Origin of the sequence: Xylophilus sp., from assembly GCA_009914555.1 — a bacterium.
Lineage (GTDB): Bacteria > Pseudomonadota > Gammaproteobacteria > Burkholderiales > Burkholderiaceae_C > WNDY01.
The window spans coordinates 1-53,567 of the sequence record WNDY01000031.1 but is presented as its reverse complement, the minus strand read 5'-3'; the positions used below and the strand labels follow the sequence as shown (position 1 = coordinate 53,567).

The 53,567-nt window shown below is 70.5% G+C and carries 59 protein-coding genes (1 of these 59 running past the window's edge); 20 read left to right on the top strand and 39 right to left on the bottom strand.

What is annotated here, in order from left to right; all coding sequences use genetic code 11:
* Together GAK38_RS14355 and GAK38_RS14350 are read left to right on the top strand one after the other, a co-directional pair.
* Window positions 1-2,734, top strand: partial view of an ABC transporter ATP-binding protein/permease gene (locus GAK38_RS14355; RefSeq protein WP_325345221.1) — the 3' portion only. The gene continues 875 nt to the left of window position 1, outside the view; 2,734 of the gene's 3,609 nt are visible here — the last part of the coding sequence; the start codon falls outside the window, past its left edge; it ends in the stop codon at window positions 2,732-2,734.
* Between the two features lie 19 nt (window positions 2,735-2,753).
* Window positions 2,754-3,287, top strand: a complete 534-nt coding sequence (locus GAK38_RS14350) for an NUDIX hydrolase (RefSeq protein ID WP_325345219.1) — start codon at window positions 2,754-2,756, stop codon at window positions 3,285-3,287.
* On the opposite strand, the gene GAK38_RS14345 is transcribed toward GAK38_RS14350, so the two are convergent.
* The gene (locus GAK38_RS14345) at window positions 3,188-4,102 is read right to left on the bottom strand and encodes a LysR substrate-binding domain-containing protein (protein ID WP_325345217.1); all 915 of its coding nucleotides are present in this window, start codon (window positions 4,100-4,102) and stop codon (window positions 3,188-3,190) included. The two genes, GAK38_RS14350 and GAK38_RS14345, sit on opposite strands and share 100 nt — an antisense overlap.
* Window positions 4,103-4,208: 106 nt before the next feature.
* Here GAK38_RS14345 and GAK38_RS14340 point away from each other — a divergent pair, with 106 nt between their 5' ends.
* A complete protein-coding gene (locus tag GAK38_RS14340) occupies window positions 4,209-5,408 on the top strand; it encodes an acyl-CoA dehydrogenase (protein ID WP_325345215.1) in 1,200 nt (399 codons plus the stop codon).
* Window positions 5,409-5,487: 79 nt separating this feature from the next.
* Window positions 5,488-6,750, top strand: a complete 1,263-nt coding sequence (locus tag GAK38_RS14335; protein ID WP_325345212.1) for a CaiB/BaiF CoA transferase family protein — start codon at window positions 5,488-5,490, stop codon at window positions 6,748-6,750.
* A 41-nt stretch (window positions 6,751-6,791) separates the two neighbouring features.
* On the opposite strand, the gene GAK38_RS14330 is transcribed toward GAK38_RS14335, so the two are convergent.
* On the bottom strand, window positions 6,792-7,700 hold the full coding sequence (locus GAK38_RS14330; protein ID WP_325345210.1) for an alpha/beta fold hydrolase: 909 nt from the start codon (window positions 7,698-7,700) through the stop codon (window positions 6,792-6,794).
* An 87-nt stretch (window positions 7,701-7,787) separates the two neighbouring features.
* Here GAK38_RS14330 and GAK38_RS14325 point away from each other — a divergent pair, with 87 nt between their 5' ends.
* On the top strand, window positions 7,788-8,189 hold the full coding sequence (locus tag GAK38_RS14325; protein WP_325345208.1) for a MerR family transcriptional regulator: 402 nt from the start codon (window positions 7,788-7,790) through the stop codon (window positions 8,187-8,189).
* A 10-nt stretch (window positions 8,190-8,199) separates the two neighbouring features.
* Complete coding sequence (locus GAK38_RS14320) at window positions 8,200-8,757, top strand: hypothetical protein (protein WP_325345206.1); 558 nt, start codon at window positions 8,200-8,202, stop codon at window positions 8,755-8,757.
* A 62-nt stretch (window positions 8,758-8,819) separates the two neighbouring features.
* Here the strand turns inward: GAK38_RS14320 and GAK38_RS14315 are convergent, their stop codons facing one another.
* Window positions 8,820-9,305 carry a molybdenum cofactor biosynthesis protein MoaE gene (locus GAK38_RS14315; RefSeq protein ID WP_325345204.1) on the bottom strand — a complete coding sequence of 162 codons (486 nt, stop codon included), beginning with the start codon at window positions 9,303-9,305 and terminating at the stop codon, window positions 8,820-8,822.
* A 329-nt stretch (window positions 9,306-9,634) separates the two neighbouring features.
* On the opposite strand from GAK38_RS14315, the gene GAK38_RS14310 reads away from it, so the two are divergent.
* Window positions 9,635-10,516: a 4-hydroxy-tetrahydrodipicolinate synthase family protein gene (locus GAK38_RS14310; RefSeq protein ID WP_325345202.1), complete on the top strand. Its 882-nt coding sequence runs from the start codon at window positions 9,635-9,637 to the stop codon at window positions 10,514-10,516.
* A gap of 41 nt (window positions 10,517-10,557) precedes the next feature.
* On the opposite strand, the gene moaD is transcribed toward GAK38_RS14310, so the two are convergent.
* The 8 genes from moaD to GAK38_RS14270 all read right to left on the bottom strand — a co-directional run bounded on the left by moaD (window position 10,558) and on the right by GAK38_RS14270 (window position 17,370).
* The gene (gene moaD / locus GAK38_RS14305; protein ID WP_325345200.1) at window positions 10,558-10,818 is read right to left on the bottom strand and encodes a molybdopterin converting factor subunit 1; all 261 of its coding nucleotides are present in this window, start codon (window positions 10,816-10,818) and stop codon (window positions 10,558-10,560) included.
* On the bottom strand, window positions 10,815-12,038 hold the full coding sequence (locus tag GAK38_RS14300; protein ID WP_325345199.1) for a molybdopterin molybdotransferase MoeA: 1,224 nt from the start codon (window positions 12,036-12,038) through the stop codon (window positions 10,815-10,817). The genes moaD and GAK38_RS14300 overlap by 4 nt, the downstream gene beginning before the upstream one ends.
* The gene (gene mobB, locus GAK38_RS14295; protein ID WP_325345197.1) at window positions 12,035-12,583 is read right to left on the bottom strand and encodes a molybdopterin-guanine dinucleotide biosynthesis protein B; all 549 of its coding nucleotides are present in this window, start codon (window positions 12,581-12,583) and stop codon (window positions 12,035-12,037) included. The genes GAK38_RS14300 and mobB overlap by 4 nt, the downstream gene beginning before the upstream one ends.
* A 27-nt stretch (window positions 12,584-12,610) precedes the next feature.
* A complete protein-coding gene (gene thrC, locus GAK38_RS14290) occupies window positions 12,611-14,044 on the bottom strand; it encodes a threonine synthase (protein ID WP_325345195.1) in 1,434 nt (477 codons plus the stop codon).
* On the bottom strand, window positions 14,041-14,442 hold the full coding sequence (locus tag GAK38_RS14285) for a type II toxin-antitoxin system VapC family toxin (protein WP_325345193.1): 402 nt from the start codon (window positions 14,440-14,442) through the stop codon (window positions 14,041-14,043). Before GAK38_RS14285 ends, thrC begins: the two co-directional genes overlap by 4 nt.
* Entirely contained in the window at window positions 14,439-14,699 is a 261-nt protein-coding gene (locus GAK38_RS14280) for a hypothetical protein (protein WP_325345191.1), read from the bottom strand. The genes GAK38_RS14285 and GAK38_RS14280 overlap by 4 nt, the downstream gene beginning before the upstream one ends.
* Before the next feature lie 50 nt (window positions 14,700-14,749).
* On the bottom strand, window positions 14,750-16,072 hold the full coding sequence (locus tag GAK38_RS14275; protein ID WP_325345189.1) for a homoserine dehydrogenase: 1,323 nt from the start codon (window positions 16,070-16,072) through the stop codon (window positions 14,750-14,752).
* Window positions 16,073-16,137: 65 nt separating this feature from the next.
* On the bottom strand, window positions 16,138-17,370 hold the full coding sequence (locus GAK38_RS14270) for a pyridoxal phosphate-dependent aminotransferase (RefSeq protein ID WP_325345187.1): 1,233 nt from the start codon (window positions 17,368-17,370) through the stop codon (window positions 16,138-16,140).
* A gap of 154 nt (window positions 17,371-17,524) precedes the next feature.
* Between GAK38_RS14270 and GAK38_RS14265 the strand changes: the two genes are divergently transcribed.
* From GAK38_RS14265 to GAK38_RS14255, 3 genes are all read left to right on the top strand, one after another.
* Window positions 17,525-17,917 carry an Mth938-like domain-containing protein gene (locus tag GAK38_RS14265; protein ID WP_325345185.1) on the top strand — a complete coding sequence of 131 codons (393 nt, stop codon included), beginning with the start codon at window positions 17,525-17,527 and terminating at the stop codon, window positions 17,915-17,917.
* Window positions 17,918-18,054: 137 nt separating this feature from the next.
* The gene (locus GAK38_RS14260; protein ID WP_325345183.1) at window positions 18,055-18,540 is read left to right on the top strand and encodes a peroxiredoxin; all 486 of its coding nucleotides are present in this window, start codon (window positions 18,055-18,057) and stop codon (window positions 18,538-18,540) included.
* Between the two features lie 165 nt (window positions 18,541-18,705).
* On the top strand, window positions 18,706-20,406 hold the full coding sequence (locus tag GAK38_RS14255) for a PhoH family protein (RefSeq protein ID WP_325345181.1): 1,701 nt from the start codon (window positions 18,706-18,708) through the stop codon (window positions 20,404-20,406).
* Between the two features lie 5 nt (window positions 20,407-20,411).
* On the opposite strand, the gene GAK38_RS14250 is transcribed toward GAK38_RS14255, so the two are convergent.
* The 3 genes from GAK38_RS14250 to GAK38_RS14240 form a co-directional block, all read right to left on the bottom strand.
* Complete coding sequence (locus GAK38_RS14250) at window positions 20,412-21,791, bottom strand: MATE family efflux transporter (RefSeq protein ID WP_325345179.1); 1,380 nt, start codon at window positions 21,789-21,791, stop codon at window positions 20,412-20,414.
* Window positions 21,792-21,807: 16 nt separating this feature from the next.
* A complete protein-coding gene (locus GAK38_RS14245) occupies window positions 21,808-22,992 on the bottom strand; it encodes an MFS transporter (RefSeq protein ID WP_325345177.1) in 1,185 nt (394 codons plus the stop codon).
* 105 nt (window positions 22,993-23,097) lie between these two features.
* Complete coding sequence (locus GAK38_RS14240) at window positions 23,098-23,334, bottom strand: helix-turn-helix domain-containing protein (RefSeq protein ID WP_325345175.1); 237 nt, start codon at window positions 23,332-23,334, stop codon at window positions 23,098-23,100.
* On the opposite strand from GAK38_RS14240, the gene GAK38_RS14235 reads away from it, so the two are divergent.
* From GAK38_RS14235 to GAK38_RS14220, 4 genes are all read left to right on the top strand, one after another.
* Window positions 23,324-23,776, top strand: coding sequence for a hypothetical protein (locus GAK38_RS14235; RefSeq protein ID WP_325345173.1), 453 nt, complete (start codon window positions 23,324-23,326; stop codon window positions 23,774-23,776). The two genes, GAK38_RS14240 and GAK38_RS14235, sit on opposite strands and share 11 nt — an antisense overlap.
* A gap of 26 nt (window positions 23,777-23,802) precedes the next feature.
* Window positions 23,803-24,210, top strand: a complete 408-nt coding sequence (locus tag GAK38_RS14230) for a hypothetical protein (protein WP_325345171.1) — start codon at window positions 23,803-23,805, stop codon at window positions 24,208-24,210.
* Between the two features lie 63 nt (window positions 24,211-24,273).
* Window positions 24,274-25,569, top strand: a complete 1,296-nt coding sequence (locus GAK38_RS14225; RefSeq protein WP_325345169.1) for a putative DNA modification/repair radical SAM protein — start codon at window positions 24,274-24,276, stop codon at window positions 25,567-25,569.
* Between the two features lie 11 nt (window positions 25,570-25,580).
* Entirely contained in the window at window positions 25,581-26,414 is an 834-nt protein-coding gene (locus tag GAK38_RS14220) for a TIGR03915 family putative DNA repair protein (protein WP_325345167.1), read from the top strand.
* 58 nt (window positions 26,415-26,472) lie between these two features.
* On the opposite strand, the gene nagZ is transcribed toward GAK38_RS14220, so the two are convergent.
* The gene (nagZ, locus tag GAK38_RS14215; protein ID WP_325345165.1) at window positions 26,473-27,591 is read right to left on the bottom strand and encodes a beta-N-acetylhexosaminidase; all 1,119 of its coding nucleotides are present in this window, start codon (window positions 27,589-27,591) and stop codon (window positions 26,473-26,475) included.
* Window positions 27,592-27,662: 71 nt separating this feature from the next.
* Between nagZ and GAK38_RS14210 the strand changes: the two genes are divergently transcribed.
* Window positions 27,663-28,283, top strand: coding sequence for a mechanosensitive ion channel family protein (locus tag GAK38_RS14210; protein ID WP_325345163.1), 621 nt, complete (start codon window positions 27,663-27,665; stop codon window positions 28,281-28,283).
* Here the strand turns inward: GAK38_RS14210 and acpS are convergent.
* The 21 genes from acpS to GAK38_RS14105 form a co-directional block, all read right to left on the bottom strand.
* A complete protein-coding gene (gene acpS / locus GAK38_RS14205) occupies window positions 28,264-28,671 on the bottom strand; it encodes a holo-ACP synthase (protein ID WP_325345161.1) in 408 nt (135 codons plus the stop codon). The two genes, GAK38_RS14210 and acpS, sit on opposite strands and share 20 nt — an antisense overlap.
* The gene (locus tag GAK38_RS14200; RefSeq protein ID WP_325345159.1) at window positions 28,668-29,414 is read right to left on the bottom strand and encodes a pyridoxine 5'-phosphate synthase; all 747 of its coding nucleotides are present in this window, start codon (window positions 29,412-29,414) and stop codon (window positions 28,668-28,670) included. The genes acpS and GAK38_RS14200 overlap by 4 nt, the downstream gene beginning before the upstream one ends.
* A complete protein-coding gene (recO, locus tag GAK38_RS14195; RefSeq protein ID WP_325345157.1) occupies window positions 29,411-30,187 on the bottom strand; it encodes a DNA repair protein RecO in 777 nt (258 codons plus the stop codon). Before recO ends, GAK38_RS14200 begins: the two co-directional genes overlap by 4 nt.
* A 74-nt stretch (window positions 30,188-30,261) precedes the next feature.
* Window positions 30,262-31,197 carry a GTPase Era gene (gene era / locus GAK38_RS14190; protein WP_325345155.1) on the bottom strand — a complete coding sequence of 312 codons (936 nt, stop codon included), beginning with the start codon at window positions 31,195-31,197 and terminating at the stop codon, window positions 30,262-30,264.
* Window positions 31,194-31,880, bottom strand: a complete 687-nt coding sequence (gene rnc / locus GAK38_RS14185; protein WP_325345223.1) for a ribonuclease III — start codon at window positions 31,878-31,880, stop codon at window positions 31,194-31,196. The genes era and rnc overlap by 4 nt, the downstream gene beginning before the upstream one ends.
* A complete protein-coding gene (locus tag GAK38_RS14180; protein WP_325345153.1) occupies window positions 31,876-32,262 on the bottom strand; it encodes a DUF4845 domain-containing protein in 387 nt (128 codons plus the stop codon). The genes rnc and GAK38_RS14180 overlap by 5 nt, the downstream gene beginning before the upstream one ends.
* Window positions 32,263-32,304: 42 nt before the next feature.
* Entirely contained in the window at window positions 32,305-33,270 is a 966-nt protein-coding gene (lepB, locus tag GAK38_RS14175) for a signal peptidase I (RefSeq protein WP_325345151.1), read from the bottom strand.
* Between the two features lie 28 nt (window positions 33,271-33,298).
* Entirely contained in the window at window positions 33,299-35,107 is a 1,809-nt protein-coding gene (lepA, locus tag GAK38_RS14170; RefSeq protein WP_325345149.1) for a translation elongation factor 4, read from the bottom strand.
* A 489-nt stretch (window positions 35,108-35,596) separates the two neighbouring features.
* A complete protein-coding gene (locus tag GAK38_RS14165; protein ID WP_325345147.1) occupies window positions 35,597-37,072 on the bottom strand; it encodes a DegQ family serine endoprotease in 1,476 nt (491 codons plus the stop codon).
* 115 nt (window positions 37,073-37,187) lie between these two features.
* Window positions 37,188-38,240 (bottom strand): MucB/RseB C-terminal domain-containing protein, encoded by a 1,053-nt coding sequence (locus GAK38_RS14160; RefSeq protein WP_325345145.1) that lies wholly within the window; start codon window positions 38,238-38,240, stop codon window positions 37,188-37,190.
* Between the two features lie 44 nt (window positions 38,241-38,284).
* Window positions 38,285-38,872 (bottom strand): sigma-E factor negative regulatory protein, encoded by a 588-nt coding sequence (locus tag GAK38_RS14155; protein WP_325345143.1) that lies wholly within the window; start codon window positions 38,870-38,872, stop codon window positions 38,285-38,287.
* Window positions 38,873-38,917: 45 nt separating this feature from the next.
* On the bottom strand, window positions 38,918-39,556 hold the full coding sequence (rpoE, locus tag GAK38_RS14150; protein WP_325345142.1) for an RNA polymerase sigma factor RpoE: 639 nt from the start codon (window positions 39,554-39,556) through the stop codon (window positions 38,918-38,920).
* A gap of 40 nt (window positions 39,557-39,596) precedes the next feature.
* Window positions 39,597-40,001 carry a hypothetical protein gene (locus GAK38_RS14145; protein WP_325345141.1) on the bottom strand — a complete coding sequence of 135 codons (405 nt, stop codon included), beginning with the start codon at window positions 39,999-40,001 and terminating at the stop codon, window positions 39,597-39,599.
* Between the two features lie 93 nt (window positions 40,002-40,094).
* Entirely contained in the window at window positions 40,095-41,342 is a 1,248-nt protein-coding gene (gene fabF, locus GAK38_RS14140; RefSeq protein WP_325345139.1) for a beta-ketoacyl-ACP synthase II, read from the bottom strand.
* Between the two features lie 59 nt (window positions 41,343-41,401).
* The gene (gene acpP, locus GAK38_RS14135; protein WP_003058049.1) at window positions 41,402-41,641 is read right to left on the bottom strand and encodes an acyl carrier protein; all 240 of its coding nucleotides are present in this window, start codon (window positions 41,639-41,641) and stop codon (window positions 41,402-41,404) included.
* Between the two features lie 125 nt (window positions 41,642-41,766).
* Complete coding sequence (fabG, locus tag GAK38_RS14130; RefSeq protein WP_325345137.1) at window positions 41,767-42,534, bottom strand: 3-oxoacyl-ACP reductase FabG; 768 nt, start codon at window positions 42,532-42,534, stop codon at window positions 41,767-41,769.
* A gap of 9 nt (window positions 42,535-42,543) precedes the next feature.
* Window positions 42,544-43,503, bottom strand: coding sequence for an ACP S-malonyltransferase (gene fabD, locus GAK38_RS14125; protein WP_325345135.1), 960 nt, complete (start codon window positions 43,501-43,503; stop codon window positions 42,544-42,546).
* Window positions 43,504-43,577: 74 nt separating this feature from the next.
* Window positions 43,578-44,555 (bottom strand): beta-ketoacyl-ACP synthase III, encoded by a 978-nt coding sequence (locus GAK38_RS14120; RefSeq protein WP_325345133.1) that lies wholly within the window; start codon window positions 44,553-44,555, stop codon window positions 43,578-43,580.
* Window positions 44,555-45,616 (bottom strand): phosphate acyltransferase PlsX, encoded by a 1,062-nt coding sequence (gene plsX, locus GAK38_RS14115; protein WP_325345131.1) that lies wholly within the window; start codon window positions 45,614-45,616, stop codon window positions 44,555-44,557. The genes GAK38_RS14120 and plsX overlap by 1 nt, the downstream gene beginning before the upstream one ends.
* Before the next feature lie 112 nt (window positions 45,617-45,728).
* Window positions 45,729-45,911, bottom strand: a complete 183-nt coding sequence (gene rpmF, locus GAK38_RS14110; protein WP_325345129.1) for a 50S ribosomal protein L32 — start codon at window positions 45,909-45,911, stop codon at window positions 45,729-45,731.
* 173 nt (window positions 45,912-46,084) lie between these two features.
* Window positions 46,085-46,642 carry a YceD family protein gene (locus GAK38_RS14105; protein WP_325345127.1) on the bottom strand — a complete coding sequence of 186 codons (558 nt, stop codon included), beginning with the start codon at window positions 46,640-46,642 and terminating at the stop codon, window positions 46,085-46,087.
* Window positions 46,643-46,680: 38 nt separating this feature from the next.
* Here GAK38_RS14105 and GAK38_RS14100 point away from each other — a divergent pair, with 38 nt between their 5' ends.
* The 5 genes from GAK38_RS14100 to GAK38_RS14080 all read left to right on the top strand — a co-directional run bounded on the left by GAK38_RS14100 (window position 46,681) and on the right by GAK38_RS14080 (window position 50,195).
* Window positions 46,681-47,280, top strand: a complete 600-nt coding sequence (locus GAK38_RS14100; protein WP_325345126.1) for a Maf family nucleotide pyrophosphatase — start codon at window positions 46,681-46,683, stop codon at window positions 47,278-47,280.
* A gap of 63 nt (window positions 47,281-47,343) precedes the next feature.
* Window positions 47,344-48,126 (top strand): SAM-dependent methyltransferase, encoded by a 783-nt coding sequence (locus tag GAK38_RS14095; protein WP_325345125.1) that lies wholly within the window; start codon window positions 47,344-47,346, stop codon window positions 48,124-48,126.
* Entirely contained in the window at window positions 48,123-49,271 is a 1,149-nt protein-coding gene (locus GAK38_RS14090; RefSeq protein ID WP_325345123.1) for an MFS transporter, read from the top strand. Before GAK38_RS14095 ends, GAK38_RS14090 begins: the two co-directional genes overlap by 4 nt.
* Before the next feature lie 259 nt (window positions 49,272-49,530).
* On the top strand, window positions 49,531-49,785 hold the full coding sequence (locus GAK38_RS14085; protein ID WP_325345121.1) for an AbrB/MazE/SpoVT family DNA-binding domain-containing protein: 255 nt from the start codon (window positions 49,531-49,533) through the stop codon (window positions 49,783-49,785).
* A complete protein-coding gene (locus GAK38_RS14080) occupies window positions 49,782-50,195 on the top strand; it encodes a PIN domain-containing protein (protein ID WP_325345119.1) in 414 nt (137 codons plus the stop codon). Before GAK38_RS14085 ends, GAK38_RS14080 begins: the two co-directional genes overlap by 4 nt.
* A 177-nt stretch (window positions 50,196-50,372) precedes the next feature.
* Here the strand turns inward: GAK38_RS14080 and GAK38_RS14075 are convergent, their stop codons facing one another.
* From GAK38_RS14075 to GAK38_RS14065, 3 genes are all read right to left on the bottom strand, one after another.
* Entirely contained in the window at window positions 50,373-51,437 is a 1,065-nt protein-coding gene (locus GAK38_RS14075; RefSeq protein WP_325345117.1) for a S49 family peptidase, read from the bottom strand.
* A gap of 129 nt (window positions 51,438-51,566) precedes the next feature.
* Window positions 51,567-52,232: an HAD-IA family hydrolase gene (locus GAK38_RS14070; RefSeq protein ID WP_325345115.1), complete on the bottom strand. Its 666-nt coding sequence runs from the start codon at window positions 52,230-52,232 to the stop codon at window positions 51,567-51,569.
* Entirely contained in the window at window positions 52,225-53,274 is a 1,050-nt protein-coding gene (locus GAK38_RS14065; RefSeq protein ID WP_325345113.1) for an RluA family pseudouridine synthase, read from the bottom strand. The genes GAK38_RS14070 and GAK38_RS14065 overlap by 8 nt, the downstream gene beginning before the upstream one ends.
* Between the last annotated feature and the right edge of the window lie 293 nt (window positions 53,275-53,567).

Sequence of the window (53,567 nt, the reverse complement as noted above, 5' to 3'; positions counted from 1 at the left end):
GCGCGCGGTGCTGCACCAGGGGCTGATGGGCCAGTCGGCCGCGGCGGCGGTGTATGCGCTGCTGGACGCCGAAAGCACCGCGCCGCGCGCGCCGTCGGCGCAGGGCGGCCCGCCAGCCCCGATCGCCGGTGCGCCCGCGATCGCCTTCCGCGGCGTGGCCTTCGCCTACCCCGGCCACCGCCGGCCGGCGCACGACGGCATGAGCTTCGAGATCCGGCCCGGCGAGCGCGTGGGCATCGTCGGCCCCAGCGGCGCGGGCAAGTCCACGCTGGTGCGGCTGCTGCTGCGGCTGCACGACCCGCAGCAGGGCACGATCGAGATGGACGGCCGCGACCTGCGCACGCTCGACCCCGAGGCGGTGCGCGGGCGCATCTCGCTGGTGGCGCAGGACAGCATGCTGTTCCACGGCACGGTGGCCGACAACCTGCGGCTGGCCCGGCCCGACGCCACCGATGAGCAGCTGCGCGCGGCCGCCGCCGCGGCCAATGCGCACGGCTTCATCGCGGCGCTGCCCCAGGGCTACCGGACGGTGCTCGGCGAGCGCGGCGCCCAGCTCTCGGGCGGGCAGCGCCAGCGCCTGGCGATCGCCCGCGCGCTGCTGCGCGACACGCCGATCCTGGTCCTCGACGAGGCGCTGTCTTCCGTCGATGCCCGCAACGAGGCCGAGATCCAGCAGGCGCTCGACCGCGCGAGCCGCGGCCGCACGACGCTGATCCTCGCGCACCGGCTCTCCAGCGTGGCGCATGCCGACCGCATCCTCGTGCTCGACGAGGGCCGCATCGCCGAGAGCGGCACGCATGCCGAACTGATCGCGGCCGACACGCTGTACCGGCGCCTGATGGGCGAGCAGCAGGTGCAGGCGCCGTCGTCGCCGTCCTCCGGCCCCTTGCCGGACGCCCCGGCGGGCGGGAGCGCCGGCGCCGCGCGGGAAGAAGAACGCGACGAAGCCGTCTCGCCCGCCGCGCCCCAGCCCGGCATGCGCCGGGTGTTCGGGCTGCTGCTGGAGGTGATCCGCCCCTGGCGCGGGCGCTTCGCGGTCACGGTCACCAGCGGCGTCGGCCGCGTGGCCGCCTTCATCGGCGTCTCGGCCCTGAGTGCGCTGGTGATCGCGCGCCTCAAGGCCGGCCAGCCGGTCGCGGGCCTGCTGGCCGGGCTGTTCGCCGCGGCGGTGGTGGCCGCCGCGCTGCACTGGGTCGAGTCGTGGCTGGCCCATGCAGTCGCCTACGAGCTGCTGGCCGAGATGCGCATCGCGCTCTACCGCAAGCTCGAAGCGCTGGCGCCGGCCTACCTGCTGAGGCGGCGCTCCGGCGAACGCACGGGCCTGGCGACGCAGGACGTGGAGACGGTCGAGTACTTCTTCGCGCACACGGTGGCGCCCGCGATCGTGGCCGTGCTGGTGCCGGCGGCGGTGCTGCTGGTGCTGGCGGCCACCGCCTGGCCGCTGGCGCTGGCGCTGCTGCCCTTCCTGGCCTGGGCTGCGGCCTCGCCGTGGCGCAGCCGCGAGCGCATCGACGCGCTCGGCAGCCGCGCGCGGCAGGCGCTGTCGCTCTTGGCCGCGCACCTGGCCGAGACCATCCAGGGCCTGCCCGAGCTGGTGGCCTTCTCGGCCACCGGGCAGCGGCGCGCCGCCTTCCTGGCCGCCGTGCGCGACTACCAGCAGGTGCGGCTGGCCCTGCTGGCCGACCTGGCGCGCCAGGGCGCGCTGCTCGAAGCGGCCACCGGGCTCGGCGGGCTGGCGGTGGCCGCCGCCGGCGCGTGGTGGGTGGCGCACGGCCGGCTGCCGGCCGCAGCGCTGCCGCTGCCGATGCTGCTGGCCGTGGCTGCGTTCCTGCCGGTGTCGGAGATCGCGCAGGTCAGCCGCCAGCTCGCCGACACGCTGGCCGCCACGCACCGGCTCTGCGCGATCCACGACGAGCCGGTGCCCATTGCGGACGGCCCGCTCGCGCCGCCGGTGCCGGCCGGCGGGCTGGCGCTGGCGTTCGAGGACGTGTGCTTAACCTACCCGGGCCGCGACCGGCCGGCGCTGCACGGCGTGACGCTGGCCGTGCCCGCGGGCGCCACGCTGGCGCTGGTCGGCCCCTCGGGCGCGGGCAAGAGCACGCTGGCCGGCCTGCTGCTGCGCTTCTGGGATCCGCAGCAGGGCACGGTGCGCATCGGCGGCGTGCCGCTGCCCGAGCTGACGCTGGACGCGCTGCACGCCCGCATCGCGCTGGTGGCGCAGGACACCTGGCTGCTCAACGGCACGCTGGAGGACAACCTGCGCCTGGCCCGCCCCGGCGCCAGCGCGGCCGAGCTGGCGCAGGCGGTCGAGCGCGCCGCGCTGGCCGACTTCGTGGCCGGGCTGCCCGAGGGTCTGGCCACGCGCGTGGGCGAGCGCGGCGTGGCGCTGTCGGGCGGACAGCGCCAGCGCATCGCGATCGCGCGCGCCTTTTTGCGCGACGCGCCGGTGCTGGTGCTGGACGAGGCCACCTCGCACCTGGACGCGCTCAGCGAGGCGCGCGTGCACCGGGCGCTGGCCGAACTCATGCGCGAGCGCACCACGCTGGTCATCGCGCACCGGCTCTCGACGGTGCGGCAGGCCGACACCATCGCGGTGGTGGCCGCAGGCCGCATCGTGGAGTCGGGCAGCCACGAGGCGCTGATGCGCCGCGCGGGCGCCTATGCGCGGCTGGTGGCCGCGCAGACGACCGGGGCGCAGCAGGCGAGCGCATCCGGCGCGCACCGACCTGCATGACCTGTCCGGAGAAGCCGCCATGCCGACCCACGACGCACCGCCGCCGCGCCCCATCGCGGCCGCCCTCGCCGCCGTCTTCCGCCACGGCCGCGTGCTGCTGGTGCGGCGCGCCAACCCGCCCGATGCCGGGCGCTGGGGCTTGCCCGGCGGCAAGATCGAGCCCGGCGAGACGATCGTGGACGCGGCGGTCCGCGAGCTGCGAGAGGAGACCGGCGTGCAGGCCCGCGCCGAGCACGTCTTCACGGCCGTCGATGCATTCGACCGCGACGCGGGCGGGGGGCTGCGCCGGCACTTCGTCCTGATCGCGGTCCTGTGCCGGTGGACGGCGGGCGAGCCCGCCGCGGGCGACGACGCGCTTGATGCGCGCTGGTTCGACCTCGCCGAACTCGACGATGCGGGGCTCGCCCTCAGCCTCGATGTGGCCGCGGTGGCCCGGCAGGCCGCCGCGCTGGCTCAGGCCGCCGCGGACCCCTGTGCCGCCGCGCCGGCCAGCCAGGCCGCGAAGGCATCGAGCGCGGGCGAAGGCTCCGGCGCCGCCGGCACGACCAGGTAGTAGCCGCGCTGGCCCGGCAGCGCCGCAGTGCAGGCCGGCACCAGTTCGCCGCGCGCGCGCTCGGCCTCGATCAGCAGCGGCGGGATCAGCGCCACGCCCAGGCCGTGCGCGGCGGCCATCGCGAGCATCGAGAACAGCTCGTAGCGCGGCCCGCCCTGCGCGCGCGGCGCGGCCACGCCGAACGCGTCGAACCACTGGCGCCAGCCGTGCGGCCGCGTGCTCTGCTGCAGCAGCGGCAGCGCGGCCAGCGCCGCGGGCGCGACCGGCCGGCCCGCGGGCAGCAGCGCCGGGCTGCAGAAGGGCAGCACGTCCTCGCGCAGCAGGGAGGTCGCGCGCGTGCCGGGCCAGTTGGCCACCTGCTCGGGCGTGCCGGCGTAGAGCGCCGCGTCGAAGCCGGCCTCGGCGAACAGGAAGGGCCGCGTGCGCGTCTCGATGTGCACCGTGATCTCGGGGTGCGCCGCCGCCAGCTGCGGCAGCCGCGGAATCAGCCAGCGCGTGGCGAAGGTCGGCACCGCCGCGAGTGCGAGCGCGCCGCCCTGGCCCTGGTGCGCCATCACCTCCAGTGTGTCGCGCTCCAGTCCCTGCAGCCGCTGGGCGACCTGGCGCGCATAGCTGCGGCCCGCGGGCGTGAGCGCCACGCCGTGGCGCGTGCGGCGGAACAGCGCGAGGCCGAGGAAGGATTCGAGTGCGTCGATCTGCCGCGAGACTGCGCTCTGCGTGAGCGCCAGCTCCTGCGCGGCGCGGGTGTAGCTCTCGTGGCGGGCGGCGGCCTCGAAGCAGGCGAGCGCCTGGGTGGACGGCAGTTTGCGTCGCATGGAGTTCCGGATCGGTATATCTGGATGAAGAATACTCGCTTGCGGCCGCTGGGAGAACGGTTCTAGCATCGCACCATATTCCAATACCTTCTTTCAGGAGACCCGCATGGCCACGCACGCCGCCTTCCACTGGGACGACCCCTTCCTCCTCGATCAACAGCTCGGCGACGACGAGCGCGCGATCCGCGATGCCGCCCACGCCTACAGCCAGGACAAACTCGCGCCGCGCGTGCTGGAGCAGTTCCGCCACGAGACGACCGACCCGACGATCTTCCGCGAGTTGGGCGAGATCGGCCTGCTGGGCCCCACGATCCCCGAGCAGTACGGCGGCGCGGGCCTGAACTACGTCGCCTATGGCCTGATCGCGCGCGAGATCGAGCGCGTCGACTCGGGCTACCGCTCGATGGCCAGCGTGCAGAGTTCCCTGGTGATGGTGCCGATCAACGAATTCGGCTCCGAAGCGCAGAAGCAGAAGTACCTTCCGAAGCTCGCCAGCGGTGAATGGATCGGCTGCTTCGGCCTGACCGAGCCCGACCACGGCTCCGACCCCGGCAGCATGGCCACGCGCGCGCAGAAAGTCGATGGCGGCTACCGGCTCACCGGCTCCAAGATGTGGATCACCAACAGCCCGATCGCCGACGTCTTCGTCGTCTGGGCCAAGGAGGTCAGCGAAGGCGGCGCGGTCGGCCCGATCCGCGGCTTCGTGCTGGAAAAAGGCGCCAAGGGCCTGTCGGCGCCCGCGATCCACGGCAAGGTCGGCCTGCGCGCATCGATCACCGGCGAGATCGTCCTGGACGGCGTGTTCGTGCCAGAGGAGAACGCCTTCCCCGAGGTGCGCGGCCTGAAAGGCCCGTTCACCTGCCTCAACAGCGCGCGCTACGGCATCGCCTGGGGCGCGATGGGCGCGGCCGAGTTCTGCTGGCACACCGCGCGCCAGTACACGCTCGACCGCAAGCAGTTCGGCCGCCCGCTCGCGGCCAACCAATTGATCCAGAAGAAGCTGGCCGATATGCAGACCGAAATCGCGCTGGGCCTGCAGGCCGCGCTGCGCTTCGGCCGCATGAAGGACGAAGGCATCGCGTCGGTCGAAGGCACCTCGCTCATCAAGCGCAACAACTGCGGCAAGGCGCTCGACATCGCCCGCGCGGCGCGCGACATGCTCGGCGGCAACGGCATCAGCGACGAGTTCGGCGTGGCGCGGCACCTGGTGAACCTGGAAGTGGTCAACACCTACGAGGGCACGCACGACGTGCATGCGCTGATCCTCGGCCGCGCGCAAACGGGCATCGCCGCGTTCTCGAACTGATCCGCATACTGCCGTCAGGACAGCCCCCATGTCCGCGAAATGCGCCGGCATGGGGCATATACCCCCTACAGGCTTACCCATGACGACTGCCCAGCGCCCTGCCCTCGACGGCATCAAGGTCCTCGACCTCTCGCGCGTGCTCGCCGGCCCCTGGTGCACGCAGATCCTGGCCGACCTGGGCGCCGACGTGGTCAAGGTCGAGCGCCCCGGCGCGGGCGACGACACGCGCCACTGGGGCCCGCCCTTCCTGCAGGACGCCGAAGGCCGCGACACCGACCAGGCCAGCTACTTCGCCGCCTGCAACCGCAACAAGCGCTCCATCACGCTCGACATCGCGAAGCCCGAAGGCCAGGAAATCATCCGCCGGATGGTCCTGCAGGCCGACGTGCTGGTGGAGAACTTCAAGGTCGGCGGACTGGCCCAGTACGGGCTGGACCATGCCAGCCTGCGCGCACTGAACCCGCGCCTGGTCTACTGCTCGGTCACCGGCTTCGGCCAGGACGGACCGTATGCGGAGCGCGCCGGCTACGACCTGATGGTGCAGGCCATGAGCGGCATGATGAGCATCACCGGCCGCGCCGACGGCGAGCCCGGCGGCGGCCCGCTGCGCGTGGGCGTGGCGCTGACCGATTTGTTCACCGGCTGCTATGCCAGCACCGCCATCCTCGCCGCGCTGCGCGTGCGCGACCAGCCCGGAGGCACCGGCCAGGGCCAGCACATCGACATGGCCCTGCTCGACGTGGGCATGGCCATCCTGGCCAACCAGGCCAGCGGCTTTCTCAACGCCGGCAACGTGCCGCAGCGCCAGGGCAACACGCATCCGAGCCTGGCGCCTTATCAAGACTTTCCCACGGCCGACGGCGCCATGCTGCTGGCCATCGGCAACGACGGCCAGTTCGCCCGCTTCTGCGCGGCGGCCGGCAAGCCCGAATGGTCGGCTGACGAGCGCTTTGCGACCAACACGCTGCGTGTGAAGCACCGCGCCGTGCTGATCCCGCTGATGGAAGACCTGACGCGCAGCCGCACGACGGCCGACTGGATCACGCTGCTGGAGAAGAAGGCCGTGCCCTGCGGCCCGATCAACGACATCGCGCAGGCCTTCGACGACCCGCAGGTGCAGGCGCGCGGCCTGCATGTGCAGCAGCCGCGCTGGCCGGAGGGCGCTGCGGGCGATGGCGTGGCCACGATCGGCTCCGTGGCCAGCCCGCTGCGGCTGTCGGCCACGCCACCGGTGCTGCGCCACGCGCCGCCGGCGCTGGGGCAGCATACCGACGAGGTTTTGCACGAACTGGGCTTCGATGCCGAGCGGATCGCAGCGCTGCGCAGCGACGCCGTGGTCTGAGCCCCTGGCGGGCCCCGCCCACACCGCCGACACGGCACCCGCTATCGCGGCGCCACTGCATCGACAAAACCCGCCAGCTCACGGTTGAAGCGCTCCGCTTCCTCGATGAACGGCGCGTGGCCCGACCCTTCGTAGAGGGTACTGCGGACGCGGGGGTTGACCTGCCGGGCCCGTGCGATGGACGGCCCGGCGCGGACCAGCGCGTCGTGCTTGCCGTAGATGAACAGCAGCGGCACGGTGGCCGATCCCAACCCTTCGACCAGCGGCACCGTCATCGACTGCACGGCGCGCTGCATGTCCCACGATGCCAGGGCGGCGTTTGCCAGCAGGCGCGCGAAGGTGCGCTCGCCGGGCTGGCGGTGGAAGCACAGGCGCAGGAAGGCGTATTCGCCGTCGAGGTGGGTGGCGAGGTCGTCCGACACCATGTCGCGGTAGACGGCCGGGTGCGGCGGAATCTGCTCAGGGACCAGCTCGACCACGCCGTCGACATAGACCGCGCCGGCCAGGTCTGCATCGCCATAGGCGGCCAGGTAGTTGGTGATGACCGCGCCGCCGAGCGACCAGCCCACCAGCACCGGCTTGCGCACGCCCAGCGACGTGATGATCGCGTGCAGGTCGTCGGCCCAGCGCCGGCCTTCGGCATACGCCTCGGGCTGCGAGGGCTTGCCCGACAGGCCGTGGCCGCGCAGGTCGTAGGTGATGAGGCGGTGGCGCTGCAGCGCGGGCGCCTGCAGCTGCGCCTGCCAATTGAGCCGGCTGCCCAGCAGGCCGTGGACGAAGACGACCGGCGTGCCGGCGGGGTCGCCCGCCTCCTGCACGGCCAGGGTGACGCCGTCGGGCGCGACGACCGTGTGGTCGCGCGTGCCCGCCGATGCGGTGGGTGCCACGGCCATCAGAACGAGCGTGGCGGCAAGGGCCGCGAAGCTGCGGCGAAGTAAGGACAAGGTCATGGGCGGAGGCTCCACAGGATTAATATCCGCCCAGTCTCAAGCCTCACACCGATGTGAGAGTCAAGCACCCTCCTCCCCCGCGCACCCATGCCGCAGCCCGACACGCAGGCACCGCTGACCATCGGAGCCCTGGCCCGCGCCACCGGCGCCAGCCAGCGCTCGATCCGCCACTACGACGCGCATGGTCTGCTCGCCTCCACCCGTGCCGGCAACGGCTACCGCAGCTTTGCGCCGCTGGCCGTCACCCAGGTGCGGCAGATTCAGAAATTGATCTCGACCGGGCTGAACCTGGCCGAGATCCGCAGCTTTCCCGACTGCATGCTGCTGGTCAATGATGCCCGTTCATGCCCCGAGGCCACCCAGATCCAGCGCGACCGGCTGGCCGCCATCGAACGACAGATCCAGGACCTGGAGCGCCGCCGCACCCAGCTGCGCGCGATGCTGGCGCAAAGTGCCGAACCGGCCGCGGGCGTCCGATCCGCTCCGTAGAATCGTCCGCATGGGCCTTCACCAGTTGTCGCTGCAGTACGTCGCCGAACAGGACCGCCTGCTCCTGCGCGTCAGCGCGACCAGCGGCGCGGAGGTGCGCTGCTGGCTCACCCGCCGCCTCGCGTTGCGCTTCGCCCCGGCGCTGCGCGATCAGGTGGCGCAGCTGAGCGCACTGCGCCAGTCGCTGCCGGCGACCGTCTCGGAAGAAGCCCGCCGCATGGCGGCCGAGTTCGAGAGCCAGCGCGCGCTCGAAGGCGCCGTGTTCGGCCAGCCCTACATGCCGCCGCCGAATGCCCAGCAGCCGCTGGGCGACGCGCCGCTGCTGGTCACCGAGATCGACGTCGCGACCACGCAGGACCAGCAACTGGCGCTGTCGCTGCGCGAGAAGCTCGACGGCCAGGTCGGCGAGCCGCGCGGCTTTCGCGTGACGCTGGAGCCGCAGACCATGCATGCGCTGCTCAAGCTGCTCAAGGGCGCGCTCGACCAGGCCGACTGGGACAGTGCGCAGGACTTCAAGGAAGAAGTGGCCCAGGCCGCGGCACGCATCCTGCCAGGCTACATGCACTGAGCATACTCCCGACCGATCAGCGCCAATGCCGGCCTGATCCGCCGGCTACAGCCCTATACCCCCTACATTGCCATCGACGGTGCGTCGACACCCCAGCGCGCCAGCGCCGCGTCGTCGGCCACCCGCGCATCGACCCAGCGGCCGCCGTCCGGCGTGTGCTCCTTCTTCCAGAACGGCGCCTGGGTCTTGAGGTAGTCGATGAGGAATTCGCAGGCCTGGAATGCTGCGCCCCGGTGCGGCGCAGCCACCGCCACCATCACGATCTGCGCATGCAGCGGCAGCCTGCCCACGCGGTGGATGACCAGCGCCGCCTCGATGCCGAAGCGCGCATGGGCCTGCGCGGCCATGTCGGCAATGGCCCGCTCGGTCATGCCGGGGTAGTGTTCCAGCTCCAGCGCCGACAGCCCCGCCGCATCGCCGCGCACCGTGCCGATGAACGAGCACACGGCGCCCACGCGCGGGTTGCCCGCATGCAGCGCGGCGATTTCGGCGCCGGCGTCGAAGTCCTCGGTCTGGATGCGGATGGTGGTGCGGGCGGCCGTCGTCATGAGCGGATTTTCGCACCGCCCCTATACTCGCGATCCATGCCACGCCGCCACGCCATCGCCTTCGTCCTCGCCGCCGTCCCGCGCACGGCCGTGGTGCGGGCCGTGCCGGCGGCTGCGCTGCTGAAAAAACCCCAGCTCGTCTAGGCCGGAGCTGCGGGCTCCGTCCGGACGAGCGGCGGAGCAGTTTGGCACGGCAGCACGGAGCGGTTTTCTTTCTCTCTTTCCCTCCCCTCTTCGGCGCGCCCACCACGGCTGGCACGGCGCTTTCCTCCGGACGGTTCTTCCTCCCCTCGGTCGAACCTCTGTCTGTTGCAAGGAAAACTGTCGCCATGCCTTCTGCCTCCCTGCCCGCCGGCTTCGCCGGCCTGTGGATTCCGCTCGTCACGCCCTTCGATGCCGACGGCGCCGTCGACCATGCCGCGCTGCGCGCCCTGGTCGCGCGGCTGGCGCCGCACGTGGCCGGCTTCGTCGCCTGCGGCTCGACCGGCGAGGCCGCTGCGCTCGACGACGCCGAGCGGCTCGCGGTGCTGGACACCGTGCTCGATGCAGTCGGACCACTCCCTGTCGTGATGGGCATCTCGGGCTACCACCTCGGCCACACGCTCGATGCCGTGCGCGCGCTGGCTGCTCGTCCGATCGCCGGGCTGCTGGTGCCGCCGCCGCACACCACCCGGCCGTCGCAGGCGGGCATCGTGCAGTGGTTCACCGCCCTTGCCGATGCGGCCCACGTGCCGCTCATCGTCTACGACATTCCCTACCGCACCGGCGCGGTGCTGGAGACGGCCACGCTGCTGGAACTGGCCGCGCACCCGAACATCCGCGCAGTGAAGGACTGCGGCGGCAGCCCGGCCAAGACGCAGGCGCTGATCGCCGATGGCCGGCTGCAGGTGCTGGCCGGCGAGGATGCGCAGATCCTCACGACCGCCGCGCTCGGCGGCGCGGGCGCCATCGCGGCGAGCGCGCACTGGCGCGCGGACGCGTTCGCGGCCGTGCTGCGCCATGTGGCTGCGGGCGAGCTGCCGGCGGCGCGGGCCGTCTGGGCCAGCTTGCAGCCCTGGGTGGCCGACTGCTTTGCCGAGCCGAACCCGGCGCCGGTCAAGGCGCTGCTGGCCCAGGCCGGATGGATACGCAACGTGCTGCGCGCGCCGATGACGGCCGCCTCGCCGGCGCTGGAGCGGCAGCTGTCAAGGCGGATAGGCCCAAGGGTATAGGCTGGCAGCCGGCAGATTCAGCCCGCTGTGGGCCTATACCCCTAACCCCCGGTGACGGGCGGAAAGAACGCGACCTCGGCGCCCGCATGCAGCGGCGCCGCACCGTCGGCCAGCGCCTGATCCACGGCGATGCGCACCGCGCGGCCGTGCGCCAGTGCCTGCGCCCAGGCGCCGCCGCGCGCAATGAGTTCGTCGCGCAGCGCGCCGGCCGTGGGCGCGGCCGTGTGCAGCGTCTCGCTGCCGGTGCCGACCGCCTCGCGGACCGAGGCGAAGTAGCGCACGGTCACGGCGAACGACGTCATCCCAGCAGCTCCGCGAATGGCAGGAAGCGCACGAGGTCGCCGCGCGCGATGGTCCGGCCGGGCAGGTTGTCGACCAGGCCCTCGGTCTGCGCGGCCGAGGTCAGCACGCCCGAGCCCTGGTGCGCGAACAGCTCCAGCCCGCCCTCGGCATTGCGCGAGGCGCGCAGGAACTCGCGGCGCTTGTCGGCCCGCGGCCAGTCGAAGTGCGCCGGCAGCAGGTAGCCGCGCGGCGCCACGTCCCGCAGGCCCTGGAGGCGCAGCAGGAAGGGCCGCACCAGCACCAGGAAGGTGACGAAGCTCGACACCGGGTTGCCCGGCAGGCCGATGAAGTGGGCCTGTTCCACGCGGCCATAGGCGAACGGCTTGCCCGGCTTGAGCGCGATCTGCCAGAGGTCGAGCGAGCCCAGCGCCTCGACGGCCGGGCGCACGTGGTCCTCCTCGCCGACCGAGACGCCGCCGCTGGTCAGCACGAGGTCGCTGCCGGCGGCCGCGGCGCGCAGCGCCTCGATGGTGGCGTCGCGCCGGTCGGGCACGATGCCCACGTCGCTCACCTCGCAGCCGAAGCGCCCGAGCAGCGCGCGCAGGAAGAAGCGGTTGGAGTTGTAGATCGCGCCGGGCGGCAGTTGCGACGGCGGCACGGTGCCGGGCATGACCAGTTCATCGCCGGTGGAGAACAGCGCCACGCGCGGTCGCCGCGACACCGTGAGCCGGGCCGCGCCGATGCCGGCGGCCAGGCCGAGCGCCGCGGGGCCGAGCCGCTCGCCCGCGCGCAGCACGGTCTGGCCGCGGGCCACGTCCTCGCCGGCGCGGCGCACCGATTGGTCGGGCCGCGCCGGGGCGGTGAAACGCACGCGGCTGCCGTCCTGCAGGGATTCGGTGTCTTCCTGGATCACGACCGTGTCGGCGCCCGCGGGCATCGGCGCACCGGTGAAGATGCGCGCGGCGGTGCCCGGCAGGAGCGGCGCGGGCACGGCGCCGGCGGCGATGCGCTGGGACACCGGCAGCTCGGCGCCGGCCACGGCCGCGTCGGCCGCGCGCAGGGCGTAGCCGTCCATCGCGCTGTTGTCGTGCGGCGGCACGTGCAGTTCGCTCACGAGGTCCTGCGCGAGCACGCGGCCGTCGGCATCGAAGGTGTCGACCTGTTCGGTGGCCAGCGGTCGCGCATGGGCGAGCAGTGCGGCCAGGGCATCGTCGAGGGGGCGCAGCGGAGGGCGGTTCATAGGCTTCCTTGCCATTCGAAGCGGTCGGCATGGTCGAGCAGCCACTGCGCGACGGCCTCGGGCCGGTTGATGTCGAGTGCGGGCGGGGCGCCGGCGGGCAGCCGCTGCGGCGCATCGGTGGCGATGGCGAGCACGGCCGCGTCACCGGCGAAGCGCAGCGGGCGGGCCGGCTCGCCGTCGGGCACGGCGCGCCAGACCTCGATCTTGGGGACCGGGCTCTGCTTGAAGCCTTCGACCAGCACCCAGTCGGCGCGCGCGTCGAGCCGGGCGATCAGCGCGGCCAGGTCGGGCCCCTCATCCGAGGTGATGGGCTGCTCGAACTCCTGCATCAGCGCAAAGCGCCGGTCCGAGACGCCGATCACCTCGAAGGCGCCGGCCTCGCGGTGGCGCCAGGTGTCCTTGCCGGGCTTGTCCACGTCGAAGTTGTGGTGCGCATGCTTGATGACCGACACGCGCTGTCCGCGCGCCTTGAGCGCGGGGATCACGCGCTCCACCAGCGTGGTCTTGCCGGAGCCGGACCAGCCGGCGAAGATGGCGACTTTCATGGCCGATGCTCCTTGGCAGGGCCGGCGTCAGCCGGCGTGCTGGGCAATGTACTTCTTCACCACGTCCGCGTCGGCGGGCACCACCGACACGCGGCGCGGCAGGTCCTCGATGCCGTCGAAGCGCGCCGGCCGCTCGGGCTCGCGGCCCAGGGCCTCGACGATCGTCGCCGCGAACTTGATCGGCAGCGCCGTCTCCAGCACGATCATCGGCACACCGGCGCCCGGCTGCCAGTGCTCGCGCGCGACCTTCAGGCCGTCGGCCGTGTGCGGGTCGATCACGGTGCCGAAGCGCTCCCAGGTGTCGCGGATGGTGGCGACGCGGTCGGCATGGGTGCTCCTGCCGCTGACGAAGCCGAAGCGGCTGGCCGCATCGGCGAAGGCCGGATCGCCCGACAGGTCGAAGCGGCCCTCGCGCGCCAGCACCTCGCCGAACAGCGTGCGCGTGCGGCCGGCGTCGCGGCCCAGCAGGTCGAACACGAAGCGCTCGAAGTTGCTGGCCTTGGAGATGTCCATCGACGGGCTCGACGTCTCGTGCGTGTCGGCGGCGGCGCGCACGCGGTAGACGCCGGTGCGGAAGAACTCATCGAGCACGTCGTTCTCGTTGGTCGCCACGACGAGCCGGTCGATCGGCAGGCCCATCTGCCGCGCGACGTGGCCGGCGCAGACGTTGCCGAAGTTGCCGCTCGGCACCGCGAAGCTGACTTTCTCGCCCTCGTGCTGCGTCGCCTGCAGGTAGCCGGCGAAGTAGTAGACGACCTGCGCGAGCAGCCGCGCCCAGTTGATCGAGTTGACCGTGCCGATGCGGTAGCGGCGCTTGAATTCGAGGTCGTTGGAGACGGCCTTGACGATGTCCTGGCAGTCGTCGAACACGCCCTGCACCGCGAGGTTGTGGATGTTGTCGTCCTGCAGGCTGAACATCTGGGCCTGCTGGAACGGGCTCATGCGGCCGTCGGGCGAGGTCATGAAGACGCGCACGCCCTCCTTGCCGCGCATGGCGTATTCGGCCGCGCTGCCGGTGTCGCCGCTGGTCGCGCCCAGGATGTTGAGCGTCTCGCCGCGGCGGCGCAGCTCGTACTCGAACAGGTTGCCCAGCAGCTGCATCGCCATGTCCTTGAAGGCCAGCGTCGGGCCGTTGGACAGGGCCTCGATCCACAGGCCCTCTTCCAGATGGCGCAGCGGCACGATCTCGCCGGTGCCGAAGGCTTGCGCCGTGTACGTCTTCTCGCAGAGCGCGCGCAGGTCATCGGCCGGGATGTCGTCGATGTAGAGCGAGAGGAGGCGGAAGGCCAGCTCGGCGTAGCCCTGCTCGTGGTACACGCGGCGCAGTTCGGCCAGCGCGGCGGCATCCACCTGGGGGTATGTCTCGGGCAGGTACAGGCCACCGTCGGGGGCCAGCCCTTCGAGCAGGATGTCGCTGAAGCGCTTGCGGTCGGGGTGGCCGCGGGTGGAGAGGTAGTTCATGCGGGGGCGATGACGGTGAGATCGGGGAAATAGGTACGCACGCGCATGGCATCACGCGTCAACAGCCGCGCACCGGCCGCCTGGGCATGGGCCGCGATGAAGAAATCCGGCAGCGTGGCGATGCGGGCGCCGCCGGCGCGGCGGTAGCGCTGGTGGGCGCGGGAGGCGGCGAAAGCAGCCTCCCGCGGAATCGGCTCGAGCCCGATGCCGAATTCGGCAAGGAAAACGTCCACGGCATCGGTATCCGGGAAGCTGCGGGCGATTTCGGCATAGACGACGACGTTCACCGCGAGCACATCTTCTTCCAGTGCCAGGCTCAGATGGGAGCCGCTCCAGGCACGCCACTGCGGATCATTTTCGAACAGGTCGATCAATACATTGGAGTCGACGAAGATCATCGGTTCCAATCATCGCCACGGGTTTCGCGCATGATCTCGTCCGTGCTCATCCCCGCGATGCCCTTGCCGCGCCAACGCTCCAGCGCGGCCCGAAATTCCGCGGCGGTCTGCCGGGCCGGCGGCCGCACGGCGAACATGCGCACGCTGCCGTCGGGCAGCGGCTCGTAATCGACCGACTGGCCCGGCTCCACGCGCAGATGCTGGCGGATGGCCTTGGGCACGGTGACTTGGCTTTTGACGGTCAGGGCATAGCTCATGGCGCAGCTCCGATGAAGTAATACCTGATTGTATTACTTTGCCTTCCACCTCATGCCAGTTCTTCCTTGCGGATCCGCACGATCGGCGCCAGCACCGTGGGCAGCGCCTGCACCTGGGCCAGCACCGCGTCGAGCGTGCCTTCGCGGGTGTCGTGGGTCAGGATAATGAGGTCGGTCTGGGTGGAGCCTTCGCCGCCGACCTCGTCGGCCTCGCGCTGGAGCACCGCGTCGATGCTGATGCCGGCCTCGGCTAGCAGGCCGGTCACCTTGGCCAGCACGCCGGCCTGGTCGGCCACGCGCAGGCGCAGGTAGTAGCTGGTGGCGATGTCAGCCAGCGGCAGCACCGGCAGGTCCGACAGCGCGTCGGGCTGGAAGGCCAGGTGCGGCACGCGGTGGGCCGCGTCGGCCGTGTGCAGGCGAGTGATGTCGACCAGGTCGGCCACCACCGCGCTGGCCGTGGGCTCGCTGCCCGCGCCCTTGCCGTAGTAGAGCGTGGTGCCGACGGCGTCGCCCTGCACCACCACGGCGTTCATCGCGCCTTCGACGTTGGCGATCAGGCGCTTGGTCGGCACCAGGCTCGGGTGCACGCGCAGCTCGATGCCCTTCTCCACACGCTTGGTGATGCCCAGCAGCTTGATGCGGTAGCCGAGCTGCTCGGCATAGCGGATGTCCTGCGCGCCCAGCTTGGTGATGCCTTCGACGTAGGCCTTGTCGAACTGCACCGGGATGCCGAAGGCCAGCGACGACAGCAGCGTGATCTTGTGGCCGGCATCGACGCCCTCGATGTCGAACGTGGGGTCGGCCTCGGCATAGCCGAGGCGCTGGGCTTCCTTCAGCACCACGTCGAAGTCCAGGCCCTTGTCGCGCATCTCCGACAGGATGAAGTTGGTGGTGCCGTTGATGATGCCGGCGATCCACTGGATGCTGTTGGCCGTGAGACCCTCGCGCACGGCCTTGATGATCGGGATGCCGCCGGCCACGGCGGCCTCGAAGGCCACGGTCACGCCGCGGCGGTGCGCGGCCTCAAAGATCTCGGTGCCGTGCACCGCGAGCAGCGCCTTGTTGGCCGTGACCACGTGCTTGCCCGCCGCGATGGCTTCGAGCACGAGGGCCTTGGCCACGCCGTAGCCGCCGATCAGCTCCACCACGATGTCGATCGACGGGTCGGCGATGATCTGGCGGGCATCGTCCACGACCTTGACGCCCTCGCCCACGATGCCCTGGGCCCGGGCCACGTCGAGGTCGGCCACGGCGGCGATCTCGATGCCGCGGCCCGCGCGGCGGCGGATCTCCTCCTGGTTGCGGCGCAGGACGTGGAAGGTGCCGCTGCCCACGGTGCCCAGGCCCAGCAGGCCCACTCGGATCGGTTTCATAAGGGGAGTATCCAGTCATGGTGCGCGCAGAACGCGCGCTGCACGGTCAATAGAGGGGGAGTATGTCAGCCCGCGCGCCCATGGCGCTCGCGGTACTGCGCGAGGAAGCCGGCCAGCCGGTCGATCGCCGTGCGCAGGTCGTCCTCGTGCGGCAGGAACACGATGCGGAAGTGCTGGTTGTCGGGATAGTTGAAGCCCGAGCCCTGTACCAGCATAACGCGCGTGGCGCGCAGCACCTCCATGAAGAACTGGCGGTCGTCGGCGATCGGGTACAGCGCCGGGTCGAGCCGCGGGAACATGTAGAGCGCGGCCTGCGGCTTGACGCAGCTGACGCCGGGGATGGCGGTGATCAGCTCGTAGGCCAGGTCGCGCTGGCGGCGCAGGCGCCCGCCCTCCTTCACCAGGTCGTTGATGCTCTGGTAGCCGCCCAGCGCCGTCTGGATGGCCCACTGACCCGGCACGTTGGAGCCGAGCTTGAGGTTGGCCAGCATGTTCAGGCCCTCGATGTAGTCGCGGGCATCGGCCTTGGGGCCGGAGATCACCATCCAGCCCGCGCGGTAGCCGCAGGAGCGGTAGGCCTTGGAGAGCGAATTGAAGGTGAGCGTGAGCACGTCGGTGGACAGGCTGGCCATCGAGGTGAACTTCACGCCGTCATAGAGCACCTTGTCGTAGACCTCGTCCACCATCAGCACCAGCCCATGCTCGCGCGCGATCTGGACGATGCCTTTGAGCAGCGGCTCGGGGTAGAGCACGCCGGTCGGGTTGTTCGGGTTGATGACCACGATGCCGCGCGTACGCGGCGTGATCCGGGCACGCATGTCCTCCAGGTCGGGCAGCCAGCCGGCCTCCTCGTCGCAGCGGTAGTGCACCGGCGTGCCGCCCGACAGCGAGGTGGCCGCCGTCCACAGCGGGTAGTCGGGCATGGGCACGAGCAGTTCGTCGCCCTCGTCGAGCAGCGCGTTGGTGGCCATCACGATCAGTTCGCTGGCGCCGTTGCCCAGGTAGATGTCGTCCAGCGTCACGCCCGCGATGCCGAGCTGCTGCGTGTAGTGCATCACCGCCTTGCGCGCGGCGAAGATGCCCTTGCTGTCGGAATAGCCTGCCGAGTCGGGCAGGTTGCGGATCATGTCCTGCTGCACTTCCTCGGGCGCATCGAAACCGAACGGCGCCATGTTGCCGATGTTGAGCTTGATGATCTTCTGGCCCTCGTCCTCCATCTGCCTGGCCGCATCCACGATCGGGCCCCGGACATCGTAGAGGACGTTGTTGAGCTTGGCGGACTTGCGGACGGTTTTCATGGCCTTCCCGGCAACAGGGTATGAGGCCCGCGAACAGGTGCGATGCGGGACGAAACCTATAATTTGACCACAGTTCGCCACCACACCGGCCGCCCGCGCGGCGCGCCGCCAGCCCCGCGCAGGGCCCTCTCCAGCCGCATCCACGCCCCACCGCATGAAGCTCCAGCCCGACCGTTCCGACGTGCAGACCATCACCGGCTACGGCCCCGGCTGGGTCGGGGTGGACAAGGACCGGGTGGACGGCAGCGTCATCGTCGGTGCGCGCGGCGTGCGCGAGCCCTGGTACTGCGGCCGCTTCGAGGACCTGACGGCCGCGCACTTCGAGCGGCTGGCCGGCCTGGAGGCCGAGGTCATGATCTTCGGCAGCGGCCAGCGCAACCGCTTCCCGCAGCCGGCCTGGCTGCGGCCGCTGGTCGCACGCGGCATCGGGCTCGAAACCATGGACACGGCCGCCGCCTGCCGCACCTACAACATCCTCGCCGCCGAGGGTCGCAACGTGGTCGCGGCCCTGCTGCTGGAGACAGCGCAAGCCCCTGCGCAGGGATGAAAAGCGAAAACACGGTAAAATTGGATGTTTTCCAGAGGGAAAGTAGGCGGCCTGGGGAGACGGCAGGCCGCCCCGGAGTCCCGAGCGACTGCCGCCCTTTTCAACGACCACATCCTGTCACACGAGATTGAAGTTATATGGCGATCGTTGTCAGCAAGCTTATCCCGGAATTCGAAGCCAACGCCACCGGTGGCATCAAGGTCTCCAACACCTCCCACCTCGGCCAGGTTCTCGTGCTGTATTTCTACCCGAAGGACAATACCCCGGGCTGCACGACCGAAGCCATGCAGTTCCGCGACAAGTACAAGGACTTCGTGAAGGCCGGCGCCACCGTGTTCGGCGTGTCGCGCGACAACATGAAGTCGCACGACGAATTCAAGGCCAAACTGGAACTGCCGTTCCAACTGATCGCCGACACCGAAGAGAAAATGTGCCACATGTTCGGCGTGGTCAAGAACAAGATCATGTACGGCAAGAAGGTCAAGGGCATCGAGCGCAGCACCTTCCTGATCGGCCCCGACGGCATCCTGGAGCAGGAGTGGCGCGGCCTCAAGGTGCCCGGCCACGTCGAGGAAGTCCTCAAGGCCGTTAAGGAAGTCAAGGCGCTCAAAAAGGCCGCCTGAGCCTTCCGCACTGCTGTTACAGCCATCCGCCCCGCCGTCGCGGGGCGTGTGCATAATGGGTCCATGCTCCTGCTGCAAAGCAAGATTCTCACCCTTCCGACCAAGCCGCCCCGGTTCGTTCCAGGCGGCTTTTTCATTTCCGAACCGCCAGAGAGCTGACCGCCCATGCCCCTGCCTCCCGCCCCGACCAAGCGCGCCACCCTGCTCTCTTCCGACGCCTACGACGTTCCGGCCAGACCCTCTCCGGCCCGCAAGGCCGCGGCCACGCGCCGTGCCACAGCCCCGTCCCCGGCCGCTGCGCTGCTGCGCCCGGTCGAAACGGCTCCCGTGGCCAGCGCCGCGCCAGCGGCCGCGCCCGTTGCCCGCCAACCGTCGGCGCCGGTGGTAGACATCGCGCCGGCCCGCGCCAGCCGCGGCGCCGCCAGGCCGGCCGCCGCGCCCGCACCGCGCGTGCGCAAGGCCCGCCCGAACGACGCGCAGGCCAAGCTGTTCGTGCTCGACACCAACGTGCTGCTGCACGACCCGATGTGCCTGTTCCGCTTCGAGGAGCACGACATCTACCTGCCGATGATCGTGCTGGAGGAACTCGACGGCCACAAGCGCGGCATGACCGAGGTCGCCCGCAACGGCCGCCAGGCCAGCCGAACGCTCGACGCGCTCGCCGCGGCGCAGGGCGCCGACATCGGCCGCGGCCTCAAGCTCGACACCACCGGCCACCGCGAGGCTGGCGGCAGCCTGTTCTTCCAGACCGAGACGCTCGACGGCAAGCTGCCCGCGAGCCTGCCGCAGGGCAAGGCCGACAACCAGATCCTCGGCGTGGTCGCGGCGCTGCGCGACAAACATGCGCCGCGCGAGGTCGTACTGGTCTCCAAGGACATCAACATGCGCGTGAAGGCGCGCGCGCTGGGCCTGGACGCCGAGGACTACCAGAACGACAAGGTGCTCGACGACGGCGACCTGCTCTACGCCGGCGCGCTCGCGCTTCCGCCCGACTTCTGGAGCAAAAGCGGCAAGAACGTCGAGAGCTGGCAGCAGGGCGCCCACACCTACTACCGCATCGGCGGGCCGGTGGTGCCGCAACTGCTGATCAACCAGTTCGTCTACTTCGAGGCGCCCGACGAGCCGAGCCTCCATGCGCGCGTGACCGAGATCCGCGACAAGACCGCCGTGCTGCAGACGCTCAAGGACTACGGCTCGGCCAAGAACGCGGTCTGGGGCGTCAACACCCGCAACCGCGAGCAGAACTTCGCGATGAACCTGCTCATGGACCCGGAGATCGACCTCGTCACGCTGACCGGCACGGCCGGCACCGGCAAGACGCTGATGGCACTGGCCGCGGGCCTGACGCAGGTGCTCGACGAGCGCCGCTACACCGAGATCATCATGACCCGCGCGACCGTGAGCGTGGGCGAGGACATCGGCTTCCTGCCCGGCACCGAGGAGGAGAAGATGGGCCCGTGGATGGGCGCGCTCGACGACAACCTCGAATTCCTGGCCAAGGGCGACGGCGGCAACGCCGGCGAATGGGGCCGCGCAGCCACCAACGAGCTGATCAGGAGCCGCATCAAGATCAAGAGCATGAACTTCATGCGCGGGCGCACGTTCCTCAACAAGTACGTGATCATCGACGAGGCGCAGAACCTCACGCCCAAGCAGATGAAGACGCTGATCACCCGCGCCGGCCCTGGCACCAAGATCGTCTGCATGGGCAACCTCGCGCAGATCGATACGCCCTACTTGACCGAGGGCGCCTCGGGCCTGACCTATGCGGTCGACAAGTTCAAGGGCTGGCCGCACAGCGGGCACATCACGCTGGCGCGCGGAGAGCGCTCGCGGCTGGCGGACTTCGCGAGCGAAGTGCTGTAGGCCGGTCAGTCCCGGCCGTGTGCCGGTGCGGCAATGGGGAACCAGCCGCCGCGCGACGACGCTGCGGCGGCGATCACCAGGCCATAGAGCGCCATCGCGGCCGCCGCCGTGGCGAAGAAAAGCGCCAGCGAGCCGGTGAAGTGCAGCACCGCCCAGCCGCCGCCCACGGACAGCGCGAGCCGGGCGAAGCCGGCCAGCAGCGGCCACTTCAGCCGCCGGGCGCCCTGCGACGCGAAGTACAGCGCCCAGCCCATGCCGAAGAAGCCGTAGAACGGCGCGACCGTTCCGAGATAGTTCGTGCCGGTCCTCAGGACTGCGGCCTCGCTGCTGAACAGGCCCAGCCAGGCCATCGGCCAGCAGGCCGCAGCCGCCCCGACCGCACCGGCGCAGGCGAAGGCCAGCGCGCCGCCGGCGGCCGTGATGCGGCGGGCACGCTCCGGCTGGCCCGCGCCGCGGTTGGCGCCGACCAGCGCGACGAGCGGCGCGCCGATGCCGAAGGCCAGCGGGGCCACGAGGTATTCGAGCCGCGCCGCGATGCCGTAGCCGGCCACGGCCGACGTCCCCGCATACGCGTCGACCAGCGCCGTGCTCAGCGCGAGCATCGCGTTGGTCTGCAGCGAATTGACAGTCGCCAGCGCCCCGACGCCGAGGATGCTGCGGAAGCGCTCCCGGCGCAGCGCGCCGCGCCGCAGCCGCGCGGAACTGCGCCCGCTGGCGACGTACCAGCCCAGCACCAGCGTGCCCGCGCCGTAGTAGGCGAGCAGGGCCGCGCCGGCGCCCGCGATGCCCAGCGCCGGCAGCGGGCCGATGCCGAAGATCAGGCAGGGCGACAGCGGCACGAGGAGCAGCGCGCCGCCGCAGACCACCGCGCCCGGGCCCAGCATGTTGCCGGTCCCGCGGACCACGCTGGCCAGCGTGTTCATGGTCCACATCAGCACGATCCCCGCAAACACAACGTTTGAATAGGCGAGCGCCGCGGCCAGCGAACGGTCGCGGCCACCGAGGAACGCATAGAGCCGCGGGCCGGCGAGCAGCACCAGCAGCGTGAAGCCCAGCCCCAGCGCGACCGCGATCAGCACGGCGTGCAGCGCCAGGCTGTCGGCCTCGTTGCGCCGCCCGGCGCCGAGCGCGCGCGCGATGGCCGACGACACGCCCCCGCCCATCGCGCCCTGCGACATGTTCTGCATCAGCATGATCAGCGGCAGCACCAGCGCCGAGCCGGCCAGCGCCTGCGTCCCGAGCCGGGAGAGGAACCAGGCCTCCACGAAGCCGGTGCCGGACTGCACCACCATCATCAGCACGTTCGGCCATGCCATTGCCAGCACCGTGGGGACGACCGGCGCTTCGAGCATCCTTCTCACCCGCGGGTCGATCCGGTCGTCCATGGGGCCATGCTCCGATTCAGGCCGGCCGGGTCGCCCGCCAGAACAGCAGCGCCAGCAGGCTCACCGCCGCGCCGAGCAGACACACGCCGTGCCAGCCGGCGCGGGCATAGGCCGCCGTCGCGCCGATCGCGCCCAGCCCGCTGCCCGCGGCATAGAACAGCATGTAGAGGCCGATCAGCCGGCCGTGCGCCTCGGGCCGGGTGCGCAGAATCAGACTCTGATTGGTGACGTGCAGCGCCTGGCCGCCGAGGTCGAGCAGCACGATGCCGACCACCAGCGCCCCGAGCGACCGTTCCATCAGCGACAGCGGCCACCAGGCCAGCAGCAGCAGCGCGAGCGCCGCGGCACTGGTGCGCTGACCCTGGCCGCGGTCGGCCCAGTGCCCGGCGCGTGCGGCGGCCAGCGCACCGGCCGCGCCGGCCAGACCGAAGGCGCCGATCGCGGTGTGCGAGAAGCCCTGCGGCGGGGCGCTCAGCGCCAGCGCCAGCGCGCTCCAGAAGATGTTGAATGCTGCGAACATCAGCAGCGCCAGCATGCCGCGCACCTGCAGCGCCTGTTCCTGTCGCAGCAGCGCGAGCATGGATGCGATCAACTGCGAATAGCGCATCGCCTGCCGTGCCGCAGCCAGCGCCGGCAGCCGGCGCCACAGCGGCCCGGCGATCGTGAGCATCAGCACGGCGGCGCAGAAGTAGACGCCGCGCCATCCCGCCAGGTCGCTCACGGCCCCGGCGAACACCCGCGCCAGCAGCAGGCCGATGAACACGCCTGCCTGCGCCGCGCCGACCACGCGGCCCCGCTCCCGGGGCGCCGCGGCGGCTGCGGCATAGGCGACCAGGCCCTGCGCCATCGCCGTGCCCAGCAGGCCCACAGCGAGCATGCCGGCCAGCAGCACCGGCGCCGACGGCGCCAGCCCCACCATCACCAGCGCCGCCGCCAGCGCCAGCAGTTGGGCGGCCATCAGGCGGCGGCGGTCCACCCGGTCGCCGAGCGGCACCAGCAGCAGCAGCGCCAACGCGCAGCCCGCCTGTGTGGCCGTGACCACACCGCCGACCGCCGCCTGCGCGATGCCGAAGTCCCGCGCCAGCGCGTCGAGCAGCGGCTGGGCGTAGTAGACGTTGGCCACACCGAGGCCGGCCGACGCGGCGAACAGCAGCACCAGGCTGCGCGGCATCGTGGCGGCCGACGCGGCGTCAGTCTTCATGATGCTCCCACCCTTCCAGTTTCAAAACAAAACTACAATGAATGCTAGCTCATCCAGTTTTTCAATGCAACCGGATAGCGGCCTTCTGCATGTGCAGCGCGCGCGTCACCCATGCTCCCGCGCCGCCGCCACGAAATCGGAGGGTGTGATGTCGAAGTTCCGGCGGAAGGCCGCGGCAAACGCGCTCTGGGCGGCATAGCCGCTGTCCAGCGCCGCCCGCAGGATGGACGCGCCGCCGAGCAGCGCCTCCACCGCCACCAGCAGCCGCAGCTTCTGCCGCCAGCGGCCGAAGGTCATGCCGGTGGATGCCTCGACATGGCGGTGGAAGGTCTTGGCGCTCATCGCATCTCCCTCGGCCAGCCAGGGCAGCTCGAACGGCAGCGGCCGCGGCGCGGCCATTTCCTCGAGCAGCAGGGCGGCCAGCAAGACCGGTGCGGCGGCTGGCGGCCGCATCGGCCGCGAGGCCGATGCCAGCGAGACCGAGCTGGGCAGCGACGCGCTGTGGAAATTGTTCGACCGCACCTACCTGCGGCCCGTGGGCCGGGACGGTGCGGACGGCGGTGCGCTGCGCATCGACAGCCAGGGCGTCGAGCGCAGCGCGACCGACCCGCAGGGCCGCGCGTTCGCCTGGGTGGACATGGCCGCGCCGGGCCGGCCCGGCACCCGCTTCGGTGCCGGCTTCCATGCCGGCGCTGGCGCAGGCCGCGCGCGCCGCCGCCGCACGCTGGAGCCAGCCTGCCGCCGACACGGCCTGATCCCCCAGGCCCTGGACCGGGCGCAATAATGGGCGTCCCAAGGAGATTTCCGACGATGCCCCTTCCCTGGCTCTCCGCGCTCAAGCTGATCCCGTGGACCGATGTGATCGCCGCCACGCCGCAGATCGTCAAGGGCGCGCGCAACCTCTACGACGGCGTGCGTGGCGGCGCCGACAAGAAGGCCGCGGCCCGCGCCGCCGGCACCACCACCGTCGCGCCGCTGCTCGACGGCGACCCGCAGACGCTGGCCGTCCATGTCCAGCAGCTGCAGGGCCGGGTACAGGAACTGGAGGAGGAGCAGACCCGCACCGCAGAATTGCTGCAGTCGCTGGCCGAGCAGAACGCACAGGTCGTCGCCACGGTCGAGACCCTGCGCCAGCGCAGCCGCCTGCTGGTGCGCGTGAGCGCGGTGCTGGGCACGGCCGTCGCCGTGCTGGCGATCGTGGTCGCGCGCCTGCACTGAGCGGCAGAGCCCAGCCCCGCGCAGGGACTTCGCCCGCGGGCGCAACCGCTGTATATTCATCCAGTGATTGCACCCGCCATTCCCGCCGCCCTGCCGCCGTCGCCGCCGCTGCTGCGCAAGCTCGCCATCCTGGCCGACGCGGCCAAGTACGACGCATCGTGCGCCTCCAGCGGCACGGCCAAGCGCGACTCGGCCGGCGGCCGCGGCATCGGCTCGACCGAGGGCATGGGCATCTGCCACAGCTATACGCCCGACGGGCGCTGCGTGTCGCTGCTGAAGATCCTGCTGACCAACTTCTGCACCTACGACTGCCTCTACTGCGTCAACCGCGTCACCAGCAACGTGCCGCGGGCGCGCTTCTCCGTCGACGAGGTGGTGCGCCTCACGCTGGACTTCTATCGGCGCAACTGCATCGAGGGGTTGTTCCTCTCGTCGGGCATCATCCAGAGCCCCGACTACACGATGGAGCAGGTGGTCGAGGTGGCCCGCGTGCTGCGCGAGGAGCACGACTTCCACGGGTACATCCACCTCAAGACGATCCCGGACGCCGCGCCCGAGCTGCTGGCGCGCGCCGGGCGCTATGCCGACCGGCTCAGCATCAACGTGGAGCTGCCCACGGCCGACGGCCTGGCCCGGCTCGCGCCGGAGAAGGACGGCACGGCCATCCGCGGCGCGATGGGCCGGCTGCAGGCGCACATCGACGAGGCCCGCGACGCGGCCCGGTCCGCACCGGCGCGCCGTGCGCCGGCCCCGGCCTTCGCGCCCGCGGGCCAGAGCACGCAGATGATCGTCGGCGCCGACGCGGCGGACGACCGGGCCATCCTCGCCACCAGCGCCCAGCTCTACGGCCGCTACCGGCTGCGGCGGGTGTACTACTCGGCCTTCAGCCCGATCCCCGACGCCGCGGCCGGCCTGCCGCTGGCCGCGCCGCCGCTGGTGCGCGAGCACCGGCTCTACCAGGCCGACTGGCTTATGCGCTTCTACGGCTTCGCGCACGACGAAATCGTGCCGGCCGGCGCAGGCGGCATGCTCGCGCTCGACCTGGACCCGAAGACCGCCTGGGCGCTGGCCCACCGCGCGCGCTTTCCGGCCGACCTCAACCGCGCGCCGCGCGAGCTGCTGCTGCGCGTGCCGGGCCTGGGCGTGAAGACGGTGGAGCGGCTGCTGGCCGCGCGCCGCGTGCGCCGCATCCACGTGGACGACCTCGGCCGGCTGCATGTGCCGCTGGCGCGCGTGCTGCCCTTCGTGACGGCCGACGGCCACCGGCCCGGCGCGCTGCTCGACAGCGACGAGGCGCTCGCGCGGCGGCTGCGTGCGCCGGCGAAGGCGCAGCAGGCCGACCTCTTCGCCACGGCCTGAGAACCCCGGTCATGCGCACCATCGTCCTGCCCGGTCCGACCGCCGTCGATGCATTCCGCGACCATGCGCGCGGACTGCTTGCTGCGGGCGTGGCACCGGAATCGGTCGAGTGGCAGGTCGCGGGCAGCGCTGCGCCCGAGCTGTTCGCCGCGCAGGCCGAGCCCACCGCCGTGCCGCCGGCTCCGGTCGATGCCGCTCGCGTGCCGGCCGCCTTCGTCACGCTCTGCCGCACCGTGGCGCTGCACCGCGACCCGGGCCGCTTCGCCCTGCTCTACCGGCTGCTCTGGCGGCTGGTGCACGAACCCGCGCTGCGGCATGACCCACTTGATCCCGACCGCGATGCAGCCGAATCGATGGCGCGCGCCGTGCGCCGCGATGCCCACAAGATGAAAGCCTTCGTGCGCTTTCGGCCGCTGCCCGATGCCGACGGCCGCGAGCCGCTGCACATCGCCTGGTTCGAGCCGGACCACCACATCGTCGAGGCGGTGGCGCCGTTCTTCGCGCGGCGCTTCGCGGCCATGCGCTGGGCGATCCTGACGCCCGGGGCCAGCGTGCGCTGGGACGGCGCACAGCTCCGGTTCGGCCCCGGCGCGGCGCGCGAGGATGCGCCCGGGCCGGACGCTGGCGAGGCGCTCTGGCTCACCTACTACGCGAGCATCTTCAATCCGGCGCGGCTCAAGCTCGATGCGATGCGCAAGGAGATGCCGCGCCGCTACTGGCACAACCTGCCCGAAGCTGCGCTGATCGATCCGCTCGCCGCCGGCGCGATGGAGCGCACCGGCCGCATGGTAGACAGCGCACCGACGCAGCCGCTGCGTCGCATCGCCGGCCGGCAGCGGGATTGATACCCCCTCCCCCAAGCCCCCACAGCGCCCTTTGGCTGGGCACTACAGAGGCATCCCCCTAGGCAGATGGTAACTGCTCCAGCGCCCGCACATAGGCCGGTTGCAGCATGAGCTCGTCCCAAGGCAGCGGCTCGGTCTGCGGCAGCAGCGCGAAGCGGCGCGATTCGCTGTCCTCGCTGGGCTGCCAGCGGCCGCTCTGCCCGGCGGCTTCCAGGCCGTCGCTCAATTCGTCCACCGGCCGGCCGTCGCCGAGGCTCTGGTTGCACAGCAGCACGAGGTCGCAGCCGGCCTCCAGCGCGGCCAGCGCGGCATCGACGAAGCCGGCGACCCGGCCGTCGAGCCGGCGCGCGGCTTCCATGCTGAGGTCGTCGCTGAAGATCGCGCCGTCGAAGCCGAGCCGCCCGCGCAGGATCTCCTGCAGCCAGCGCCGCGAGAAGCCGGCCGGGCGGCCGTCCACCTTCGGGTAGATCACATGCGCCGGCATGACGGCCGCGAGCGTGCTGCCGAGCCACTGGTAGGGCGCGGCGTCGTCGGCCAGGATGGCTGCGAGGCTGCGGCGGTCCACCGGGATCCCGGTGTGCGAATCGGCCGCCACGAAGCCGTGGCCGGGAAAGTGCTTGCCGCAGTGCGCCATGCCGGCCTGCAGCAGCCCATGGGCCAGCGCGCGCGCCAGGAACGTGACGACGCGCGGGTCGCGGTGGAAGGCCCGGTCGCCGATCACGCGGCTGCGCGAGGCGCCTGATGCATCGCGCCAGTCGAGGTCGAGCACCGGCGTGAAGCTGAAATCGACGCCGCAGGCGCGCAGTTCTCTCGCGAGCACGTAGCCCGCGGCGACGGCCGCATCGGTCGCGGCCAGCGCGCCGGTGCCGGGCCGGCCGCGGCCGTCGTCGCCCCAGCGCCGGCCGAACGCGCCCATCGGCGGCAGCGGCGTGAAGCCGTCGGTGCGAAAGCGCTGCACCCGTCCGCCCTCGTAGTCCACCGCGACCAGCAGGTCGCCGCGTACCGCCTTGATCGCGGCGGTGAGCTCGAGCAGCTGCACGCGGTCGCGCCAGTTGCGCGCGAACAGGATCACGCCGCCCACGAGCGGGTGGGCCAGGCGGCGGCGGTCGGCGGCGCTGAGTTCGGTGCCGGCGACGTCGATGACGAGCGGTGCGTGGAGGCCGGGGGACAATGGCATGGCGGGCGCGGGTGGATGACGGACCTCCGATTCTGCCGCCGCCGCACCCTTGCCCATCCCGTTTGTTGCGAATGAACCGACTGCGTACCTACGTTCCCCCGTGGCTGCACGACTGGCTCGACATCGTCGTGCCGGCCGTGCAGATCCTGCTCATCGTCCTGGCGGCCGTCTTCCTTTACCGCACGCTGCGCCGCATCCTGCGCCGCGCGGGCGAGCACTACCAGTGGCCGCTGGACATGATGGTGCCGGTGACCGGCGTGCTGCGCTGGCTCATCATCGGCGGCGCGCTGCTGCTGGTGCTGGAGCGCCTGGGCGTGTCGGCATCGGTGCTGTGGACCGCCTTCACCGGCTTCGCCGCGGTCGGTGCGGTGGCCTTCTTCGCGGCTTGGAGCGTGCTCTCGAACCTGTTCTGCGCGCTGCTGATCGTGAGCGTGGGGCCGTTCCGGCTCGGCGACTACATCGAAGTGCTCGACACGGCCGAGAAGCCCGGCTCGAAGGGCCGCGTGGTCGACATGAACCTGCTCTACATCACCCTGGAGGAGTTCGGCGACCACGGCGCGACCGGCGCGCTGATGCAGATACCGAATGCGCTGGTGTTCCAGCGCGTGGTGCGGCGCTGGCATGGCGTGCCGCCGCAGAAGGCGGAGCCCGCGCCGGCTGCCGCGGCAGACGCTACGGCGCCGGCGGCGTAGCGCGCTCCACCACCACGAAGCTCGCCGCGTACTCGCTCTCGTCGGTCACCGTCACATGGGCGTGCAGCTCCCGGGCCTCGAACCAGTCCTTGAGCGCGCCGTGCAGCACCACATAGGGCTTGCCGCTGCGCTCGTTGAGAATCTCGCAGGCGCGCCAGGTCATCGGCATGCGCATGCCGAGGCCGATGGCCTTGCTGAACGCCTCCTTGGCCGAGAAGCGCGTGGCCAGGTAGCGCAGGCCGCGCTCGGGCCAGCGCGCGCCGCGGGCGCGCCAGACGGCGAACTCCGATTCGCCGAGCACCTTCTCGGCGAAGCGGTCGCCATGCCGCGCGACGCTCGCGCGCATGCGGCGGATGTCGCAGACGTCGGTGCCGATGCCGTAGATCACGCGGCCGCCTGCGCGATGCGGTCGAGGTAGGCGCGCGTGGCCGCGGCGTAGCCCTGCTCCAGCGCATCGGCCACGAAGGCATGGCCGATCGACACCTCGAGCACGCCGGGCACGGCGCGCAGGAAGTCGGCGAGGTTGTCCAGGCTCAGGTCGTGCCCCGCGTTCACGCCCACGCCCGCGGCCTGGGCGGCCGCCGCGGCCGCGGCGAAGCGGTCGAGCTGGTGCTGCCGCCGGCCGGTGCCCCAGGCGGCCGCATAGGGCTCGGTATAAAGCTCCACCCGGTCGGCGCCCACGGCGCGCGCGGCGGCCATCTGGTCCGCCTCGGCATTCATGAACAGGCTCACGCGCACGCCGAGCGCGCGCGCCTCGGCGACGAGCGGCGCCAGCCGTTCGGCATCGTCGGGGAAGCGCCAGCCGTGGTCGCTCGTGAACTGGCCCTCGCCGTCGGGCACGAAGGTGGCCTGCTGCGGCCGCAGTTCTCGCACGAAGTCCATGAGGTTGTGGAACGGGTTGCCCTCGATGTTGAACTCGCGGCCGGGCCAGTCGCGGCGCAGCAGCTCGGCGAGTTCGTGCACGTCGTGCGCGCGGATGTGGCGCGCATCGGGCCGCGGATGCACCGTGATGCCGGCCGCGCCAGCCTCCAGGCACAGCGCCGCGGCGCGCGTGACGCTCGGGATGCCAAGGTGGCGCGTGTTGCGCACCAGCGCGATCTTGTTGACGTTGACGGACAGGGAGGTGGTCATAGTTTCTGCAGTGCGATCATGAGCTGCCGGGTGCGCAGCGGCGGCGATCCGCAATGGTAGGTGAGCAGCGTGCGCAGCTGCGCCTTGAGCGCGGCCGCCTGCGGCGCGGCGGCCCGCAGCACGGCGGTGTACGGCTGCTGCGCGGTGGCGCCGAGCGCGGCGGCCAGCGCGGCCCAGTCGGCGCCCGGCAGGCCGGCGCGGTCGTCGTCGCGCGCCTCGCGCAGGCCGGCTTCGGGCACCAGCACGTAGCGCGCGGCGGGCACGAGCGGCGCCAGCGTGCTGGTCTGCACGTCGAGCGCCGGCAGCAGGCCGATCTCGCGCAGCAGCAGCAGCTCGAAGGCGCGCAGCACCGGCTCCAGCACATCCACGCGATCTGTGCCGTGCTCGCCGGCCAGCACGCGCACCACTCCAGCATAGGCGTCGAACAGCGCGGCATGGGCGTCGTCGCGCGCGACCAGGCGCAGCAGCAGTTCGTTGAGGTAGGTGCCGGCCAGCAGCGCGTCGCCCGTGGGCATGACGTGGCCGCCGACCCATTCGGCGCCCTTGAGCGTGTGGATCTCGGCGTTCTCGGCGCCGACGGTGTAGCTCACGCGCAGCGGCTGCAACGGCAGCAGCACCGGGCGGAAGTTGGAGGTCGGCTTCTTCGCCCCCTTGGCCACCAGCGCCACGCGGCCGTGGTGGCGGGTGAAGGCTTCCAGGATCAGGCTCGACTCGCTCCAGTCGTAGCGGTGGAGGATGAAGGCCGGTTCGTCAGCGATGCGCCGCGCAGGCATGGCTTTATATACTGGCGGGAGGACAAAACCATAGCGCCCGAGCTACATGCGCTACCGGCATATACCCCCCACCATCATTCGTAGCCGAAGCTGCGCACGCGGGCCTCGTCGTCGGCCCAGCCGGAGCGCACCTTGACCCAGACCTCGATGAAGACCTTGGCGTCGAGCAGCTTCTCGAGCTCCTGCCGCGCCTCGGTGCCGATGCGCTTGAGGCGCTCGCCCTTCTCTCCGATCACCATGGCCTTGTGGCCGTCGCGCTCGACCACGATCGTGGCGGCGATGCGCACGAGGCGGCCGTGGGCCTTGCTGGCCTCCTCCTCGAACTTGTCGACGACGACGGTGGAGGTGTAGGGCAGCTCGTCGCCGGTGAAGCGAAACAGCTTCTCGCGCACTGTCTCGCTCGCGAGGAACTTCTCGCTGCGGTCGGTCAGCTCGTCCTCGCCATGGAACCAGGGCTGCACAGGCAGGTACTTTTCGCAGATGCCGAACAGGCGCTCGATGTCGGCTTTGTTCTTGGCCGACATCGGCACGAACTCGGCGAACGGGTGGCGCTCCTGCATGTCGCGCAGCCAGGGCGCGATCTCGGCGCGGCGGTGCACGTGGTCGAGCTTGTTGGCGATCAAGAGCGTCGGCACGCCGGGCTTGAGCAGCGACAGCACCTTGGCGTCGGCCAGCGCGAAGTGGCCGGCCTCGACGACGAACAGCACCAGGTCCACGTCGCCGATCGCGCCGAGCACCGTCTTGTTGAGCGACTTGTTGAGCGCCGTCGCATGCCGGGTCTGGAAGCCCGGCGTGTCGACGAAGATGGACTGCGTGGCCCCGCGCGTGCGGATGCCGGTGATGCGGTGGCGCGTGGTCTGCGCCTTGCGCGAGGTGATGCTGATCTTCTGGCCGACGAGCGCGTTGAGCAGCGTGGACTTGCCGACGTTGGGCTTGCCGACGATGGCGATGACGCCGCAGCGCTGGCCGGCGGCATCGGCGGGGGAGGGAGAAGAGGCGTCGTCGGTCATGGGCGGTGTTGGGCTTGGAGGGTGGTCAGCATCGCGGCGGCGGCCGCCTGCTCGCCGGCGCGGCGCGAGCCGCCGATGCCGCGTTCGCGCAGGTCCAGCTCGGCGATCTCGCACTCCACATCGAAGGTCTGCTGGTGCGCGGCGCCCACGGTGCCGACCACGCGGTAGGCCGGCAGCTTCATTCTGCGGCCCTGCAGCCACTCCTGCAATGCCGTCTTCGGATCCTTGGCGGCGGCCTGCATCTGCGGGTTGATCTCGATGTCGCGGTAGAGCCGGCGCACCAGCGCCTCGGCCGCGGCGAAGCCGGCGTCGAGGTAGACGGCGCCGATCAGCGCCTCCACCGCGTCGGCCAGGATCGACGGGCGGCGCGGGCCGCCGGAGCGGACCTCGCCCTCGCCCAGGCGGATCAGGTCGGCCACCTGCAGGTCCAGCGCGATGCGGTGCAGCGTCTCCTGGCGCACCAGGCTGGCCCGCACGCGCGACAGGTCGCCCTCGGGCAGGCCGGCCAGGCGCTCGTAGAGCAGGCCCGAGACGGCCAGGCCCAGGACGGAGTCGCCGAGGAATTCGAGCCGTTCGTTGTGGTCGGCCGAGAAGCTGCGGTGCGTGAGCGCGCGCTGCAGCAGTTTCGGGTCGGAGAATCGGTGCTGCAGGCGCTGCTGCAGCGCGGTAAGGCCCGCGCTAATGGGTTCGCTCCGAGAATTTGAAGGTCAGGTACACCGGGCCGCCGAGCGGGATCTCGCGGGTGTACGAGAAAGCGACGACAACGTGGTCGTTCTCCTTCGACACTTCGAGGTCGCGGCCGCTGAGGGAGGTGATGTCGTCGATGGCGGCGGATCGGTCGAACGCGGCGCGCACCTCGGCCACCGTGGTGCTCTCGCGCGCGGCCTTGCGGGATGCCTTGAGCACCGCCTGGTATTCGATCAGGATCGGCACGGCCTTCATGGCCACCGTGACCACGCCGACGATGAGGGCCACCGTCAGCACCAGGCCGATGAACGACAGCCCGCGCTGCCGCCGGCGGCTGGCCGCGCGGCGGGCGGAACGGATGTTGTCTGCTGCTGCCATGCTCTACCCCCTCTCTCTTCCTGTAGCCGGTTGCCGGGCGCCTCAGTGGAACGGCCCGATGCGCTTGAAATCGCCGAAGTTCATCCAGATGAAGAAGGCCCGGCCGACGATGTTCCTGTCCGGAACGAAGCCCCAGTAGCGCGAATCGAGCGAATTATCCCGGTTGTCGCCCATCATGAAGTACTGGCCTTCGGGCACCTTGCAGGTCACGCCCTCGACGCTGTAGCGGCAGTTCTCGCGGAATGGGAATTCCGAGGCGCCCTGCACGAAGGCCGGCACGTCGTCATTGTTGAGGATGCGGTGCTGCACGTTGCCGAGCTTCTCGTCGAACTGCTTGAAGTAGCGCATCGCGTCCTGGTCGAAGAATTCGGGCACGGCGGAGGCGGGCACCGGCTGACCGTTGATCGTCAGGCGCTTGTTCAGGTAGGCCACTTCGTCGCCCGGGATGCCAACCACCCGCTTGATGTAGTCCATGCTCGGCTGCGGCGGGTAGCGGAAGACGACCACGTCGCCGCGCGCGAGCGGCCTGCCCTCGGTGACCTTGGTGTTGAGCACCGGCAGGCGAATGCCATAGGTAAACTTGTTCACCAGGATCAGGTCGCCCACGAGCAGCGTCGGGATCATCGAGCCCGACGGGATCTTGAACGGCTCGAACAGGAACGAGCGCAGCAGGAACACGATGGCGATCACCGGGAACAGCCCGGCCGTCCAGTCGAGCCACCAGGGTTGCATGAGGATGCGGCCCCTGGCCTCGCTCACGTCGCCGTCGACCTGGGCGATGCCCATGCGGTCGAGCTCGGCGCGGCGCTGCGCGGCGGCCTCTTCGAGCGCTTGGGCCGCGCGGCGGCGGCGCGGCAGAAAGACGAAGCGCTCGGCCAGCCAGTAGAGGCCGGTCACCACGGTCGCGAGGAAGAGCAGCAGGGCGAAGTTGCCTTCGATGGCGTCGGTATACCAGGCGCCCACGTAGGCGGCAAAGGCCGCCAGGATCACAGCAGTGAGGATTGGCATGGTTGGTTGGTTGTTGTTGTCGTTCTTGTCAGTCTTCGACCTGGAGGATGGCGAGGAAGGCTTCCTGCGGCACTTCCACCGAGCCGATCTGCTTCATGCGCTTCTTGCCGGCCTTCTGCTTTTCGAGCAGCTTGCGCTTGCGGGTGATGTCGCCGCCGTAGCACTTGGCCAGCACGTTCTTGCGCAGCGCCTTGATGGTCTCGCGCGCGATGATGTTGGCACCAATGGCGGCCTGGATGGCCACGTCGAACATCTGGCGGCTGATAATCTCGCGCATCTTCGCGGCCACGGCGCGGCCACGGTAGGCCGACTGGCTGCGGTGCACGATGATCGACAGCGCATCGACCTTCTCGCCGTTGAGCAGGATGTCGACCTTCACCACGTCGGAGGCGCGGTACTCCTTGAACTCGTAGTCCATCGATGCATAGCCGCGGCTCACCGACTTCAGCTTGTCGAAGAAGTCGAGCACGATCTCGCCGAGCGGAAGCTCGTAGGTCAGCATGACCTGGCGGCCGTGGTAGGCCATGTTGAGCTGCACGCCGCGCTTCTGGTTCGCGAGCGTCATCACCGGACCGACGTATTCCTGCGGCATGTAGAGATGCACCGTCACGATCGGCTCGCGGATCTCCTGGATGCGGCCCTGGTCGGGCATCTTCGACGGGTTCTCGACCATGATGACCTCGCCGTCGCCCTTGACCACTTCGTAGACCACGCTCGGCGCGGTCGTGATCAGGTCCTGGTCGAACTCGCGCTCCAGGCGCTCCTGCACGATCTCCATGTGCAGCAGGCCGAGGAAGCCGCAGCGGAAACCGAAGCCCAGCGCCTGCGACACCTCGGGCTCGAAGTGCAGCGAGGCGTCGTTGAGCTGGAGCTTCTCCAGCGCGTCGCGCAGCTGGTCGTACTCGCTGGCCTCGGTGGGATAGAGGCCGGCGAACACCTGCGGCTGGATCTCCTTGAAGCCCGGCAGCGCCTCGATCGCGGGGCCGAGGTTGTTCGGCAGCTTCTTTTCGAGCGTGATGGTATCGCCGACCTTCGCGGCCTTCAGCTCCTTGATGCCGGCGATGATGTAACCCACCTCGCCAGCGTTGAGCGCATCGCGCGGCGCGTTGGCCGGCGTGAACACGCCAAGGTTGTCGGCATTGTAGGCCGCGCCCGAAGCCATCATCTTGAAGCGCTCGCCCTTGAGGAGGCGGCCGTCGACCACGCGCACCAGCATCACGACGCCGACGTACGGATCGAACCAGCTGTCGACGATCATCGCGCGCAGCGGCGCCTCGGCGTTGCCGCGCGGCGCGGGTACCTTGGCGACGATCAGTTCGAGGATCTCGTCGATGCCCATGCCGGTCTTGGCGGAGCACGGGATCGCGTCGGTCGCATCGATGCCGATCACATCCTCGATCTCGGCCTTCGCGTTGTCGGGATCGGCCTGCGGCAGATCCATCTTGTTGAGCACCGGCAACACCTCGACGCCGAGATCGAGGGCGGTGTAGCAGTTCGCAACGGTCTGCGCTTCCACGCCTTGCGACGCATCGACTACGAGCAGCGCGCCTTCGCATGCAGAGAGCGAGCGCGAGACCTCGTACGAGAAGTCCACATGGCCCGGGGTGTCGATCAGATTGAGGTTGTAGACCTGCCCGTCGCGGGCCTTGTAGTGCAGTGCAGCGGTCTGCGCCTTGATGGTTATCCCACGCTCTTTTTCGATGTCCATCGAGTCGAGCACCTGCGCTTCCATCTCGCGCTCGGCCAGGCCGCCGCAGCGCTGGATCAACCGGTCGGCGAGCGTCGACTTGCCATGGTCGATGTGCGCGATGATCGAGAAATTTCTGATGTGATTCATCAACGAAGAGCTACAAGTGTTTGATATGAAAGGACGCGCACAAGAAAAAAGGGCGCGTCGAGTGGTGACGCGCCCTGAACCAACAATCTATGGCAACTGCGATAGTTGGGACTTCATTGTAGGCAAAAAGGCCCGGGCGTACATCCTCTGCCCCGGCCCGACCACGTCGTTGCAGCACAGCAACATCCAATCTATCCACAGCTTATCAACAACTGCTGTGGGTAACTTAGGGACAACTTGTGGGCGATCTGTGGATCGCCAGGGCGACGCCGATGAGCATCCCGCATGGTGGTTCGTCGCGCTGTCAAAGAAGGCCAGCGGCGCTGGACGAAGCGGATTCTAACCGTTTCCGTCATCAACGCCTTTTCATGTGAGCGCCCGCTCACATTACATTGAGATACGGAAGCAATGCTTCGATGTCCTTGATGCGGCGCTGGAAGCGGAGAGAGTCCCCCAAACCCGAGTCGGGTTCAGGGGCTTGCCTCGCCGTCACTTGGCCAGCTTGATCAGTGCGTATTGCGTCCAATCGCCGCGACGGTAGAGCACGTTGACCGGCTTGCTCTTGTCGACCTTGGCCACGGCGGACTCGAAGTCCTTCACGCTGCCGACCTCGGCATTGTTGATGGCCACGATCACGTCGCCCTCGCGCAGGCCGGCGCGCGCGGCCGCCTCGACCGCGGCATCAACCTTGACGCCGCCCCGCGGCAGGCCGAGTTCCTTCTTCTGCGCTTCGGTCAGCGCGCTGACCGACAGGCCCAGCAACTGGCCTGCGCTGGAACTCCTGGGCTTTTCCTCCTTCTCGGCCCGGGCCCTGGCCGGCTGGTCGGGTTCGATCTCGGCGATGACCAGCGGCAGGTCGCGCGTGGCGCCGCGGCGGAAGACGGTCAGCGTGCTCTTGCTGCCGGGCTTGGTGTTGCCGACCAGGCGCGGCAGGTCGGTCGCGCGCTCGATCGCCTTGCCGTCGAAGCGCACGATCACGTCGCCCGGCTGCACGCCCGCCTTCTCCGCCGGCGAGCCGCTTTCGACCCCGCGCACCAACGCGCCCTGCGCCTTGCCCAGGCCGATGGAGTCGGCGACATCCTTGGGCACGTCGCCGATGCTCACGCCGATGCGCCCGCGCGAGACGCGGCCGCTGGCGCGCAGCTGCTCGCTGACGCGGATGGCCTCGTCGATCGGGATGGCGAAGGAGATGCCCTGGTAGCCGCCCGAGCGCGAATAGATCTGGCTGTTGATGCCGACGACCTCGCCGCGCAGGTTGATCAGCGGGCCGCCGGAGTTGCCGGGGTTGATCGCCACATCGGTCTGGATGAAGGGCAGGTACTCCCCGGTATCCCGCTGGCGCGCGCTCACGATGCCGGCCGTGACGGTGTTCTCCAGGCCGAACGGCGAGCCGATAGCCATGACCCATTCGCCGGTGCGCAGGCGGCCGACGTCCCCGATCTTCACCGCCGGCAGACCGGTCGCATCGATCTTCACCACGGCCACGTCGGTGCGCTTGTCCGATCCGATGATGCGGGCCTTGAACTCGCGCTTGTCGGCCAGCGTGACGACGACTTCGCTCGCGTCCTCGACCACGTGGGCATTCGTCATCACATAGCCATCAGGTGTCAGGATGAAGCCGGAGCCCACTCCGCGGGGCAGTTCCTCATCCGGCTGCTGGGGCTGCTGCGGGCGCTGCTGGCGCGGCGCGTTGGGCACCGGCAGGCCGAAGCGGCGGAAGAACTCCTGCATCTCCTCGTCCATGCCGTTGGCGCCGCCGCGCGACGATACCTTCTCGGTGGTGCGGATGTTGACGACCGAGGGACCGACCTGGTCCACGAGATCGGTGAAGTCTGGCAGCCGGACCTGCGGCGCGGACTGCGCATGCGCCGGCGCGACTGGCCAGGATGCGCCCACCGCACCCAGCGCCAGCACGCCCGTCAGGGCCAGCGCCGCTGACCGCTTTCCATCGACCTTCTGCATCATCTGTCCTCTCTGGTGCGGGCGCGCGGCCCGCGTGGTTATCGAAAAAGATTGGTGATTGTGAAACAGCGGCGGCCCATTGGTTCCCCGGGGTCGGCATCTGTACGCAGGCGGCAGCCTACCTGCCGCGGACGAAGCGTCCGGCGAAGACGCGCAGCGTCTGCTGGGGCACCTCGCCCATGGCGGTCAGCCACCAGTGGTCGTCCAGACGCATGCCGAGGGTGTGGGTGGCGCCGACCGCAAGCGTCTGCTCCCGGGGCTGGCGTGCGGTGTCATACGGTTCGAGGAACAGCGACACCGAGGCCAGGCCATCCGAGAACACGCACTGCATCGCCCCCGCGGCGACACCGGCGGCCGCCCGGACCGGCCGGCGGTAGCAGTCGATCGCGGCAAAGCCGGCCACCGGCGGCGCGGCGGCCATCCATCCTTCCTGCTCGGGCGTGGTTCTGGTGGGCTCCACCTTGTCGATGCGGTAGCCGGCCGTATCCTCCATCATGCGCAGCAGGCGGTCGATCTTGATCGGCACGTCGATCTCCAGTTCGGAGAAGGCTGCCTGCTCCAGCACGGCGCCGTGGGCGTCGAGCGTCTGCATCTTCACGACGAGGCCGGTGCGCTTCTCGCTCCAGATGCGGTAGCCGAAGCGCAGGTGGTCGCGCGGGCGGATGTCGACGACGTGGGCGTCGATGCCGGCCACGCGCTGCGTGCCGGCGAGCCGGGCGTCGTAATGGTCGGGAATGGTGGCTGCGCTGCCTTGAAGCAGGTTGGGGAACAGGTCGAGCGTCTGCCGCCGCTCGATGCGGGCGATGCGTTCCTCCGGCAGGAAGGTGATCACCCGGTCGTTGTGGCGGAAGGTCGCGCGCGGCGGCCCCGAGAGCGCTTCCACGCGTTCGAACTGCTGGTCGCCATCGCAGGCGTGCCAGATGCGCGAACTCGACAGCGTGCCGGCCGCCGACATCACGACGAAGATGCCGGTATAGGAGCGCCGCCGCGATGCCTCCTGCACCAGCGCCAGCCAGTCGCGCAGGTCGCGCTGCGCCGCCGGTTTCGATTCGGCTGCCGTGGTGTCGCCAGCGAATGCGATGCCCGGCGCCAGCGCCATCCATCCGAACCCAGCCGCCGCCATGCCGAAGCACAGGCGCCGGGATGGATCTGCTGCCGCCGCGGTGTACATCGGTGGTGGAATCTCCGGCGCGGGGGTCAGAAGGTCACGCCTTCTCAGCGCCCTGCCTCCTCGAAGGTGGCGTTGCGCAGGAAGCCGGCCGGCATCTGCAATGCCGACGCGCCACCGAACTGGCGGTGGGCCATCAGCAGTTCGTCGAGCCGCGGATCGCGCAGCACGACCTGGCCGTCGGCATGGGCCACAGCCACCACGCCGGGGTTGGCGGTGGAAGCGGGAACGGCCGCGACCTGCGGACCGCCACTGTCCTGCTGCGGCAGCGGGCCAGCCGCCGTCCAGGCCAGCGCAGCCACGGCCGCCAGAGATGCACAGCCAGCCGCGATCTTCCAGCGGAAGACGGATGCGTTGGCCGCCTCGCGCGGCAGCGCAATCGGCTGCACCTCGGCGACCACGATCGGGCGGATCGCCGGCTCTCGGACCAGCCGCTCGCGCAGCCGGGCGACGAAGGCATCGCCGTCGCGGCGCGCGGCGAGATCGGTCGAGCGCAGCAGATCGCCCACCACATGGTGGTCGCGCCAGGCCTGGCGGCCCTCGGGGTCGTCGAGCGCCCAGCGCACAGCCTGCGCGAAGTCGTCGCCGCGCAATTGGCCGTCGGCCAGCGCGGAGACCGCCTCTCGCTTGTTCATCCCAGATTCGACTTCATCATCCATTGGCTGCTGCATCACCTTGCCTCACCAGCGCTTGCCCATGCGGTTTTCCAGCAGGGGCTTGACCCGCGCCGAAATGGCTTCGCGGGCCCGAAAAATGCGTGATCGCACGGTGCCGATGGGACAGTTCATGGCCTCGGCGATCTCTTCGTAGGTCAGCCCTTCGATCTCGCGCAGCGTGACGGCCTGCCGCAGATCCTCGGGCAGAGCCTCCATCGCCGCGTTGACCGCCGCGGCGATCTCCTGGGCGGCCAGCACGGTTTCGGGGGTTTCCTCGCTCGTTAGTTCGTTTGCCCACAAGGAAGTTTCATCATCTTCATCGTTTGCGCCGCGCAGGGCGTTTTCGGAAATCACCGGGTCGCGCCGCAGCTCGACCAATGCCTTCTTGGCGGTATTGACGGCGATGCGGTAGAGCCAGGTATAGAACTGGGCATCGCCGCGGAACTGGTGCAGCGCGCGGTAGGCCCGGATGAAGGTTTCCTGGGCGATGTCCTCCACCAGGTCGGCGTCGCGCACCATGCGGCCGATGAGCCGCTCGATGCGCCGCTGGTACTTGACCACCAGCAACTCGAAGGCGCGCTGGTCGCCCGCAACCGTGCGCTCGACCAACTGGAGGTCGCTGTCGGCGGCCGAGGGCGGCGATGGCGGGACGGGGGCGTTCATGGTTGGGCGAGCGCGTGGCCGGCGCCGCCGGAGGGATGATTCAGGGCGCCATCCCATCCGCGCGGGCGGGCGAATATACCGCACGCCGCAGGTCAGGCCAGCGCCCCGGATCGGAGCGGCGCTCCAGCCAAAACCAGCAAGCCGGCCCCCCGCCGTCCAGCGGCTGCCAGGCTGCGAGAAGAAAACGCTGCGCATCCAGACGGACCGCCAACTGGCCGGCGGACTCGCCAGCGGGCATGGAACCGGGCTGCCAACGCCACTGCGCGCCTGTCCAGGCCAACTGGCCGCGCGGGCTGCGGCGCCAAGCCGCGAGCCACCATGCCAAGCCGATCGCCCAGGTCAGCCATCCGGCGGCATGCCGCCAGCCAGGCTGCTGCGCCAGCAGGCTCCAGGCGGTCAGGGTGGCCGCGCCGGCCAGGACAGCCACGCTGCCGATGAGCAGCACGGCTGCCGGGCGCCCGACCGGGAACTGCACCGCCGGTGGCCCGGTCGGGTGGACTCCGTCAGACGCGGCGCCCAGGGGGATGGCTCCGGACGCTCAGGTCAGCCGACGGAACACCAGGGTTCCGTTCGTGCCGCCGAAGCCGAAGTTGTTCTTCACCGCCACGTCGATCTTCAGGTCGCGCGCCTCGTTGGCGCAGTAGTCCAGGTCGCACTCCGGGTCCTGGTTGAAGATGTTGATGGTAGGCGGGCTCTTCTGGTGGTAGACCGCCAGCGTGGTGAAAACCGACTCGATGCCGCCGGCGCCGCCCAGCAGGTGGCCAGTCATCGACTTGGTGCTGTTGACCACGAGCTTCGTGGCATGGTCGCCGAACGCACGCTTGATCGCGTTGGTCTCGTTCAGGTCGCCCAGCTGCGTGGAGGTGCCGTGGGCGTTCAGGTACGAGACCTCCTCGGGGTTCACGCCGGCATTGCGCAGCGCGTTGCTCATCGAGCGGCTCGGACCGAATACGTCCGGCGCGGTGACGTGGTAAGCGTCGCCGCTCATGCCGAAGCCGGAGATCTCAGCATAGATGCGCGCGCCGCGGGCCTTGGCATGCTCATACTCTTCCAGCACCAGCACGCCGGCGCCTTCGCCGAGCACGAAGCCGTCGCGGTCCTTGTCCCAGGGGCGCGAGGCGGTCTTGGGGTCGTCGTTGCGGGTCGACAGCGCGCGCGGCGCCGTGAAGCCGCCCACGCCGAGCGGAGAGACGGTCGATTCGGCGCCGCCGGCGACCATCACGTCGGCATCGCCCGACTCGATCAGGCGGGCGGAGAGGCCGATGGCATGCAGGCCGGTGGTGCAGGCGGTGACCACGGCGATGTTCGGCCCCTTGAAGCCGAAGCGGATCGACACGTGGCCCGAAATCATGTTGATGATCGAGGCCGGAACGAAGAAAGGCGAGATCCGGCGTGCGCCGCGGCTGGCGTATTCCGCGTGCGTGGCCTCGATCATTGGCAGGCCGCCGATGCCCGAGCCGATGTTGACGCCGATGCGCGTGGATTCCTCCTCGCCCAGCGCGTCGCCCGTGGCGAGCCCGCTGTCGGCCACGGCCTGGACGGCGGCGGCGTACCCGAGGTGGATGAACCGGTCCATGTGCCGCGCTTCCTTCTCGGGCAGGTAGTCCCCGATGTCGAAGCCCTTGACCTCGCCAGCGAACTTGCAGGCGAAGCTGCCCGCATCGAACTGGGTGATGAGGTCGATGCCGGATCGGCCGGCAAGCAGATGGGTCCAGGAGTCGGCCACCGTGTTGCCCACGGGACTGATGCAACCCAGACCGGTCACAACGACGCGGCGACGGCTCATGCGCTAAAACCTTCTTTCTTTCTCAAGCAAGCAGCAAGGCGGGGAGGCGCGGCAGCGCCTCAGGCCTTCTGGTGCGTGTTCGCGTAGTCGATCGCGTTCTGCACCGTGGTGATCTTCTCGGCGTCCTCGTCGGGGATCTCGATGCCGAACTCGTCTTCCAGAGCCATCACCAGTTCCACGGTGTCGAGCGAGTCGGCGCCGAGGTCGGCCACGAAGGCCTTTTCATTGGTGACCTGGGACTCTTCGACGCCGAGTTGTTCGGCAATGATCTTTTTGACGCGTGCTTCGATATCGCTCATGGTTTCCCTCTGGGGGTTGTGAATGAATCCGCGATTCTAGCCGGGCGGGCATGACGCCCCAACCCGGCCGGCCGTGCGGACGGAACGGTCGAGCACCGGCCCTGCTGAGGGGCCGGCGCTCTGTTTTACATGTACATGCCGCCGTTGACGTGCAGTTCCTGCCCCGTCACGTAGCCGGCCTGCGGCGATGCGAGGTAGGCCACGGCGTGGGCGATGTCCGACGGCTTGCCCAGGTGGCCCAGCGCGATCTGGCCCAGCAGGGCCTTCTGCTGCTCCTCGGGCAGGCTGGCGGTCATGTCGGTCTCGATGAAGCCGGGGGCCACGCAGTTGACGGTGATGTTGCGGCTGCCCAGTTCGCGCGCCAGGGCGCGGGTGAGGCCGGCCACGCCGGCCTTGGCGGCGGCGTAGTTGGACTGGCCGGGGTTGCCGGAGGCGCCCACCACGCTGGTGATGCTGAGGATGCGGCCGTAGCGCTGCTTCATCATCGGACGGATGACGGCGCGGGAGAGGCGGAAGACGGCACGCAGGTTGGTGTCGAGCACGGCATCCCAGTCGTCGTCCTTGAGGCGCATGGCCAGGTTGTCGCGGGTGATGCCGGCGTTGTTGACCAGCACCTGCAGCGCACCGTGCTCCTTGACGATGGCGTCGACCAGCGCGTCCGAAGCCGCAGCATCGGTCACGTCGAGCCTGGCGCCGCGGCTGCGGGAGTTCGCGTGGAGTGCACCGGCGGCCGCCAGCGCCTGGGTGATGCGCCCGGCACCCTCGTCGGTGGTGGCGGTGCCGATCACGGTCAGGCCGCGGCGGGCCAGTTCGAGCGCGATGGATGCGCCAATGCCGCGCGAGGCGCCGGTGACCAGCGCGATCTGGCCTTCGAATGCGGGGACGTTGCTCATGGTGTGTTTCTATTCCAGGCCCAGGGTCTTCTTCACTTCGGCGAGGCTGGCCGGATCGAACAGCGGCAGGCCGGTCAGCTCGGCGTCGATGCGGCGGGTCAGGCCTGCCAGCACCTTGCCCGGGCCGGCCTCGACGAGGGTGCCGATGCCGCGGGCCTTGATGGCCTGCACGCCCTCGACCCAGCGCACCGGGCCGAAGGCCTGGCGGTAGAGCGCGTCGCGGATGCGGGCCGGCTCGGTCTCGACGGCCACGTCGATGTTGTTGACCACCGGGATCCGCGGCGTGGCGAAGGCGACCGCCTCCAGCTTCTCGCGCAGCCGGTCGGCGGCCGGGCGCATCAGACTCGAATGGAAGGGCGCAGACACCGGCAGCGGCAGCGCGCGCTTGGCGCCCGCGGCCTTGAGCGCCTCGCTGGCGCGCTCGACGGCGGCCTTGCTGCCGGCGATGACGGTCTGCGCCGGATCGTTGAAGTTGACGGCCTCGACGACTTCGTCGCCGCCGAGCTCGGCCGTCACCTCGGCGGCGATGGCGCGCACGCGCCCGGCGTCCAGGCCCAGGCTGGCGGCCATCGCGCCCTGCCCGACCGGCACGGCTTCCTGCATGGCGGCGGCGCGGAAGCGCACCAGCGGCGCGGCGTCGGTCAGCGTGAGCACGCCCGAAGCGACGAGCGCGGAATACTCCCCAAGAGAATGCCCTGCCAGCGCGCTTGGCACGGGCGCTCCCGAAGCAATCCATACCCTGTATGCAGCAACACCGGCGACGAGCATGACCGGCTGGGTGTTGGTCGTGAGCGCGAGCGTTTCCTTCGGACCTTCGTGGATCAGTCTGGCGACGTCTTCGCCGAGCGCGTCGGAGGCTTCGCGCAGCGTCTCGGCGACGACCGGATGGTCGCCCCAGGCGTCGAGCATGCCAACCGACTGGGAGCCCTGGCCGGGGAATACGAAAGCGAATGCAGGCGTGGCGGTCATGGGAAAACTCAGGTTGGAACGGCCCGGCGCGCGCTGCACCGGGCGGGCGGTGACGGGTTCAGGCGGCGTGCCACCTACAGATCGAGCAGCACCGCGCCCCAGGTGAAGCCGCCGCCCACGCCTTCGAGCAGCAGCGTGTCGCCCGGCCTGGCGCGGCCGCCGCGCACGGCGGCGTCCAGCGCGAGCGGGATCGAGGCGGCGGACGTGTTGCCGTGCTGGTCGACGGTGACGAAGAGCTTCTCGGCCGGCAGCTTGAGCTTGCGGGCCGTGCTCTGCATGATGCGCAGGTTGGCCTGGTGCGGGATCAGCAGGTCGATGTCGGCATCGGTGCGGCCGGCCTTCTCCAGCGTGGCGCGCGCGGCCTTCTCCAGCACGCCGACGGCGAGCTTGAAGACGGCCTGGCCGTCCATCTTGAGCAGCGGGTCGCCGAGCACGCGGCCGCCCGAGACGTTGCCGGGCACGCAGAGGATGCCGACGTGCCTGCCGTCGGCATGCAGGTCGGTCGCGAGGATGCCCGGCGTGTCGCTGGCTTGCAGCACCACGGCGCCGGCGCCATCGCCGAACAGCACGCAGGTGGTGCGGTCGTCGAAGTCGAGGATGCGCGAGAACACTTCGGAACCCACGACCAGCGCCCGGCTGGCGGTGCCGGCCTGGATCATCGCGTCGGCCACGGCCAGCGCGTAGACGAAGCCGCTGCACACGGCCTGCACGTCGAACGCCGGGCAGCCGTTGGCGCCGAGCTTGTCCTGCAGGATGCAGGCGGTCGAGGGGAACACCATGTCGGGTGTGCTGGTCGCCACGATGATCAGGTCGATCTGCTGCGGCGCGACGCCGGCGGCTTCGAGCGCGGCGCGCGAGGCTTCGAGCGCCAGGTCGCTGCTGGCGACCTCGGGCGCGGCGAAGTGGCGGGCGCGGATGCCGGTGCGCTCGGTGATCCAGGCGTCGGACGTCTCGATGCCGCGGCTGGCGAGGTCGGCGGCGAGGTCGTCGTTGGTCAGGCGGCGCGGCGGCAGGTAGCTGCCGGTGCCGGTGATGCGGGAGTAGCGTCTCATCAAATCGTTGTTGCCGTCGCCGCCGCCTCCGGCGGGCGGGCAGTCGCCGCGGGCACCAGGAGGGGTGCGGCGTGGGCGATGCGGGCCTGGACGCGGTCGAGCAGGTGGTTGCGGGCCGCATCATACGCGCGCATCAATGCCTGCTCGAAGGCCACTTCGTCGGCCGAGCCGTGGCTCTTGAACACCAGGCCGCGCAGGCCGAGCAGCGCCGCGCCGTTGTAGCGGCGGTAGTCGATGCGGTTCTTGATGGCCGACAGCACCGGCCAGGTGATGGCTGCGGCGATCTTCGTGAGGAAGTTGCGCGAGAACTCCTGGCGCAGGAAGCCCGCGATCATGCCGGCCAGCCCCTCGCTGGTCTTGAGCGCCACGTTGCCGACGAAGCCGTCGCAGACCACGAGGTCGGTCGTGCCCTCGAAGATGTCGTTGCCCTCCACGTTGCCGTGGAAGTTCAGATCGCCGGCCGCGGCGGCAGCGCGCAGCAGTTCGCCGGCGCGCTTGATGACTTCGTTGCCCTTGATGACCTCCTCGCCGATGTTGAGCAGACCCACGGTCGGGTTGCGGTCGTCGTTGGCCAGGGCCGCGACCAGGGCCGAGCCCATGACGGCGAACTGCAGCAGGTGGTGCTCGGTGCAGTCCACGTTGGCGCCCAGGTCGAGCACGGTCGTGGCCTTGCCCCGGGCGTTGGGCAGCGGGTAGGCGATGGCCGGGCGGTCGATGCCGTCGAGCGTCTTGAGCAGGTAGCGGGCGATGGCCATCAGCGCGCCGGTGTTGCCGGCGGAGACGGCCACGTCGGCCGCGCCGTCCTTGACCTGCTGGATCGCCACGCGCATGGACGAATCCTTCTTGCGCCGCAGGGCGACCTCGACCGCGTCGTCCATGACCACCACCTCGGTGGCCTCGACCACGCGGGCGCGCGGATGCGCCAGGCCCTGCAGGTCGGCGGGACGGCCGACGAGCAGCAGCGAGGCATCCGGGTGGTGCTCGAGGAACGCGCGGCAGGCCGCGAGCGTGACGCGGGGGCCGTGGTCTCCCCCCATGCAGTCGACTGCCAGTGTGGTCATGCGGAAGGCGGGAGCGGCAAAGGAGCGAGCGAGTCGATCATCCAAAACGAAAGGCCCGTGCTACCAGTGATGTAGCGCCGGGCCTCCGGTCTGCGCTGCAAGGCGCGAAGGATCAGGCTTCGGACTTGTTCTTCAGCACCTGGCGGCCACGGTAGAAACCGTTGGGGCTGACGTGGTGGCGCAGGTGCACTTCACCGGTGGTGGGCTCCACGGCGATGCCGGGCACATTCAGTGCGTTGTGCGAGCGGTGGTGGCCGCGCTTGGACGGGGACTTCTTGTTTTGCTGAACTGCCATGGTCGGCTCCTGGAATGGGTCGCTACGAACGCCACGGCCGGGCCGTGACGCGGATGGATGAAAACACGCTTCGGCCCCGTCATTCAGACACTGGCGGGGCTGCAGGCCCCCTGGGTTCAACGCGCGAAGCCCTCGATTCTAACCCAACGTCATGGGCGAGCAAACACCTCGCGTCAGGAACCGCTGTCCTTCCTGCCGCGCAGCGCGGCCAGGCCGGCGAACGGATGGGGCTGCTCGGCCTCGGCCTGGGCAAAGTCCGCATCCTCGACCGAGAGCCTGACCGGCACCGGGCAGACGTCGTGGCGCGGCACGGCCGGCAGGTCCAGAATCAGCTCGTCCTCGATCAGGTCGAGCAGGTTGAATTCGCGCGAGAGCACCAGCAGTTCGTCGTCGGTGTCGTCGTCCTCGGCCAGGGCCTGCTCCTCGGTGGCGACGAAGCGGAAGTCGCGGTCGATCACGACCGGCACATCGACCGGACCCAGGCAGCGTTGGCAGGTCAGCGGCAGCACGGCCTCGACATGCAGGCGCAGCCAGGATTCGGGCTCGCCGCCGGTCACCGGCAGCGACCGGCCGGCGGCGCTCCAGCGCACCGGCTGCGGATCGGCGCTGGACTCCAGGTCTTCGGCCAGGCGGGTGAAACGGGCCAGCGGCGCCACGCCCTCGGCATGGCGGCCGTTGCGGATGAAGGCCTGGATGTCCAGGCGGACGGGATCGGTCTCGGAGGCACTCATCCCGTTCAGTGTACGGCGGCAGCGGCGAGAATCGGCGAATGACCGCAACGCTCCCCCCGAATCGCCCGCTGGTGCTGGGCTCGACCTCGCGCTACCGCCGCGAGCTGCTGGCCCGCCTCGGCCTGCCCTTCGACGTCGCCGGCCCGGAGGTCGACGAAACCCCCGCGCCCGGCGAGGCGCCCGCCGCCCTGGCCGCGCGGCTGGCACTGGCCAAGGCGCATGCCGTGGCGGCGCGCTTTCCCGAGGCGATAGTGATCGGCTCCGACCAGGTGGCCGACCTCGACGGCGAGCCCCTGGGCAAACCGGGCACGCACGCACGCGCCGTGGCGCAACTGCGCCGCATGCGCGGCCAAACCGTCGTGTTCCAGACCGCCGTGGCTGTCGTCTGCCATGCCACCGGCTTCGCGGCGCAGGATCTGGCCGCCGTGCGGGTGCGCTTGCGCGACCTGGGCGACGACGCGATCGAGCGCTACCTGCGCGCCGAACAGCCTTACGACTGCGCCGGCAGCGCCAAGAGCGAGGGCCTGGGCATCGCCCTGCTCGACGCGATCGACAACGACGACCCGACCGCGCTGATCGGCCTGCCGCTGATCCGCACCTGCCGGCTGCTGCGGCAGGCCGGGATCGACCTGCTCTGAATATACCCCCCACCTGAGTTCCTGAAGCGCGCGTATTTTGCCGGCTACCGGCCTATACCCCCCATGACCCAATCCGACCCTCCGCACGGCAGGCTCCTTCTCGTTCCCGCGCCGCTCGACTTCGGCTGTGCCGCGCAGGCGCCGCTGGCCGACGCCCTGCCCGACGCCACCCTGCGCACGGCGGCCCGGCTGACCCACTGGATCGCCGAGAACGCCAGGACCACCCGCGCCTATTTAAAGCGCATCGACGCGCTGCTCCCGCTGGCCGCGCCGATCCAGGAGCAGCAGATCACCGAGCTGCCGCGCGCCGTGCACAAGAAGGGCGACCACCAGGCCGGCAGCTTCGACGCCCGGCCGCTGCTCGCCCCGGCGCTGGCCGGCCACGACGTCGGCCTGGTCAGCGAAGCCGGCATGCCGGCCGTGGCCGACCCCGGCGCCTCGGTGGTGCGCGCCGCACACGACCTGGGGCTGGCCGTCGTGCCGCTGGTCGGCCCGGTCTCGCTGCTGCTGGCGCTGGCCGCGAGCGGGCTCAACGGGCAGGAATTCGCCTTCGTCGGCTACCTGCCGCAGGACGCAGCCGAGCGCGCCGCGCGCATCCGCGCACTCGAATCGATGGCGCTCAAGACCGGCCAGACCCAGCTCTTCATCGAGACGCCCTACCGCAATGCCGCGCTGCTGGCGGCGCTGCTCGGCACGCTCCAGCACAACACCCGCCTCGCGGTGAGCCACGGCCTGACGCTGCCGACCGCGGCGACGCGCAGCGCCACCGTCAAGGACTGGAAGCGCGACGCCGCCGCCGGCGCGCCCGACAACGCGACACCGGCGGTGTTCGCCATCGGACGATGAGCGAATCCATGCGGGACCGCGCCGCCACCCACGCGGCGCGGGCGCAGTTCTTCTGCGTCGGATTCGCCTTCGCCACCTGGGGCGTGCACATACCCACCGTGCGGGCGCGCTACGGCCTGGACGAAGCCGGCCTCGGCATCGCGCTGCTGGCCGCGGGGGTCGGCTCGCTGGCCGGGCTGACGCAGGCCGGCCGCGCGATCGGCCGCTGGGGGCCGCGCGCGGTCATCGTTGCCGGCGCCGCCGGCATGTGCCTGGGCCTCGCGCTGCTGCTGGCGATGCCGGGCACCGCGGCGCTGTTCGGGCTGCTGGTGCTGTTCGGCGCAGCCAACGGGCTGATCGACGTGGCCGTCAACGCCGAGGCGTCGGCGCTCGAAGAGCGGCGCGGCCGCCCGCTGATGAGCGGCATCCACGGCATGTTCAGCATCGGCGGCATGGCCGGCGCGCTGGCCGGCGGCGTGCTGCTGCGGTGGCCGCAGGCGCATCTGGCCGGCGTGGCCGCGGTGCTGCTGCTGGCGATGGGCCTGGTCGCCCGGCACCTGCTGCCGCCGGTCGAACACGCCGGCGACGAAGCCGCCGCACACGGATTCCACCTGCCGCGCGGCGCGCTTCTGCTGCTCGGCGGCCTGGCCGGCCTGGGCCTGATCGCCGAGGGCGCGATGTACGACTGGAGCGTGTTGTATCGGCACCAGGAACTCGGCAGCCCGCAGGAGCAGGCCGCGCTCGCCTATGCGAGCTTCTCGGCCGCGATGGCGCTGACCCGCTTCGTCGGCGACCCAGTCCGTGCGCGCGTGGCGCCGGCCACGCTGCTGCGGGGCAGCGCGGCGCTGGCGGCCGCGGCGATGGCCGTGCTGCTGCTGGTCAGCCATCCGTGGGTGGCGCGGGCCGGCTTTGCGCTGGTGGGCGTGGGTTTCGCCAACGTGGTGCCGGTGCTGTTCGCCGCGGCATCGAAGGTGCCGGGCGTGCCGCCGGCGCACGGCATCGCCCAGGTCGCGTCGCTGGGCTATCTGGGCTTCATGACCGGGCCGCCGGTCATCGGCTTCGTGGCACATGCCACGTCGCTGGCGACCGGGCTGTGGCTGGTGGTGCTGTTCGCGGTGGTGCTGGCGGCGACGGCGCGGCGGGCGCTGGCGCCGCCGCGCGGCTGAACTGCCGGGCCTTCGGGCGGATACAAGCCTCCTGCCACCATCCCTCCCCACTTCCACCAGGGCAGCAGGGGATGCGAGGGCTCCGACGATCAACACCAGCATCAGCTCGCTGACGGCGGCGTGCGGAATACGTGGCGTATCTCGGCACCAGAGCGCGCGCGGCGAAGCCGATGACGGCGGCCGGCCCCGCTGGAGCATGGGGTTCGCCCTACAGGATATACAATTTTCTTTCCGTATATCCAGAAGGAGTCCGCTATCTATGAAAGTCGCCAAGTGGGGCAACAGCCTAGCCGTGCGCCTGCCCGCCTCCGTGGTGCAGGCCCTGCAGCTGAAGGACGGGGACGACATCGCCCTGCATGTCGCAGGCACGCGATCGCTGTCTGTGGAGAAGAAGCCCGACGTCGAGGAACTGTGGGCGCGCGTGCGCGCGATGCGCGGCCTGATGCCTGCGGACTTCAAGTTCGACCGCGCAGAAGCCAATGCGCGCGATCCCTCTCTCCACGACGAGCCATGACGGGCTCGCCGTTCTTCGACAGCAACACCTTGCTGCATCTGGTGTCGAACGACACCGCGAAGGCCGACCGGGCCAATACCCTGCTGCGGGCGGGCGGCATCGTGAGCGTCCAGGTGCTCAACGAAGTCGTCAACGTCTCGACCCGCAAGTTCCGCGCAAGCTGGCCGCAGACGGATACCTTGCTGGCGCTGGTGCGCGCGAACTGCGAGGTGGTGCCTTTGACCGAAGCCACCCACGACCTGGGCCGCCAGCTGGCCGAGCGGCACCGGCTCCAGGTCTATGACGCGATGGTCGTGGCCGCCGCGCTGCTGGCCGATGCGGACACGCTCTACAGCGAGGACATGCACGACGGCCTGCGGGTGCGGGGCCAGCTGACCCTGCGCAACCCATTCCGCGCACAGCCGCATTGACCGGCGCGGACGGGGGCATGCGGGCGCGAGCAGCTGCCGGAGGCCGCGCGCACCTTGTCGAAGCTGGCCCGGAAGCCGCCGGGTTCGAGCCCGGCGCGGGTCAGGACGTCCACCAGCATACTCCCTACCCTGCGACTTCCAGGCGCCCGCTCTGCGCGGGGCTCAAGGTCATACCCCCTAGTGGATGATCGGCAGACTGCGCAGGGCGCGCAGCGAGCCCTCGCCCATTGCGGCGCCGAACTTCTTGGCCAGGCGCTCGGCCACGTTGTCGCGGCGGGTGTAGTCGACGATCTCCTCGGCCTTGACGACTTCGCGCGCGACGTAGTCGACGTTGCCCAGGTGGTCGGCCAGGCCCATCTCCACCGCCTGCTGGCCGGTCCAGAACAGGCCGCTGAAGAGTTCGGGCGTTTCCTTCAGGCGCGCGCCGCGGCCCTTTTTGACCACATCGATGAACTGCCGGTGGATCTGGCCGAGCATGGTCAGCGCGTACTGGCGCTGCTGCTCGTTCTGCGGCGAGAACGGGTCGAGGAAGCCCTTGTTCTCGCCGGCGGTGAGCAGGCGGCGCTCAATGCCGAGCTTGTCCATCACGCCGGTGAAGCCGAAGCCGTCCATCAGCACGCCGATGCTGCCGACGATGCTGGCCTTGTCGACGAAGATCTGGTCGGCCGCCGAGGCGATGTAGTAGGCCGCCGAGGTGCAGGACTCCTCCACCACTGCGTAGACCGGCTTCTTGTACTTGGCCTTTAAGCGCACGATCTCGTCGTTGATGATGCCCGCCTGCACCGGGCTGCCGCCGGGCGAGTTGATGAGCAGCACGACGGCCTGGGCGCCCGAGTCCTCGACGGCGGTGCGCATGGCGGCCACGACGAATTCGGCGCTGGCCTCGGCGCCCGAGGCGATCTCGCCCTTGACGTCGATCACGGCGGTGTGGGCCGTGGTCTTGTCGGTGGCTGGCGCAGTGCGGCCCAGCACGGCCCAGGCGACGATGGCCAGGAAGACCAGCCAGCCCAGGCGCACCGTGTTGCGCCAGCGGCGCGCGGCGCGCTGCTCGGCCAGCGCGGCGAAGGCGAGCTTTTCGAGCGTGGCGCGCTCCCACGCGCCGTCGCGGGCGGCTGCGGCGGCGGCCTCTGCACGCGGGCCGGCGGAGGCCCGGCCGGCGTCGGGCACGGCAGCGTCCTCGGCCCAGATGTCGGGCGGCTGCGGTTCGTGGTGGGGGGGTTCGGGAGGCGTCGGTGTGGTCATGGCAGGCGCGGCCGCAGGCCGCACGGTCGAAAACGGATGGAAGGCGGCCTTCGGCCGCAACCATGGGCAGTATGCCAGCGACATGCAGGCCGCAAGCGGCCGATGGCGTGGATGCTCCTTGGCGTACGCTCAGCCGTTGTCGCGCAGCCACGCATGCAGCTCAGCCACCGAATGCACGACGGCCAACGGCGCATAGGCATGGAAGGCATCGGGCTCGTGCGCGCCGTAGCTCACGCCGACGCTCGGGCTGCCGGCGCTGGCGGCCATCTGCAGGTCGTGGGTGGTGTCGCCGACCATCAGCAGCCGCCCGGGCGCGACGCCGAACTCGGCCTGCAGTTCCTGGAGCATCAGCGGATGCGGCTTGCCGGCCGTCTCGTCGGCGGTGCGCGAGCCGTCGAAGGCACCGCGCAGCTCGACCGAGCCGAGCACTTCGTTCAAGCCGCGCCGGCTTTTTCCCGTGGCCACGGCCAGCAGGTAGCCGCGGGCCTTGAGGTCGCCCAGCAGCGGCAGCACGCCGGGAAACAGGCTCAGGTCGTCCTGGTGGCGCGCGTAGTGGAAGCGGTAGCGCTGGCCGAGCTGCGGGTACTTCTCGGGCGGCACGTCGGGCGCCGCATGGGCCAGCGCCTGGTGCAGGCTCATGCCGATCACGTAGGCGGCGGCGCGCTCGGTCGGCACGGCGCCGCCGACGTCGCGCACCGCCTCCTGGATGCAGCGCACGATGATGCCGGTGGAGTCGTAGAGCGTGCCGTCCCAGTCGAAGGCGATGAGGTCGAAACGGCGCGGGGTATCAGCCATGGGCAGGAAGGAATCGCTGGAGTTCGTCGGGCAGCGCGGCTTCGAGCGCGATGCGCTCGCCGCTGCGGGGATGGTTGAACTGTAGCCGCCAGGCATGCAGGAACATGCGGCGCAGGCCCTGCTGCGCCAGCGTGCGGTTGAGCGCGAAGTCGCCGTACTTGTCGTCGCCCGCGATCGGATGGCTGCAGGAGGCGAGGTGCACCCGGATCTGGTGGGTGCGGCCGGTCTTGATCGTCACCTCCAGCAGCGACAGCGCCGGCAGGCCCCGCGCCGCGTCGGCGGCGAAGGTCGAGCGCACCCGCACCAGTGTGATGGAGCGCATGCCGTCGGGGTCGTCGGGCGTGGTGGTGCGCACGCGGCGCTCGCCGTCGGGCAGCAGGTACTTGTGCAGCGGCGTGTCGATCACCTTGCGCTTGGCCGGCCAGGCGCCGCTGACCAGGGCCAGGTAGGTCTTGCCGGTCTCGCGCTCGCGGAACTGGTCCTGCAGATGGGTGAGCGCCGAGCGCTTCTTGGCCACCAGCAGGATGCCCGAGGTCTCGCGGTCGAGCCGGTGCACCAGTTCGAGGAACTTTGCTGCCGGCCGGGCACGGCGCAGCTGCTCGATCACGCCCGAGCTCACGCCGCTGCCGCCGTGCACCGCCGTGCCGGCGGGCTTGTCGAGCGCGATCAGCACCTCGTCTTCGCGCAGCAGCGGGAACTCGCGCGCCGGCGCGTTCGCGGCCGCGTTGCCGGCCGGCCGCTCGGCCACGCGCACCGGCGGCACGCGCACCACGTCGCCTTCGGCCAGCCGGCTGTCGGCCGCGGCGCGGGCCTTGTTGATGCGGACTTCGCCGCTGCGGATGATGCGGTAGACATGCGTCTTGGGCACGCCCTTCAATTCGCGCAACAGGAAGTTGTCGAGCCGCTGGCCGGCGGAGTTCTCGTCGGCGACGACGCTGCGGACGGCCGGGGCCGACCCCGCCGTTCCTGCCGAAACACCCCCGCCTTCGGCTGGGGTATACGGCCCTTCGGGCGGCCGTGCGGAACGCGGGCGTTTGTTCATAAGCGCTAACTGGTATGACTAGGGTCGTGGCAAACTTCGGCCCTATGAAAGATGAGCAAGTGCAATTGGCCGAGGACTGGTGGGGCCTGGACGAACTGGAGTCAGGCCGACCGGAATGGGAAGTCGTCGAGCACCTGCTTCCAGCGGGGTGGGAGCAGGCTTCGCGCGGGGGCTGTCAGTATTTCTGTGTGTGAGGCGGTTGGTGAACTGGTTTCTGGCTGTTGATCTATCAGGCCCCTGCCAGGCCGCCGGAGGCCCCCCCGGTTGGCCCATGGACCCATGGCTCAGCCCCT

What these genes read in the sequence shown, in the direction of transcription:
- GAK38_RS14255 (WP_325345181.1), top strand. Translation starts at nt 18,706, where the DNA reads ATGCCCCTGCCTCCCGCCCCGACCAAGCGCGCCACCCTGCTCTCTTCC.
- GAK38_RS14350 (WP_325345219.1), top strand. Translation starts at nt 2,754, where the DNA reads ATGCCGACCCACGACGCACCGCCGCCGCGCCCCATCGCGGCCGCCCTC.
- GAK38_RS14275 (WP_325345189.1), bottom strand. Translation starts at nt 16,072, where the DNA reads ATGAAACCGATCCGAGTGGGCCTGCTGGGCCTGGGCACCGTGGGCAGC.
- GAK38_RS14160 (WP_325345145.1), bottom strand. Translation starts at nt 38,240, where the DNA reads ATGTACACCGCGGCGGCAGCAGATCCATCCCGGCGCCTGTGCTTCGGC.
- thrC (WP_325345195.1), bottom strand. Translation starts at nt 14,044, where the DNA reads ATGAACTACCTCTCCACCCGCGGCCACCCCGACCGCAAGCGCTTCAGC.
- GAK38_RS14345 (WP_325345217.1), bottom strand. Translation starts at nt 4,102, where the DNA reads ATGCGACGCAAACTGCCGTCCACCCAGGCGCTCGCCTGCTTCGAGGCC.
- fabD (WP_325345135.1), bottom strand. Translation starts at nt 43,503, where the DNA reads ATGACCGCCACGCCTGCATTCGCTTTCGTATTCCCCGGCCAGGGCTCC.
- GAK38_RS14265 (WP_325345185.1), top strand. Translation starts at nt 17,525, where the DNA reads ATGAAGCTCCAGCCCGACCGTTCCGACGTGCAGACCATCACCGGCTAC.
- GAK38_RS14245 (WP_325345177.1), bottom strand. Translation starts at nt 22,992, where the DNA reads ATGAAGACTGACGCCGCGTCGGCCGCCACGATGCCGCGCAGCCTGGTG.
- nagZ (WP_325345165.1), bottom strand. Translation starts at nt 27,591, where the DNA reads ATGCCATTGTCCCCCGGCCTCCACGCACCGCTCGTCATCGACGTCGCC.
- GAK38_RS14325 (WP_325345208.1), top strand. Translation starts at nt 7,788, where the DNA reads ATGCCGCAGCCCGACACGCAGGCACCGCTGACCATCGGAGCCCTGGCC.
- acpP (WP_003058049.1), bottom strand. Translation starts at nt 41,641, where the DNA reads ATGAGCGATATCGAAGCACGCGTCAAAAAGATCATTGCCGAACAACTC.
- GAK38_RS14300 (WP_325345199.1), bottom strand. Translation starts at nt 12,038, where the DNA reads ATGAACCGCCCTCCGCTGCGCCCCCTCGACGATGCCCTGGCCGCACTG.
- GAK38_RS14260 (WP_325345183.1), top strand. Translation starts at nt 18,055, where the DNA reads ATGGCGATCGTTGTCAGCAAGCTTATCCCGGAATTCGAAGCCAACGCC.
- lepB (WP_325345151.1), bottom strand. Translation starts at nt 33,270, where the DNA reads ATGCCAATCCTCACTGCTGTGATCCTGGCGGCCTTTGCCGCCTACGTG.
- rpmF (WP_325345129.1), bottom strand. Translation starts at nt 45,911, where the DNA reads ATGGCAGTTCAGCAAAACAAGAAGTCCCCGTCCAAGCGCGGCCACCAC.
- GAK38_RS14180 (WP_325345153.1), bottom strand. Translation starts at nt 32,262, where the DNA reads ATGGCAGCAGCAGACAACATCCGTTCCGCCCGCCGCGCGGCCAGCCGC.
- GAK38_RS14075 (WP_325345117.1), bottom strand. Translation starts at nt 51,437, where the DNA reads ATGACCACACCGACGCCTCCCGAACCCCCCCACCACGAACCGCAGCCG.
- plsX (WP_325345131.1), bottom strand. Translation starts at nt 45,616, where the DNA reads ATGACCACACTGGCAGTCGACTGCATGGGGGGAGACCACGGCCCCCGC.
- GAK38_RS14155 (WP_325345143.1), bottom strand. Translation starts at nt 38,872, where the DNA reads ATGAACAAGCGAGAGGCGGTCTCCGCGCTGGCCGACGGCCAATTGCGC.
- GAK38_RS14315 (WP_325345204.1), bottom strand. Translation starts at nt 9,305, where the DNA reads ATGACGACGGCCGCCCGCACCACCATCCGCATCCAGACCGAGGACTTC.
- GAK38_RS14165 (WP_325345147.1), bottom strand. Translation starts at nt 37,072, where the DNA reads ATGATGCAGAAGGTCGATGGAAAGCGGTCAGCGGCGCTGGCCCTGACG.
- fabF (WP_325345139.1), bottom strand. Translation starts at nt 41,342, where the DNA reads ATGAGCCGTCGCCGCGTCGTTGTGACCGGTCTGGGTTGCATCAGTCCC.
- GAK38_RS14200 (WP_325345159.1), bottom strand. Translation starts at nt 29,414, where the DNA reads ATGACCACCTCCCTGTCCGTCAACGTCAACAAGATCGCGCTGGTGCGC.
- GAK38_RS14105 (WP_325345127.1), bottom strand. Translation starts at nt 46,642, where the DNA reads ATGAGTGCCTCCGAGACCGATCCCGTCCGCCTGGACATCCAGGCCTTC.
- GAK38_RS14280 (WP_325345191.1), bottom strand. Translation starts at nt 14,699, where the DNA reads ATGAGCTATGCCCTGACCGTCAAAAGCCAAGTCACCGTGCCCAAGGCC.
- lepA (WP_325345149.1), bottom strand. Translation starts at nt 35,107, where the DNA reads ATGAATCACATCAGAAATTTCTCGATCATCGCGCACATCGACCATGGC.
- GAK38_RS14070 (WP_325345115.1), bottom strand. Translation starts at nt 52,232, where the DNA reads ATGGCTGATACCCCGCGCCGTTTCGACCTCATCGCCTTCGACTGGGAC.
- GAK38_RS14335 (WP_325345212.1), top strand. Translation starts at nt 5,488, where the DNA reads ATGACGACTGCCCAGCGCCCTGCCCTCGACGGCATCAAGGTCCTCGAC.
- GAK38_RS14220 (WP_325345167.1), top strand. Translation starts at nt 25,581, where the DNA reads ATGCGCACCATCGTCCTGCCCGGTCCGACCGCCGTCGATGCATTCCGC.
- recO (WP_325345157.1), bottom strand. Translation starts at nt 30,187, where the DNA reads ATGCCTGCGCGGCGCATCGCTGACGAACCGGCCTTCATCCTCCACCGC.
- GAK38_RS14085 (WP_325345121.1), top strand. Translation starts at nt 49,531, where the DNA reads ATGAAAGTCGCCAAGTGGGGCAACAGCCTAGCCGTGCGCCTGCCCGCC.
- GAK38_RS14250 (WP_325345179.1), bottom strand. Translation starts at nt 21,791, where the DNA reads ATGGACGACCGGATCGACCCGCGGGTGAGAAGGATGCTCGAAGCGCCG.
- GAK38_RS14340 (WP_325345215.1), top strand. Translation starts at nt 4,209, where the DNA reads ATGGCCACGCACGCCGCCTTCCACTGGGACGACCCCTTCCTCCTCGAT.
- GAK38_RS14310 (WP_325345202.1), top strand. Translation starts at nt 9,635, where the DNA reads ATGCCTTCTGCCTCCCTGCCCGCCGGCTTCGCCGGCCTGTGGATTCCG.
- GAK38_RS14065 (WP_325345113.1), bottom strand. Translation starts at nt 53,274, where the DNA reads ATGAACAAACGCCCGCGTTCCGCACGGCCGCCCGAAGGGCCGTATACC.
- GAK38_RS14230 (WP_325345171.1), top strand. Translation starts at nt 23,803, where the DNA reads ATGCCCCTTCCCTGGCTCTCCGCGCTCAAGCTGATCCCGTGGACCGAT.
- GAK38_RS14120 (WP_325345133.1), bottom strand. Translation starts at nt 44,555, where the DNA reads ATGAGACGCTACTCCCGCATCACCGGCACCGGCAGCTACCTGCCGCCG.
- moaD (WP_325345200.1), bottom strand. Translation starts at nt 10,818, where the DNA reads ATGACGTCGTTCGCCGTGACCGTGCGCTACTTCGCCTCGGTCCGCGAG.
- GAK38_RS14270 (WP_325345187.1), bottom strand. Translation starts at nt 17,370, where the DNA reads ATGAAAACCGTCCGCAAGTCCGCCAAGCTCAACAACGTCCTCTACGAT.
- GAK38_RS14210 (WP_325345163.1), top strand. Translation starts at nt 27,663, where the DNA reads ATGAACCGACTGCGTACCTACGTTCCCCCGTGGCTGCACGACTGGCTC.
- GAK38_RS14330 (WP_325345210.1), bottom strand. Translation starts at nt 7,700, where the DNA reads ATGACCTTGTCCTTACTTCGCCGCAGCTTCGCGGCCCTTGCCGCCACG.
- GAK38_RS14080 (WP_325345119.1), top strand. Translation starts at nt 49,782, where the DNA reads ATGACGGGCTCGCCGTTCTTCGACAGCAACACCTTGCTGCATCTGGTG.
- GAK38_RS14095 (WP_325345125.1), top strand. Translation starts at nt 47,344, where the DNA reads ATGACCCAATCCGACCCTCCGCACGGCAGGCTCCTTCTCGTTCCCGCG.
- GAK38_RS14100 (WP_325345126.1), top strand. Translation starts at nt 46,681, where the DNA reads ATGACCGCAACGCTCCCCCCGAATCGCCCGCTGGTGCTGGGCTCGACC.
- GAK38_RS14285 (WP_325345193.1), bottom strand. Translation starts at nt 14,442, where the DNA reads ATGATCTTCGTCGACTCCAATGTATTGATCGACCTGTTCGAAAATGAT.
- GAK38_RS14090 (WP_325345123.1), top strand. Translation starts at nt 48,123, where the DNA reads ATGAGCGAATCCATGCGGGACCGCGCCGCCACCCACGCGGCGCGGGCG.
- era (WP_325345155.1), bottom strand. Translation starts at nt 31,197, where the DNA reads ATGACCGACGACGCCTCTTCTCCCTCCCCCGCCGATGCCGCCGGCCAG.
- fabG (WP_325345137.1), bottom strand. Translation starts at nt 42,534, where the DNA reads ATGAGCAACGTCCCCGCATTCGAAGGCCAGATCGCGCTGGTCACCGGC.
- mobB (WP_325345197.1), bottom strand. Translation starts at nt 12,583, where the DNA reads ATGAAAGTCGCCATCTTCGCCGGCTGGTCCGGCTCCGGCAAGACCACG.
- rpoE (WP_325345142.1), bottom strand. Translation starts at nt 39,556, where the DNA reads ATGAACGCCCCCGTCCCGCCATCGCCGCCCTCGGCCGCCGACAGCGAC.
- GAK38_RS14240 (WP_325345175.1), bottom strand. Translation starts at nt 23,334, where the DNA reads ATGAGCGCCAAGACCTTCCACCGCCATGTCGAGGCATCCACCGGCATG.
- GAK38_RS14320 (WP_325345206.1), top strand. Translation starts at nt 8,200, where the DNA reads ATGGGCCTTCACCAGTTGTCGCTGCAGTACGTCGCCGAACAGGACCGC.